This is a genomic window from Terribacillus sp. AE2B 122 (assembly GCF_902497585.1).
GTDB classification, from domain to species: Bacteria; Bacillota; Bacilli; order Bacillales; family Amphibacillaceae; genus Terribacillus; species Terribacillus saccharophilus_A.
Map to the genome: position 1 here is coordinate 226,659 of NZ_LR700942.1, position 45,542 is coordinate 272,200.

A 45,542-nucleotide genomic window follows, 5' to 3' on the forward strand; every position below is an offset into this window, starting at 1 on the left:
AAATAACATTCGATTTTAAGCAATGGGAATTTAGTTATGTCCAGCCTCTTTTTTATTTCTATTACTTATCCTTTTGAGCGAGGATAATATAGATGGGTTGATTTGCAATTTTTGTTGATGGATAAATTTTATCAACGATGGAAAAGCCAGCACGAAGGATTTGAGATTCCATATCATTAGCAGAAACTCTTGGTCCGCTTGAGTTCTCCGTATTCTCCAATTCAATACACAAGAATAAGCCTTTGTCTTTTAAAATTCTATTGATCTCTTTCAAAGCTGTTGAAAGGGGTTGAACTTCGTGCAAAGCAATGGAAGCAATAGCTATATCAATAGTATGACTATCTAATGTGATATCCTTAAAGTTTCCTGCTATAGTTTTAATATTTTCAATTCCTTTTCCCTTAGCTGCTGTGTCCAGGTAATTAAGAATATCTTCATCATAATCGAATGCATATACAGTATTAACACGTTCAGCAATAGCAAGAGAAATGTAACCAGTACCTGCTCCAAGATCCAATACATTGTCATCTTTCTTGATAGGTAGGAACTCAAACAATTTATCTGCTGGAAATCTTTCGATATTTTCTAAGTTGCTGATTTTCTTTTGTAATTTTGGATTCATATAAATATCTCCTTTAATCGTAGATAAAGAATGTCTTTAATAACTATAATTGATGTGTATCTTTTTGTAAATAGTAATCCACTACGATTATTTAAAGTGCCACTACAATTTCTCTAACATGAATTGAACATAAAAAAGCTGCCCTTTGGCAGCGTAGTTGAAAAGTTGGTTATAAGTAAGCTTCGTTCGGATCAGAAGATAGCTCCTCTATAGAAAGAAAATCAAAACAAACAGATTGATTTTTTCCTTGAGGGCTGCATGCAAATATTCCAGCTGAAATTGGAGCATCATCTGGAATGTCCAAATGAGCGATGCGCATTTGCATCCATTCTTCGCCATCCCAGGAGAAGTCCATATAACAATTTTGACCTATCTTGGATATTCGAAAGTGTAAGTCAATATCTTTATCTTTAACATATTGGGTTGACCAATCGGAATACCCTCGATTTGTAACAACAGCGCCCAATTTACTTAAACTGGGTGTTATATACTCTAAAGAAGCCTTAACCCATACATCCTTTGAGTAGCGAATCATCAATCCTGCATGATCATACTTTGCATTTGGCAAAGCTTTAACCTTTGTGGTCATTCTAAAGTTCTTTTCTGTTTTCATATAAAGAAAATGCCCATTGTCATTTTCAAAGCCATAATGTGTTTTTTGCCAGAAATCAGTTTCCGGATCGGTTTCTAAAATTAATTGAGAAGCTGTTGTGTCAATGGACCATTTCTTGGGTTCATTACGCCATTGGAATAAGCTATTTAATTCTTTACTTTCAAATTTCTCTTCTAAAAGTACTGATTTTACCACTTGGATCCCTCCAATTTCTGCAAGCATTAGGATTTCATTATCATTATACTTTTCCTATCTCTATCTAAGAATAGGGCAATATACTTCTTTAATGCCTTGTCCATTTAATAATGTCTTCCTCCTATTTAAAGCTTGATTTTTTAAGTAAGACCCTATAGAATGTAGTGAATTGAATATTGAAAATGTTTTCTAGGGTTCCGCAGCTGCAGCTGGTCTGGTCCGAGAGAAAACTCACAGTATTCACTGTGTCACGGAAGGATAAAAGCCTGGGAGAAACTGTTTAACAGTTACTCCCAGGCTTTTTTTCTTTTTAAGGACATACTAAAATCCGGAGGTGGGAAAATTGAACAAACATTGGTTCATGGTTATTGTGGCAGCAGTATTTGAAGTTCTATGGGTTATTGGATTAAAAAATGCAAGTGGTGCTTTGGAATGGATTGGAACTATAATAGCGATCGTGATTAGCTTCTATCTAATGATAAGAGCTGGGCGCTATATACCAGTTGGAACGGTTTATGCTGTATTTGTAGGACTGGGAACTGCGGGTACCTTTTTCTCGGAGATTCTATTCTTTGGACAGCCATTCGTCCTTAATAAGTTCTTGTTGGTAGCTCTATTACTTGCAGGTGTAATTGGTCTGAAACTTGTTACGAAAGATAAAGAAGCAGAGGGGGCAGAACAGTAATGGCGTGGACATTTTTAATTTTGGCTGGATTGTTTGAGATGTTTGGTGTAGCAATGATAAGTAAACTGCATAAGGATAAAAGCTGGAAACCAGTAGTCCTGCTGATTCTTGGATTTGGAGCAAGCTTTCTTTTTCTTTCTATTGCGATGGGGAGCTTGCCAATGGGCACAGCTTATGCCGTTTGGACGGGAATTGGAGCATCAGGCGGTGCGATAATTGGAATGTTATTCTTTAATGAATCTAAGGATTGGAAACGAATCTTGTTTATCGCTATGGTATTGGGAGCAGCGGTAGGATTGAAATTAGTTTCATAGGAAGTATCTCCGAATTGGGATTATTCCAATTCGGAGAGGACCTCTTTTCTGGAGTAAGCCGAATCCCACTTTGGGAAAAAAATTAAAAGTGTTATTATACTAAGTAGGAATCAAAATGACGGTTGACGTACTAAATTCTCATGTCATATCTCAACAGGAGCAGGTGATACATTGGGTGATTTAATTCATAGATTGCAAACCAGAGCATTTGAACTAACGGAAGCGCAGCGGAGAATTGCTGATTATGTTGTACAACATCCTATGGAAGTAGCATTTCTTACTGTCGACAAATTAGCCTCAACGGTAGGAACAAGTACAGCTACTATTATGAGATTTTCTGCGGCAGTTGGCTATTCAGGTTTTTCAGAACTGCAGAAAGAACTCCAAGCAAACATGAAGCATAAAGCTGCTCCTCAAACTAGGTTAGAAGCCAATTTAAAAGATGCTAATAAAAGTGAACTTTTACAACAGCATGTTGAATTGCAATTAGATAATATTCAATATTCCTTAGACAACATTGCTGAAGGTACATTACAAGAAATCATAAAAAAGATAGAAGCATCGAATAACATCCTATGCACCAGTGTACGGAGCGGAAGGCCAGTAGGAGAATACATTGCATTTGGGATAAATAGAATTCTTGGGAATTGCAAATATATTGATGCGGATAAGAGTGAATGGGTTGATGAATCGATCAATCTCACTTCGTCAGATTTAATAATAGCAGTAAGTTACCCGCGATATGCGGAACGAATTGCAAATATGTTAGAAGTAGCCAAGTCCTGTGGTACTGAAATCGTCCTAATAACGGATAGTTATTCTTCTCCAATAACAAAGTATGCTGATTTTATCTTACCTTGTTCCTCTGCAAGTGCAGCTTCTCATAATTCCATTGTGTCAGCAATTTTTATCGTGGACTATATATTAAGTGCTTTAGCTATAAATTATCCTGAAAGAACTAAGCCTAGACTAGATAAAATCAATGAAATTCTTACAAAAATGAGTTATCACACAAAACGATAATTGTGCGGTAACTCATTTTTATTTTGAATATTTTTATGAAAGCGCTTTACCAGAATGGGATAAAGTGGTATGATCGCACCATCAAAGTAATAATCATTACCTTATTTTAATTATAAGTAATAAATATTACGAGGGGGATTACAGATGGAAACTGTATCGTTATTGCCAATTGATTTTATTGAGCGGGCTAAAAAGCTAAATACGACGCTTCTTGCTGATGTTATGGACTGCACAGGTTCGATGGATTACCGGATCAAACCAGTAAGTTCTGGTATGGAAATTGTAGGTACAGCTATGACAGTAAGCTTAAGACCTGGAGATAATTTATTTCTTCACCAAGCTATCTATTCAGCCAAGAAGGGTCACGTTTTGGTGGTCGATGGAAAAGGACATACGAATAATGCTTACTTGGGAGAACTTATGGCTAGTTCAGCTCAGGCCCTCGGAGTTGAAGGTATTGTAGTTGATGGACTTGTAAGGGATAAAAAAGCACTGCATGAGTTGAAGTTCCCCATATACAGCAAGGGCTTTAATCCGAATGGTCCTTTTAAAGATGGTCCGGGAGAAATAAATGAAGTCATCTCTTGCGGAGGCATCCGTGTAGCACCTGGTGATTTAGTTGTAGGAGATGATGATGGTGTAGTTGTTGTACCTGCCGATCAAATAGATGAAGTGCTTCGTAAGGCGTCCGAAAAATTGTCATATGAAGAAAAACGTCTGGAGGCAATTGCAAAATATTCCCACCAGGAACATCCTGATCCAATGTCTTTAGCGCCAAAATGGTTAGAAAGCAAGATCAAACAATACCAAGAATAGGGGTTGAGAGATATGAAGTTAGGTTTTGTCGGGTTTGGAGAAGCTGCTTATGAAATGGCATTGGGATTGCATAGCGAAGGCATTGATAAATTTTATGCATTTGATGCTCTGTTAGATGAACCCAGTCTCTCCGAACGCATTAGAGAAAGAGCTTCCGAAGCAAATGTAGAGCTTGTGGGAAGTGCTAATGAAGTTTTGGATTTATGTACAATTGTTATCGCTGCAGTGCCTGCCAACAAGACGTTGGAAGTAGCGCGTTCACTAACCGATAGCTTTGAGGAAAATTTGGTTTACGTGGATGTATCTGCTGCCACTCCTGAAGTAAAGAAACAAGTTGCCAGTGTGGTAGAGGGTAAAGGCTCTCTGTTTGTAGACGCAGCAATGCTTGGTCCATTACCTGTTTATAAACACAAGGTACCAATCTCTGCAAGTGGAAGCGGTACTGATCTATTTATTGAGAACCTAGCGAATTATGGCATGCAAATTACTAAAATAAGCGACAATCCTGGTGATGCTTCAGCTCTCAAACTCATAAGAAGCATCTATATGAAAGGTGTCGTTGGTTTGATGGTTGAGTTTTTAGAAGCAGCCAAGACTTATGGAGTAGAAGAACCAGCCATTCGTTCCATTGACGAAACAATGAATGCCAAGACATTTGTTGAAACAATGAATCGGCTTGTAACAGGTAGCGCACTCCACGCAAAAAGACGCGCGGTGGAATTAAGTGGCAGTATCGAAATGCTGCAAGGATCCAATTTAGATGCGAGTATATCGATTGCTGCACAGAAGAAATTGGAACGGCTTGCTGAATTGAATATTCCAGACAGATATAAAGGTAGCAAGCCAGACACTTGGGAAGAAATCCTAGCGTTGTTAATGAAGGAAAATGAAGTATATCACACTTAATTTGTAAGCGTTTTATTTTTGGTTAGTGTCAAGAGGGAGGGAGAACGGATGACCGGTTTTATTGCGCTGGTAGTGTTCATAGGAGTTATTATTATCTGGAATGTAATAGTAAAGCGCAACATGGGGGAAGCGATGTTTCTAGGTTTCTTTGCCACTGTATTGTTTGGCGGAACAGATGCTCCAAAATTATTTTGGGACGGTTTAGTCTTTGCTTCTACTTATGAAGTTTTATACGCTGCTGTTGCCTTTGTTTTCATGGCTTTCTTAGTTGATCAGCTCAACTTGATTCAAGCTCTTTTACGCATATTCAATTCACTTATCGGAAAGCTGCCAGGTGGTGCAGCTTACATGAGTACGGTAGGTTCTGCTGTCCTTGGTGCTCTCTCCGGGTCCAACTCGGCAAATACCGCGACAACCGGATCAATCACTGCACAGTGGATGATTAGATCTGGATGGAGCCGTGAAACGACGGCGACTATCCTAGCTGGAAATGGTGGATTAGGCGCTGCATTACCACCGAATTCCTCTATGTTCATCATGCTTGGGTTTGCACCAATAGGAGCTGTAGTTGCAGAGGGAGACCTATATATTGCTCTTTTGATTGGCGGCGCATACCAGGTTTTATACCGAATCATTTTAGTATTCTTGCTTGTCAAGAAAAACGGTATCAAGGCTCTTCCCTCAGAGGATATCGTTGGCTTCAGGGAAGCCATTAAGCAAGGGTGGAAATCCATTTTCATATTCTTCGGTGCATTGATTCCGATAATCGTTACTGTTGGTCCGCTTGCGGACGCATTAGCGAACAATCCTAACATTGGACCAGAGGCAATGGATCAGATTTCGTTGATCACTTGGATACCAATTTTAATTATGATCATAAGTCTGATAATCGGGTGGAACAAAACACCAGGATCTCTGGCGAATTGGTCCCGGATGCTATCATCTGCTATCCCGCAGTTTACTACAATTGGGGCGCTCATGTTATTCGCGGTAGCTGCCAGTGAAGTTCTATCACAACTAGGGCTTGCGAATGATTTGAGTCAAATTACATCTTCACTTGATATACCGAAATGGCTGATGGTCCTTATGGTAGGTATATTGGTTACATTGGTAGCAGGGCCGCTATCCTCTACAGCAACGCTTACTGCAGTTGGATTAGTATCCTTCTCAGCTTTAACAGCCGCCGGAGTAGACCCATTGGTGGCAGTAGTAGCTATACTGGCATTCTCTTCAACTGAAGGAGCTTCTCCACCAGCTTCAGGGTCGATATTCATTGCATCCGGACTAGCAGGAGCAAGACCGGAAAAAACATTCATACCGTTAATTTTATATTACATGCTGCCAATTGTAACAATAGGCTGGTTAATAGGAATGGAAATACTTCCAGTATAAAAGGGATAAGGAGTTGGTAATTATGCGAAAGCTTGCAGAACTGTTGTTTAAAGTTTTTCTTGTCGCATTCCTAGCATGCGGTACATTGCTGGTGTTTGGACAGATTCTGGGCTTAATCCTGCAAAATGGAGACCTTATCATCCAAAGTGCAGATTGGTTTAAGAATCCCACAATTGTTTTGAGTGCAATATTCAGCCTTGTCGGTTTCTCGTTGAACTACTTGCCAAAAAAGAAAAATGTTAATGAACAAGATAAAAGTATGTCCGGCAGTTGATATAGCATAAAAAAGACCTGAGTTTTCATGACTCAGGTCTTACTATATTTTAATGTGTATTCTTGGGGAAAGAGATCTCCCTTTACTTCCGCAATAGAACCTGATCAATAATCCCGTAATCCTTCGCCTCCGTAGCGCTCATAAAATAATCCCGGTCAGTGTCGGCAGCTACTTTCTCGATTGACTGTCCGGTAAAATCTGCAATCATTTGGTTGATATGCTGTCTTTGCTTAATGATTCTTTTAGCAGTTATTTCAATATCGGCTGCCTGACCTCTTGCACCTCCAAGCGGCTGGTGAATCATAATTTCGCTATTTGGCAGAGCAAATCTTTTCCCGGGCGTGCCGGCAAGCAGCAGCATGGCGCCAAAAGAAGCGGCCATGCCTGTGCAAATTGTCTGCACATCCGGTTTGATAAACTGCATCGTGTCAAGTATTGAAAAACCAGCTGAAATTGAACCTCCAGGACTGTTGATGTATAGCGAAATATCCTTTTCAGGATCGTCTGCTGCTAGAAATAATAGCTGCGCTACAATCCCATTGGCCATACTGTCATTAATTTCTTCACTGACCATGATGATTCGATCTTTTAATAGTCTTGAGTAAATATCATAAGATCGTTCGCCAGTATTCGATTGCTCCACTACATAAGGTATTGCTGTCATTACTTACACTCTCCTTTCGTTTTTCATAATTAGAACGAATGTAAAATGACATACGATATGGGCAAAAAAATAACTGCAACCTTAGGCTGCAGCCATGCATAGATTCGAATTTGTTTGAAAGTAGAGCTTGGAAGTACGAAACACATTAGGGAGAATGCGGATCATTTCTGCTGGATCGCCTCTGTTGAGAGTTAATTCTATCAGCTCAAAAAACTCTTCCTGTTCTAAGTTATCCCACGAGCTCCGGACGAGGGGATGTATCGTGTCAGCTTGAATATTTATGCGTCCCCGATGCAGGAGCGCTTTTACAGCTGATTCATTTAATTCGAGCAGATCTGCAATTTCGGCAGATTGATAATGGAAAGCTTCTTTTAAAACAAACACAACCAGCTGCTTTGGAGTAAGTTTTCGCAGTTGCTCCATTTGCTGCACGTTGTCATGTCTTTCAGCTATCGTTGTATCCTGAATCTCAGAAACAAGCTCTTCTTTCTTTTGTTTACGTATTCTGTCTATCCAGGCGTGATAAGCAATCTTTTTCAACAGACTAACTGGCGGTGGAAAGGTGTCTTCGGGATATTTTATCAGCGTCTTTAAGACTGCCTCATGCGTTATTTCTTCACTATCCCATTTATTCTTTGTGAGATACAAACAGTAATACGATAACTTATCCATTGTTTCCTCTATCTGTGATTGAAGATCAACTTGTTTGGGCTGCTCCATTTTTTCACCCCTTTATTCCTTAGACGTTTTTATCTTTTAGAAAGATACGGGTATTCATTTATTTTACTATAAAAAAGATTTTTTACAGGATGCAACAGCTTCAACAGCTTTGTCAGTCGGAAAAAAGACTCCGCCTTAAGGCGGATACAAGTCCATTCTGTAGATTGTTTTCCGGGTATTTCCATTTGTTTATACTATGAATAACTAATGGAAAGAGGGTTGAAAGAATGGTAGAAGTAGCACCAGTAAGCAAATGGCAACTGTTTCGCAATCGCAATTTTAGACTCATTTTTATCAGTATGTTATTTTCCGCTCCAGGTTATTATGTGTACTTAATGGGCGCGGAGTGGTTGATGCTGTCCATTACGGATAATCGCTTTTATTTTGGAATGCTCTTCTTTGCAGCCTCCGTTCCTCGATTATTATTCATTGTTATTGGCGGTATAACAGCTGATCGCTTTTCAAAGAAAATAATTTTGCTTCTATCTGACGGTTCCAGGGCAGTATTGGTGGGTATTGTCATCGGACTTTTGCTAATGGATATACTGCAGCCTTGGCACCTGCTGGTTCTGTCTGCACTGTTCGGTGTTTCAGATGCTTTTTCTTACCCAGCAGCAGGGTCGTTATTGCCGGAAGTACTTAAACCGGAAAACCTGCAGCAAGGGAATGCAATGGTTCAGATGACGAATATGATTAGTCCAATTCTGGGACCAGCAATTGGCGGAAGCCTCATTGTGTTAGGTGGCTTTTCAGCAGTATTTACTCTGGCAATAGTCATGTTATGCGCAGCTACGGTGTCTATATCCTTGCTTCGAATCATCTCCCAGGATGAGGAAATTGCTGAAGTGAAAAAATCCCCATTAGAAGATGTGAAAGCAGGTTTTCACTATGTAAAACATAATCCGCTGATCCGGACAATTATGACAGTAAGTTTCTTTATCAACTTTTTCCTGACAGGTCCTGTTTCTTTATCTGTTGCCCTGCTGGCAAAGGATGTTTTCCAAACAAATGCGTTAGGTCTGACAATTTTAGAAGGTGCATTAGGAATTGGATCTCTTATTGCTGCTCTTAGTCTGGTGTTACTAAAAAATCTTAAAAGTCCAGGCCATACAGTAATTTTCAGCTTGATCATCATGAGTGCATTTTTCATCCTATACGGTTCTGCGCTTCATTTCTGGTCTTCGGCTGCAGCTATTTTTGTTATTGGTATATGTCTTCAATTCACCAATATCCCTATTTCAACTATGCTGCAGCAAACAACCGATCGGCGAATGATTGGCCGGGTGATGAGTATCATGGCACTTGCTTCAACTGGCCTAATTCCAGTGTCTTATATGGTAACATCAGCACTCCTTGGAATTGGTATCAGTATTCAGGTTCTCTGTATAACAGGAGGAATTCTTGTGATGATTACTGGAATTTTATGCTTGCGGAATAAACAACTGACTGCATTTAACAGTTATAATAAAGTAGAGCAACAAGAAATGTTATAAGCAGGTGGGATAATATGAAACGAATATGGAGTAATCTTTTTGCTATCGGAATAATAGTGATCGGTCTAGTGCTGATCTTGTCTAACATAGGTGCAATTGATTGGAATTACAGTCAGAGCTGGCATTATCTCTACCCTGTATTCATCCTTTTATTAGGGCTGAAAATATTAATTGATTTCTTGCGGGGAGAAGGAGGATTTTGGTTCGGCATATTTTGTATTCTGTTTGGCGGACTGCTTACCCTTGATCGTTTTGAAGTACTTGCATTTGAATTTAAAGATGTATTCAAGCTTTGGCCGCTTCTTATCATTTACTTCGGATTTAGTCTGCTTCGCTTTGGCAAGAAGGGAAATAAACGTAAATCTAATGTGAATATGGAATGGGAAGCTGGTACTAAAAAAAAGAAAGACAAAAAGAAGTATAAGAAGAACCATAACTATGCAATTGGAGAGCATCGGTTTGAAAGTGAAGGCTGGACAGTTGAACCTACCCAGGTGAAGAATGCTGTAGGGGAGTACTATGTAGATTTTACGAAAGCTCTTATCCCGAACGATGAAATACCATTCCATCTTAAAGGCTGGGCCGGGGAAGTACGGATAATCCTCCCCGATAACGTGGAATTTCGTTTGGAAGCATTGGTTAAGGCTGGGGAGATAAATGTTTTCGGAGAACTTTCAGAGGGCATCAACCAAAGCTCGTATTATGAAACTCCAGGTTATGCAGATGCGACTAGGAAGCTGGATATTTACATCGACTATAAGGCCGGGCGAATAAGAGTGGATCGGATTTGAGGTGACAGTGATGCTAAAAAAACTTAATAGTATTCGATACTCATACATTAAAACTAATTTACGCACATTGTTTCTAAATGCAATTCTACTCCTTGGTATCCTACTGTCTATCTATGTTTTGCTGGAACCTATGTGGCTTAGTGTCCAAGCAATTTTCACGTTCTTTCTCCTATATCTGCTTCTTCATTTTATTACATCCGTTGTTATTGGATTTCAAGACAGTAAAGAAATAAAGGATCGTATGGATTATATTTCTTTGTTCATTACAATGGTTGCTAATGGTAATTATCAAGCGAAGATTGTAGACAACAGCAACGATGAGATTGCCCGAATTGGTAAAGATTTAAATGAGCTGACAGATAAGATGCATACGCAGGTGAAATCGCTTCAACGTTTGGCGGATGAAAAGGCAGAGCTTGCAGAAGGTGCTCACCGAGCAGCAGCAATAGAAGAGCGCCAGCGCCTTGCAAGAGATTTGCATGATGCGGTTAGCCAGCAATTATTCGCGCTTACGATGATGTCAAAAGCCGGCATGAAATTATTTGATAAAAATTCGGAAGCAGCAAAAGACAAATTCACAGAAGTATCTCAGATTGCGCAGCAGGCTCAGACTGAAATGAGAGCATTGCTTCTGCATTTGCGGCCTGTCCATCTTTCAGGAGACTCTTTAAGCAGTGGAGTCAGGAAGCTGGTTGATGAGCTGAAACAGCGTACCCAACTCATTTTTCATATACAGATCGAAGAAACAATGGAGTTGTCTAAATCGGTCGAAGAGCATCTGTTCCGAATTATTCAAGAAGCTCTATCGAATACACTGCGTCATGCAGAAGCAAGTGAAGTAACAGTTGAATTGTTAACGAGGGGAATGGATGTGGCTGTTACTATCCAGGACAATGGAAAAGGATTTGATACGACAGCTATGCAACAGCGAAAAACATCGTTCGGGTTAAAATCCATGCAAGAACGCTGCGAAGAATTAGGAGGCACGTTTATGCTGCGGGCGAGCGTAGGTGTGGGTACACAAATAGGTCTCCGAATACCAACGAAGTGAGGAGTTGGAACGATGATAAGAATTGCTGTGATAGATGATCATGATATTGTTAGAAAAGGGCTGATAGCTTATTTAGAAACAGAGGACGGATTTGACGTCATCGGCCAAGCGAGCAGCGGTCGGGAAGGTGTCAAGTTAGTACTAACGGAAAAGCCAGATGTCGTACTCATGGATTTAATCATGGAAGATGGCACGGGGATAGAAGCTACCAAAGAGATTATAAAAGCAGGGTCTGCCACTAAGATTATCATTCTCACCAGCTTCTATGACGATGAACAGGTTTTTCCGGCTTTGGAGGCAGGAGCATTCAGTTATATGCTGAAAACATCAACAGCCGAGCAAATTGCCGAAGCCATTAGAAAAGCAGCCAAAGGTGAAACAGTAATGGAGGCTGCTGTTGCGGCGAAAGTGATGAACAGCTTTCGCCAGAAAAAACAGCTCCTGCATGATCATTTGACCGAAAGGGAATTCGAAGTACTGTGCTGTATCGGCCAGGGAATGACGAATCAGGAGATTGCGGATAAGCTGTACATAGGCATCAAAACAGTTAAAACACATGTGAGTAATACATTGGCGAAACTGCAAGTGAATGATCGGACGCAGGCAGCGGTGTATGTGCATCAGAATAAATTGCTGAAGTATTAACATAATAGCATGCTGATACGTTTGGGTTTACAATTAATCTTAGTAGATACCCGCTATACTTCTGGTACCAATGAAAAAGAATGCTATATGTTAGCATTCTTTTTTAAAAATATGCTTCAAACTGCTCTTCAAAAAAAGGAATGATGTTACTTTCTATATCTGCTACATGTTATTGCTGTTTGAAGCTTCATATAGTTATAGACAGTTTTTGCATGTCGTCCTTCTTGTGTGCGGGAATTGGTTAGAGGACGCAGCCGATTCAAAAACATCTGGTCGCATTCACATCGATTGCCATGTTTTCGATAGCACATATCATGCTGTTTACATGCAGCATCTACCTTGTTTACTGGAGCACCGGGGCCGCTGCAACCAGGACCGCACCAGTTATATCCAGGGAAAATACAGAAGCGGAAAAATCTCTGTGGCATTATAAGACCTCCTTATAAGAAACTCTATAGTCCAACCTATTCACAATGCATTCAATTTGTATAAGCGGTTATCATATCTCAACAAATTCTTGAGGCTTTTGTTAGTGTTGCTATGTGAACCGTTGCAGGTTATGGGAGGAAATCTGGGTAACTGACATCGATATAGTACATATATCTTTAAAGTATAAATACTCCTATAAAAAAAGCCGCTAATCAGCAGCTTTTAGTCGAAAATAATATTCTTTTATAGTACTTCATGCAATAACGCAGTGTTCCCAGTTTTAGATAAGGGGTTATTTTTATATTAAAAAAGGCAGCTTTACTTATTTGTCGCAAATACTCTCGAAAGGAGTGGGCGATTCTGATTCCACATTACGTTGACTGGAATCCCCAAGAACTCTGAGAGCCGCTCGCTTGAGATCATGTCAGTTGTACTTCCGGAAGCAAAGACTTTTCCATCCTTAAGCAGAAGTGTTTGGTCAAAAGTAGGTAATATCTCTTCAATATGATGGGTTACATAGATGATAGTAGGTGCGTCAGGTTTTTTACTGATTCTTTCAATGGATTCCAATAATGATTCACGCGCTAAAAAATCCAATCCGTTAGCAGGTTCATCTAAAATAAGCAGGGGAGGATCTGCCATTAGAGCTCGTGCGATTAAAACACGCTGTTTTTCCCCGAGTGAAAGTGTTTCGTATCGTCTATTTGCATAAGCGAAACAGCCCAGATCATGCAGCAGCTGTGCAGCTCTTGTTCTCATTTTATCTGTAGGTGTTTCATAGAGCCCGATGGATGCAAAAGCACCGCTAAGTACAACTTCAAATGCATTATCACCCAAGTCGAACTTTTGTTGAAGAGAAGAGGACACAAAGCCAATTTGTATTCTCAGTTTTTCGGCAAGATAGGTCTTTCCAAACTCCATACCCAAAACACACATGTTTCCGGTCGTGGGGAAGGTGTAGGCATTCAGTAAACTCAACAGAGATGTCTTACCAGAGCCATTCAGCCCGAATAATACCCAATTTTGCCCCTTTTCTATTTTCCAATCAAGATCCTGCAATATCCAGTTACCGCCTCTTTTGAGTGAAACTTTCTCCAACTCTACTATCAAATCTATTACCTCCTACAGACTGTTAGCTATTATGGTCATTAAATCAGAGATATCATATATTTTCAAAACATTGAAATAATTTAGTGTGTGGCGGTATGCTTTACGTTGCAAGTTGCCGCCTATAATGAATATAGCTGTAATTCTATCACAGCATGTTCAGTAATTTGTATAAGTGCGATTTTAGACAAGGTACCTGAAAAAGGTTCCAGCCGTTTCTTGGCTAAATGCTGAACAGCTGACTGTTGATCTAGGTTCAGATGGTTGGCAATAGTCACATGCGGAATCCAATTTTCCGGCGAATAAAGAGAAGATGCAGCTTGCAGGGCATAAACTTCCCGCTGGAATTCTGATAACAAACTGCTCGGATCTGGAAGCAGCAGAAACGAATCGCTTTTTATAAAGCTGCCAAATAACCGGAATCGTAAGGGCAGGGCTTCTGAGAGATCCGCGAATGGCTCAAGTTTTTGCAACAAATCAGAATTAAGTTCTGGGAAGGATGAGAAGGTGAGATGTGGGCGGTGCCCCATGCGCCGAAAAGGGTAATCTGTGATAGCTCTATCTCGCAAATCTTCCCACAATTTCACTATCATACTTTCGGTTACCTCATCAAAATAGCCAACTATCGCGTACATCCGGTATCCTCCATACGTTCCTTTATAAACTCCAGATAATGCCGGACGATATTCACATCGCTTACCTTACTAAGTGTTCGGCTTCCGACAACATCCTCCATTTCATTGAAAAGAAAGCTGCCATTCTCATCGAATAGAAAATCGATGCCAACAAAGCCAAAGTCGTAATGATTGACGATACGTTGGACAAGCTTTTGTTCCTCTGTATTCAATGTGTAAAGAGACGCGCTTCCGCCCAGTGTATAGTTTGCTCTGAAATCCTGATCACTGCTGCGAAGAACAGCAGCAATGATCTCTTTGCCAATTACAAAAACACGCACATCTTTACCAGGTGTCTGAGCTAACTGCTGCATAAGGACAGACTGATCTGCATATTGCTGCTGTAGATTCTGATACTGTGCTTCCGTTTCAACTAAGTGTACTTCTTTTCCACCACGGCCACTTGCCGTTTTCCATACAAAAGGAAAGGCTAGCGGCGGCTGAGGTAGAGGTGCATTTGTCTGCAAATGCATATCAACCATTGGAATATCCAGTTTTGCTATTTCCAGATGTGTTTTGATTTTGTCGTTAGCAAGAGCAGCAATCTCAGCATTATTAAAGCAGGTGATACCCGCTTGCTCCAACTGTGCGGTCAAAAGAGGATCAATTGTCCGAACAATGCTAAAGTCCGGGATGTCCTGTTTTTGCTTAGTATGTACAGATACTTGTCCATTTCGGAGTGTGACATTCAAGTTGTCTGTATAGACTAACTGTAAGTCTATGTTAAGAGAGACACTTTCCTCAAGGAACCAATCGATAAAAGCGGAATTGCGTTTTGCGTCTTTTCGATCGTAGATCAGCCAGCCTCTCATGAAAGCACCTCTTTAATGTAGGAGATGATTGATTCGGTTACGTCCACCCCTGTACAGTCGTAGATTGAGCGAATATGCGCATTAGAATTCACTTCACATACGAGCGGTTCTTCACCGGGACCGAATAGCAAATCCACTCCTGCAAAATCAGTTCCGACAGCATAAGCAGCTGTAATGGCCAACTCGGACTCTTTTTCGGTTGGCGTATACTGCTGCATGCTGCCTCCGCGTGACACATTTGCTCTGAAATCTGTATCAGAGGTACGGATCATAGAAGCGACAATCTTGCCGCCGACGATATTGATTCGTATATCTCTGCCGTGACTTGTTTGGATATATTCCTGCAAGACGAATGGATTCGTTCCTATTTCGCTAATCTTCTGGTGTAATGCCTCTTTATTGTGGATCAGATATACTTGTTCTCCGAATGAACCGAAAGCTTCCTTAACGACCATCGGAAAGCCGAGCTCCACAATGGCGGGATTAAAAGTATCCAGTTGTATCGGCATTGTACCAGGGAATATCTTCGGTGCGATAATCGTTTTTGGAATTCTTATCCCTGCTTCAGCTAGTGCCTGGTACATAAGAATTTTATTATCGCAGACGGCAATCGATTTGCTGGAATTATAAAGCGGAATTCCCATTGCTTCGAGCTGCTGGGCAAGCGGAATATCCTTGTCGCTGAAAACGACAAAGTCCGGCAGTTGTTGTTCATCATTAAGCAGGCTGTTGTCTGTTCCGACCATACCAAGCAACGCGTTATTTTTAATGATTTTCATTTCAATACCTTGGGCTTTGGCAGCACGCTGTATCCATTCAGCGAAATCAAGAAATTTCTTACCGCCAAGATGGCCGTTATAAATGACCCAGCCAAGTTTTGGTGTAGCCATAACTGTAATTCCTTTCTTTAGGTGATGCCCAACAAATGAAGAAATTATTTCTATAGTGGCAGCACAAACTAGTTTGATATAATAGTCAATTATACATGGAAGGAGATGCTTTATGTTTGCAAACCTAGCAGAAGCAGAAGCTTTTTTAACGAGCCGCAGACATCTTGGCATCAAGCCGGGACTGCATCGGGTGCAGCAGCTGCTGCAAGCATCAGACAATCCCGAACGTCGAATGAAAAGTATACATATAGCTGGAACGAATGGCAAAGGTTCAACATCGACATTTCTAGTTAACGCATTAACATATAACGGATATAAAGCGGGAAGCTTCATTTCCCCAACCCCTGGAGGATTCCTCGAGAGCATTCAAGTAAATGGCCAATGGATAAGCGAGGAAGCATTCGTCATGGAATGTAATGCACTTCTTTCTACTATAGAAGAGATGGATCGACAGGACAATCATCCGAGTGAATTCGAAATTCACGTGTGTATCGCGTTTTCCTATCTAGCAAAACATGCGGACATTAGTGTGATAGAAGCTGGTATGGGCGGACGCGGTGACGCGACGAATGTCCTGCAGCAGCCTTTACTCAGCATTATTACCAATATCGGACTCGACCATCAACGTTTCCTTGGAGATACGATTGAAAAGATTGCCGAGGAAAAGGCTGGGATTATCAAAGTTGGAGCCCCGGTCATAAGTGCGGTGACTCAAGATGAGGCGAGAGCAGTTATTGAGAAGCAAGCGAGAGCGTTAGCAGTGCCGATTAATTGGATAGAAGCAGATGATTCTGACCGACTTCACATTAATCCGCAAATGAAAGGAGCTCATCAACGGGTGAATGCGGCACTTGCCGCAGAGGCATGTCATTTGCTGCAGGAGATGGGATTCCGATTAAACATTGATAAAGTCAAAGAAGCTATAAATCAAGCTAAGCTTCCTGGCCGATTTGAACTTGTGGAAAATGTTCCAACAATCATCCTGGATGGTGCGCATAACGCAGAAGGGATGGCTGCTTTTATCGAAACGGTGAAACAAAATTACCCGAATAATAAAGTTGAAGTATTGTTCAGCGCTTTTCAGGACAAGCCATTTGCACAAATGATTCAGCAGCTTCAAGAAATTACAACTGATATTACTTTGACAACTTTCGATCATCCACGTGCAGCAGATATAGAGACTTTGTCAGAAGCATATACGGCAGTAGAAGTTACAGGCGATTGGCAGGAATGGGTTAAGCAGCTCTATAAAGACTACAAAACAGACACTGTCTATTTTGTAACAGGTTCCCTGCATTTAATCTACCAAGTCAGAAAGTATATTGTTCAAAATAGAAAAATGTGGTAGTTTAAATTATCTGAATCTTTATATGTGTACGGATGATAGGAAGGAAGAAGCTAGATGGTGAACAGCAGCAAGAAACGATTTATCTGGGCAGCTTGGGCTATCATTTGGCCAGCTTCCCTTTTTCTTATCTATCAACAGACAAATTTGGACAATTTTAAATGGCTTGATTTAGGTGCATTTACCGCACTGGCTGTCATTGTGGCTCTATTTCCGATCATGGTCAACCAAATTCCTGTCTTTTTCCTGAATGGTATCACGCTTGTCATTTATTTAAATTTCGGTTTGTTTGTAGAGATGATCATTACGACAATCAGTGTCACGATCGTGCTCCTGCAAGTGCGCATGACGAAACAAGACCTGTTTCGCATTCCGTTGAATTATGTGATGTTTTTCCTGATGAGTGTCTCGGCAGCGGGAGTATACAGGTTATTCGACTTTCCGGTAACTGCTGCACAAGCGTTGGATACACCAATGCATATAATTGGTATCCTGGCATACTCCATGACACTGTTCATGATGAATCATATCCTTATTACACTGACCAGAAGATATATTTACGGCAAAAGAGATAAGTTCTTTGAACGCAGCTTTTTCTGGGAATTCATGACGACTATCTATATCCTGCCAGCAGCGCTGCTTCTGCATATACTTTATCATGAAATTGGTGCAGTGGCTGTCGTGTTTATTGGATTTTCAATTGTCAGCACATCTTATATATTGAAGCTTTATTATCGAAGCAGAAGCATGAACGAGCACCTTCGTCTTGTAAGTGAGATTGGACATGAATTGACAGCCCAGTTGAATGTTAAAGAAACATTGGATTTATTTATGGAAAGAATCGTATCACTCGTGCCAGCGGATTTAGCTTATTTATATGATGTGACAGATGGCAAGGAACTGAAATTGATTCGGCTGTATGATCCGAAAGAGCGTTCCATTTACAAGCAGGGTGATCGGAAGAAAAAAGGAGAAGGTGTGTCCGGTTTCGTTTGGAAGAAAGGTGCAGGGGTCCGCTATGGAAAACGAAAACAATGGGAAAAGAAGTGGAATCTGACAGCTCCACATAGTGAAAGCCTTATGTGTTTGCCGATTGAACGGGATAACCAAGTCGTCGGTATCCTCGTCCTTTTATCTGAACAAAGGAACATTTATGAGAAATATCAATTCATGCTGATAGAGTTACTGGCCAATTTCATGGCAGTAAGTCTGCTCAACGCGCAGCATTACGAACAGACAAAGCAGATCAGTGAGCATTGTGCATTAACAGGCTTATATAATTATCGTTACTTTGATGATGCACTTAAGGGACTATTTCAGGAGCGTGCACCTGAAAATCCTGTGTCGTTGATTATGATGGATCTGGATCATTTCAAGCAAGTGAACGACACGTATGGACATGAAGCAGGTAACGATGTGTTGCGAGAGGTGGCTGCAAGATTGAGCCGGAAGATAGTGGATGAGGATGTGGTTCTAGCTCGGTACGGCGGAGAAGAATTTGCAGTCATCCTACCAAATTGCGGTTCTGCTCGAGCTGCAAAAGTGGCTGATACATTATGGCGCAGCATTTCTGCACAACCTTTCCATACAAAAAATACATTAGATTTCGATCAGAACGTCTTATTAAAAATGACAGTCAGTGTCGGGGTCGCATCTTATCCGGAGAACAGTGAAGATGAATTGGAATTGGTCCGGCATGCCGATCGTGCTATGTACGTCGGTGCCAAACAGAAAGGTCGGAATCGAGTAAGCATATACCACGAACTGAATCAAAAAACTGAAAACATTCCTTCGTAAAAGGAATGTTTTTTTTATAAAGTAATGCTTGACGTAACGAAGTAATTAATATATAGTTACTTACGTAAAGTAACTTAATAAAGAAATACCACTGAGGAGGAACAAACATGGCAGTTTTGAAATTAGATAAAGCACACAGCAGTATTTCATTTACGGTAAAACATATGATGGTATCTAAAGCTAAGGGGAAATTCGAAGACTTCGACGTACAATTCAGCGGAGACTTGAATGATTTGAATAGCGCTTCCATCACAGCAACAATTCAAGCAGCTACAATCAACACAGGCAATGCAGACCGTGACGGCCACCTGCAATCCGGAGACTTCTTCGACGCAGCGAACCATCCTGCCATGACATTCAAAAGCAAATCCGTGAAGAAATTATCCGATGATGAATTCGAAATCACTGGAGACTTCACAATTAAAGACGTAACTAACGAAGAAACATTCAAAGTAGAATACAACGGCACTTCCAAAAACCCAATGGACGGCAGCACAATCGCCGGCTTCGAAGTAGAAGGCAAAATCAACCGTGAAGCATACGGCCTGACTTACAACGCAGCACTTGAAACAGGCGGCGTATTGATCGGTAAAGACGTTAAGTTCACTGCTGACTTTGAGTTTGTAGTAGAGTAAGAAGGATATAGGAAAGACCTATCCCTTGGGGATAGGTCTTTTATTTTTGGCATTTTTGGTTGTTTGGGAGGATTTTAATACCACTTGCCTTGTTTAGCTTGTTAATAGTTATTTTGCCTTTTGAGCAAATGATGCCAGCTCCGTTATCAGAAGAGACAGTACCTTTTATGTCAATATCACCGTCTGAATAAAGTATTGAGCCTTCTTGGACTAAAAGGTTACCATTGATTACAATGTTCTTTTTTGAGTAGATGGAAGAACTGCCTTTTACCTCAACACCGCCTTTTATAGTGGTGCTGCCGCCCACCTCTATTTTTGCACTATTTTCAAGTTTGACATTTCCTCCAATATTCATATCTTTTACAGTAGATAAGTTAGCAAGTTTAAACAAATTTAGATTATTAGATACATTTAATGAGCCTCCAGATTTATAAATGCTAAAATTATGAAAATCCATTGAACCATTATATGTTGAGTTACCACCTGTACAAATAGTAGTATTTGAATAAAACCCACCGCTACCTACTTCCAAATTTGTATGTACCAACAATAAGGTATTTTCGTCTAACCTAAGTAAATTATTTACCTTGAGTGCATAGGTATCCAATGAGGCATATGATAGCAATTTTAAATCTTTATTTACGATTGTGCTCTGATCAACGTTGACATCCGCTGTGTTCTGTAGATCCATAGACCCTTTAGCGGACAAATCTTTGGTGACTTTGAAGTAATCTTTAAAGATAGATATATTGTTGTTTGAAAATGTAGTATTACCATTTACTATATTGTATGTTCCTTGATTCCATGAAGCGTATTGAGATTGAGAATAATTTAAATCACCATCATACATACTTACTGAATCGTTTTTCTTTTCTTTATCGAATCCTTTCTCGGTATCCACTATTTTACAGTACCCTATTTGAGAGTCACCATCTGGTTCTTCAATAGGTTCTTGAAGGTTAATTGTTAGTTGTTCAGTTGGAATTTTCGAGAATGCGGTGTCTACTGTATAAGAATCTGAACCAAAAGACTCACTTTCGTCTCTGCTTATAGTAAAATTTACTTGCAAAGTCTGCTTATCTGATTGAGAATTAAAGCAATCGGGCCTATTGCTATCCGATCCTACATAAGAAAATTGAAGATTAAGAAGTTCGTTTTGATCTGTTAAATCTAGCTTAATTTCATTTTCTGCTGACTTAAGCTTGTAGTTTTTATCGTTTCGATTATTTTGCTCTTCTTCTAAGCACATACCATCCAATGTTCCATTTTCATATGCAGTACGCAAAACCTGTGTTACATATGTAGCATCATTTCGCAAACTATTCGTTGCTTCTGCATTTGCACTATTATGCATCGATTGAACTACTAAGGATACTGCGGCTATTGTTACGATGCTAAATAAAAGCAATCCGCCAAGCAGCTCAATGAGTGTGAATCCTTTTTCGTTTGACATACTACAACACTCCTGAAGATTAATAGTAGAGGTGAGACTTTTGAAAGTATCCATACAAAGAGAGAAAGGCTTTACTTTGATTGAAATACTTGTAAGCTTAACTATTCTTTCAATCGTTATTATTGCATTCGTTCCAATCTTCACCCAGGCAGCCATACACAACAAAATCAATGGAAACATGCTGAAAACCAATGAAGCTGCCCATGTGGTTGCATCTGAATACGAGAATCTATCTGACTTTCAAGAAAAAATCACGCGGCTGCCAATCTGTAGTGAATCTTCTAGTTCAAACAGTATCCATCTAGGAAACAAGACAATAGGTGACACAAACTATGATACAAGAGTTGAATTATGTAAGTACGAAACTAGTGGCGTAAAAAATCTTGTACAAGCAGTCTTTATCACACTAGCAAACGATAATCCAGAACAAGAAGGTGAAGCAAGAAAATTCCTACTAGAGGTGAGCACCAATGCACAAAATTAAAGATGAGGAAAAAGGCGCTGCTTTAGTAATGGTCCTCTGGATCATCGTTCTCTTAGTATTGTTAGGTACTATATTGTCTGCTCAATTGCTGACCACGACCAAACAAATGAAAAGGCAAGAAGAATCCGCAATAGAGACAGATATCTTAAATATGGCAACTATTTATGTGAGTACATATATGAAACAGAATGGTGGGACGGATGGTGTTAAGGAAGAAGAATTATCTACCTTAGTCAATAATGTGCCAGGTTCAATTAATATTGATGGCTATGAAGTTACACTTACCCCAGTGCTCCAACTAGATCAAAATCAAATAGAGCTCACTGTGAGTATGAAGATAAATGAAATTGAGAGCAGCAATATAAAATATATTCCAATCTCCAAGTAGTTCCAAAGTTCCATTATATTTCCTGAATACGCTACTTTGGTATTGCTTTTAGATTTAATCTAAGACTATATTAATAGTAATCTATTGACAAGAGACATAAATGATTTTTGTAAAAACTTAAGATAGGAAGTGGAAGCATGGCGAAAAAGAAGAAGCTGGGGGAATTGCTCAAACGAGCAGGTCTTGTTACAGAAGAACAGATTGCCGAGGCAATCAAGGAACAAAGGCCGGGTCAGAAGTTAGGGGACTTACTGCTTGAAAAAGGATACATAACAGAACAGCAGTTAATAGAAGTACTGGAATTTCAGCTTGGCATCCCACATGTTTCGCTTTTCCGCTATCCCTTCCAATTTGACTTAGTTAAGCTTCTGCCAATTCAGTTTGCTAGAAAACATATCGTCATTCCTTTAAGCAGGGAGAATAATATTTTAACTGTTGCAATGCACGATCCAATGGACTACTACGCTATTGATGATATGGAAATGTATACCGGATTTTCAATTAAGCCTGTCATTGCAGCAAAAGCAGATATCTTGGAAGCTATCACAAATGTATACAAAGAGGCTGAATCGGGGGAATCCCGTTCAGATGCCGCAGCTGAAACAGCACCTGCTATACGGATTGTGGAACAGCTTATCAGTTCTGGTGTGCAGTTAAAGGCAAGTGATATACATATGGATCCATATGAAACAGAAGTACAGGTACGCTATCGAATTGATGGTGATCTTCGTCGTGAAAGAACGTTACCCAAGTCCATTCAGGCAGCTGTTGTTGCGCGTGTGAAAATTTTAGCTAATATGAACATCACTGAAACCCGTCTTCCACAAGATGGACGGATAAAGCTAAAAATGGAGAACGCGCACGTTGATCTCCGTATCAGTGTACTACCGACTGTTTTTGGTGAAAAGGTGGTTATTCGTATTCTTGACTTAAGCAATGTAATTAAAGGATTGGATGAACTTGATTTTAGTGATAAAAATTATGAGAAGTACTGTCGTCTGATTGAGCAGCCGTCGGGATTGATTTTATTTACTGGCCCAACCGGATCTGGTAAATCTTCAGGGCTATACGCTTCTATAAATCATTTAAATAGAGAGCAGTTTAATATTATTACAGTCGAGGATCCTGTCGAATTTGAATTGCAGGGGGTAAACCAGATGCAAGTGAACCCAAGCATCGGACTTACCTTCGCAACAGGCTTACGTTCGATTCTTCGTCAAGATCCGAATATCATCATGGTCGGGGAGATTCGTGATAGTGAGACAGCGGAGATTGCGATTCGTGCTTCGCTTACTGGTCATCTTGTTTTTAGTACATTGCATACGAACAATGCGATAGCGTCTATTCCGCGCTTAATGGACATGAATATTGAACCGTATCTTGTTGTATCTTCGGTATCGGGAGTTATTGCTCAAAGACTTGTTAAACGGATTTGCCGAGATTGTAAGGAAGCTTATACACCAACGAATATAGAAATTGATTTACTGGAAAGACATGGACTGGAAACAGATACATTATATCGCGGCAAAGGCTGTAATAGTTGTAAGCAGACAGGCTATAAGGGGCGAATGGCAGTTCACGAACTGCTCGTTGTAGATGATAAAATACGAGAATTGCTTATTCAGCAGCGTTCTGTAGATGAAATTAAGCAAGCTGCAATCGAAAACGGTATGAAAATGTTGATGGATGATGGGATAGGGAAAGCTGTGCAAGGAATGACAACTGTAGAAGAAGTTCTACGGATTACGGTTGATAGTTAAGGAGAGGCAAGATGAAAGATACATTTGATCAATTATTGATGACAGCTATGGAAATGAAAGCTTCAGATATTCATTTAACAGTTGCAGTACCTCCAATATTCCGCGTCCATGGTGTATTAAGGAGGCATCAGGGAGATAACCTGAAACCTCAGGATACTGAAGAAATGGCAAAAGCCATTCTTAGTGATAAGTTATGGAATCGTTTTAAAGAAGTAGGTGAAGTGGACCTTTCTTATAGCATACCTGGCGTTTCCCGATTCCGTATAAATGCATATCATCAGCGAGGTTGTGTTTCGTTAGCAGTGCGGGTAGTTCCGACAAATGTACCGACTCTTGCTGATCTGGATTTGCCAGATGTGTTGAAAATGCTGTCTGGAAAACCACAAGGCTTGCTGTTAGTAACAGGGCCAACCGGAAGCGGAAAAAGCACCACTTTGGCCGCAATGATTCATCATATGAATACGAGTATGCAACGGCATATTATTACGCTTGAAGACCCTATTGAATACTTGCACAAACATAATCAATGTATTATTGACCAGCGAGAAGTCGGGCTGGATACTGATAACTTCGCTAATGGACTGCGTGCTTGTTTGCGCCAAGATCCAGACGTTATTCTGGTTGGAGAACTGCGAGACTTGGAGACAATTTCTACTGCTATCACTGCTGCTGAAACAGGTCATCTTGTATTGGCAACGTTACATACAAGTTCTGCTTCGCAAACGATCGATCGGATCATTGATGTATTTCCCGCTGAACAGCAGCCGCAAATTCGCATCCAACTGGCTAGCGTGCTGACAGCGGTATTATCACAGCGGCTTGTACGTCGGGCAGATGGCAAAGGACGGAAAGCCTTAACGGAATTACTCGTAAACACATCTGCTATTAAAAACTTGATCCGAAACGGTAAAATGCATCAAATACCAAGTATCATGCAAACGTCTCGTGATCAAGGCATGCATACGATGGACATGAGCATTCGTAAAATGATGGCCTCTGGAATCGTTACGATGGATCAAGTGGCACCATTCTTGGAAGAACGAGGTGTGTAGATGCTTTACTATCAATACAATGCCAGAGACATGTTCGGCAAACCTAAGCGCGGTAAAGTGCAAGCCGAAAATAAAACGGAAGCTATAGAAAAGCTCCAAGCGCAGCAATTGATTGTTTTTGAGCTACGCGAGTTAAACCGTACCTTGAATAAAGAATTGTCATTCGGTAAACGAGTGAAAAAGAAAGAGTTTATCATTTTCCTGCGTCAATTGTCCACGTTGATCGAGTCTGGGGTGCCGTTGGTAGAAGCGACTGCTTTGCTGCAGGAACAAACAAAAGACAAGTTCTTAAAAGAAACCCTTAAGTATGTGCGATCTGACCTCGTTGAAGGTGTTCGTTTCTCAGATGCTGTTGCAAAGCACCCTAAGATCTTTCCGGAGCTCTTTGTCAATATGATACGTGCTGGAGAAGCGAGTGGAGAACTGGATGATGTACTCAACAAGATGGCGGTTTATTATGAGAAGCAATATGACATGAGGCAGAAAGTAATCACAGCGATGAGTTATCCATTCTTTGTCGCTTTTGTTGCAGTGGGAATCTGCATCGCGCTTCTAGTTGTTGTCTTTCCTCAATTCACAGGTATGTTTGCAAGTATGGATACCGAACTGCCAGCATATACACAATTTGTTCTTAGCTTATCGGAAGGAATGCAAAAATACTGGTATTTAGGATTTTTGTGCTTGCTGCTTTTTGTTATCTTATACAGAATTATTGTATCCAAGCCGCAGGGGAAACTATTTATGGACACAGTAAAATTGAGGATTCCAGTACTAGGAAGCTTCTATCAAAAAGCCATACTAGCCCGAATGACAAGGACAATGAGTTCGCTTTTGGAAAGCTCAGTCCCAATTTTAGATACTTTACAGATTTCAAGTCGAATCTTGCAAAATAAAGTAATGGAGCAAGTAATACAAGACTGCTACGATACAATTGAAAAAGGTGACTCGCTTGCTGGACCAATGGAAGCACACTGGGCTTTTCCGCCCATGATCACACAAATGATTCGGGTAGGAGAAAAGTCTGGATCTCTTGACGATTTACTACATCGTGCAGCCGATTTTTACGAGCAAGAGCTCGATTATGCTGCTGAAAGATTAAAAGCAATGATTGAGCCAGTTCTTATTCTTATCTTATCTGCAATGGTAGGGAGCATCGTCACAGCTGTAGTAATCCCGATGTTTTCCATGTATGAGAATATACAGTAATAAAGAACTAAAAAAATGACAAAATAAGTGTAAATATTTCATTTGGTGGGTAGATTTTCTATTAGTATTTGATATAATTTTACTAGATTGATAGGAAGCGACGATGAAATAACCTTATGTGGGCACTTGGTTATTTTGGAGCTAGTAGTGCAACCGGCCATATTGATCCATTTTGTTTCCACATGGCCGGAAACGACTACATACCAAAAGGAGTGTCCAAGAATGAGAAAGTTTTTGAGTAAGAAACTGAGGTCGGAGAAAGGTTTTACACTTGTTGAGTTACTTGCAGTTATTGTTATCTTAGGTATTTTGGCAGCAATTGCGATTCCTTCTATTTTAAATTTAATAGGTGATAGCCAAGCTAAAGGTTATAATTCTACAGCTCAACAAATGATTGAAGCTACTCGTTTGGCAGAAGCTCAGTCTGAAACTGGTGCAAAATTAGGTAATAGCATAACTTTAAAAGCGCTAATCGATGGGGATTACATTAGTGTTCCTGAAGCACCAAATGACGGAAAATATGATACTGCGAAAAGTAAGGTTACAATTGAGGGTGGACAAATGACTGCTGAAGTGTGGCTAGAAGGTGGTTCTGAAGCTGTAGGTACTGCTGGAGCTAGCGCTGAATAATTATATATAGTTGGTGAAAATCTCTCATTTTTGAGAGATTTTCGTCTTTACATAAGTAAGGAGTTCTGATATGACAAATTTTCTACTAATATATTTTATTATTTTAGGCGCCGTCCTCGGATCATTCTACAACGTCGTCGGAATGCGTGTCCCAGTAAAGAAAATGTTCCAATCCGAACGGTCTTACTGTCCAAACTGCCAGAAGCAAATAAAAGCATATGACCTAATTCCAGTAATCTCTTACATAGTGCTCCGAGGAAAATGCCGTAAATGTAAACAAAAGATTTCTCCGCTCTATCCTTTCACTGAGCTAGCGACTGGTCTACTGTTCGGATATAGCTTTTATATGATCGGACTGCAGTGGGAACTGGTTACAGCATTTTTATTAGTATCAATGGCTGCGATTTTATTTGTAACAGATATGCGGTTCATGCTCATTCCGAATAAGATCTTAATCTTCTTCCTTCCTCTATTCATCATTCTCCGTATCATCACTCCATTGGATCCCTGGTGGGACTCAATTATTGGAGCTGCTGTAGCGTTTGTCCTGCTTTTCCTCGTCATTCTATTCAGCCGGGGAGGTATGGGTGGCGGAGATTTGAAGTTATTTGTTGTGCTTGGTGTTGTATTGGGCTGGAAGGGTGTGTTACTCACTTTCTTCCTATCTTCTATTATAGGAGCTGTTATAAGTCTAGTCCTCCTATCTGCGAAGATACTCAAAAGGAAACAGGCTATACCATTTGGTCCGTATATTTTGTTAGGCGCATTGATCACTTATTTTCACGGTGACGCAATGATTAGCTGGTACATTAATTCATTCTTTTAAATGAGGGAAGAGCATGTTTAAGAAGCAAAGCAAACAAGTGTACATCATCATACAGGAAACGGTTTTGCGTTATATGGCAGGTGAACCGGCTGGCTTCCGCAAAGGAAATAATTTCGGCAGCTTAGAGCTGCCGCAGGGAACAATCCGCCAGGGGAAACTGGAGGATAGGGATCAGCTGACAAAAGCTGTTCGAAAATTAGTTGAGGAGAACAGCTGGAAAGGGCGTGAACTATTGTTCACGCTGCCAGACCAAGCTGTGACGCTGCGCCAACATCAAGTTCCGAAGCAATTGAAGCGGGAAGAAATTAAGCCATTTCTGTATACGGAGCTGGAGCATACAATTCAGCTGCCGTTTGAAGATCCGGTTTTGGATTTTGAAGTGCTTGAGGAAGGTGAAGAATCAAACACGATCCTGTTTGTTGCTTATCCGGGACAGCGTGTGGAGGCGTATCAACAAGCTTTTAAGGAAGCTGGGCTTCAGCCTGTTGCTGCAGACTTGGCTTCGATATCTCTTTATCGTTTATACATAGAACAATACAAGGAAACAATTGAGGACCATTTGCTTCTATTACAATGGAATCATAGCGGCTTGATTCTAACTGCTTTCCATCAGGATATGCCGTTATTCATCCGCCAGCCACAGACGAGCTTTGGTAATTTACAGGATCATATGGAGCAGGATTTGTTTTATCAAGAGGAAGCAGATCGGGTTCGAGCGTATTTGGAAGAACAGCTAACAGAAATCGAGCGGTTCATGGATTTCTACCGTTATTCAGTGATGAATGGCGAAGCTGGTGTTACAAAGCTGCTTGTATCCGGAGATTATGAAAACTTGGGTGACGTGATGAACGAGCTTCGGCAGCGTTTGCAGATTGAGACGATCACATTCAAGCAAGAGATGATGGACGAACTGCCGTTGGCTTATGCTGATGTGCTCGGTCTATCCATGAAGAAGCTATAAAGGGGACAGAAGAAATGCTCGAAATCAACTTACTTCGAAAACAATCAGACACGCAGCGCTCCCCGATTCTGTTCCTCAGTATTCTTGGTGGACTGATCCTCATTTGTGCTGTGATATTTACATGGCAATTGCTGGCTGCGAAAGGTCAACTATCCGATCTTGAAGCGAAGCAAGCTTCTAATCAGACTTTGCTGGATGCACAAACAACTGTCGTAGCAGGTAATAACGGAACAGCACTGCCATATAGCGTCGAATTGATGGACAAATTGCAGGGACTGGCACCAAAAGGAACAGATTTAATTAGCTACACCAGCCCTGGCACTGAGCCTATTACAGTTACACTGCTTGTTAATAGTACCGATGCTGCTGCGGATTATATTCAGCAAGTGCAGGACACGAGCTATGTATCGCGCGCTAGTTTACAATCCTTAACGCCTCAGGGAGCAGACAGTTTCCAAGCTGTCTTTACGATTACAGTTGATCAAGCAGCATGGACAAGCGAGGTGAATGGAGAATGATGAACTGGTCGGATGCATCTCAACGACGTAAAATCATGATATTTTCCTTTTTGCTTGTAATCTTGCTTACCGTGATGTGTTTTGTTCTTTATGTTATGCCTATGAAAAACGAGACAAGCATAGTAGAGACAGCAGTCGCTAATCAAGAGAGACTTCTTGACGCATCAACAGCTCCTGCCGAACAAGGGGTAGTACCAGAAGCTCCGCTTGAAAATGAACTGCTGAAAGAATTAGCGAAAATAGCAAATGCAAATGATACAACGATTACGTCCATTAATAACGATTCAGAAACTGATTCTGAGGGGGCATATGTCTATCAATTAAGTACGGCCTCTTCTGATTATAAAGCTTTGCACCAATTCTTAACCGAAGTTGATGGTATGAAACGGAAAGCCGAAATAGAACAAATTGACGTGACAAATGCTTCGGAAAATAGCTATATTGCAACGATATCTTTACGGGTATTTTATAATCCTGCTTCTTAATTCGTAGAAAAGCGTGTTTGATAGGTTCTTCCTGTCGAACACTCTTTTTTTGTCTCGACAGCATTTCTCTTACTTCTATTTCTAGCTGTGCTAGAGTTGAGCCAATCAATCATAAAAGAGGTGCCAGGATGGAAGAGAAAAAGGGTTTTTCCGTCAAGATTGGCGGTAAAAAGCAGAAGAAGCAACAGCAGCAGTCAAAGGAAGAGATGGTCGGCGAGGGAAGCTACACACTTTATGACGAAGAAGCGGCGGCAACGGTCGAAAAGGATGTTCCTGTATTAGATCAATTGCATAAGAAGAAATCAGAAAAAAATGGAGTATCTTTGTCTCCTTTTGCGAAAAAGTTGGCTGCAGCTGCACTGGGTGCTGCGCTTATAGGAGTCGTGCTAGGATTCCTGCTGCTTCGTTATACGGCGGGTATTGAATCTGAGACAAGTGGCGTGGCAGCCCCGATAGCGACAAAGGAAGCTGCTGCTAACGCTGGAGCGTTTGGTGATTTGACAGCTTACGTTGTGCAGGGAGGCGTCTATAATCAAGAGGACATCGGTCAAGATGTCGTCCAGAAATACGCAGATGCAGGGATTCCGGCGGTGCTATGGGAAAAGAACGGTCAATTCTTCTTGCTGACAGGTATGGCAGGATCTCAGGAAGAAGCTGATACACTTGGTTCCCAGCTGCAGGCGCAAGGCTATGAAAGCTATGTAAAACAATGGGATCCAGGAGTTGAAGCTGCTAGCAGTGCTTGGCTGGACGAGCTGGCCGTTTTGCTTGCTGCAGGAGATAATCAGGATCCGGCTCTTTGGAAAGCTTGGCAGGAAAAAATCCCGGCGGAAGCTGAGAGCGTTAAAACGGCATCTGATGAAGCGGTCAATGCTATGGAGCAAGGAACATTCACAGCTAGTATGATGCTGCCGGTATGGCAGGAAGCTGCTACTCTAGCAGCTGGCGGTCAATGAACTTGATTTTTTTGATCTAATTACTTCATTATCTTACAGAGAGACTTAATAAAATTTCTATTTATCAATTTGAATAGAGCGCCGTCTTCCGATAAGCTTCTCGTAACCTGTCTGCCACACAGGAATCCGAGTCAGAAGGAAGGCGGTTTTTTGTTGCATACTGAAATGGCGATAAAATCGGTGCCGAAGGAAGATCGTCCACGTGAAAGGCTGCTGGAGCTAGGTCCTGCGCATTTGTCCAACGCGGAATTGTTCGCCATCCTGTTAGGAAGCGGTACAAAGGATGAGTCTGTTACATTACTTGCTCAGCGGCTTTTGATGCATTTCGAAGGTTTGCAGCTCCTGCGTGATGCGACCATTGAAGAGCTGACTGCTATTAAAGGAATCGGGACGGCTAAAGGAGTGCTTATTTTGGCTGCGATTGAGCTGGGGCAAAGGCTGTATCGATACAAGCCGGCAGAACGTTATACAATACGCAGCCCTAAGGACGGGGCAGATTATGTAATGGAAGAAATGCGCAATCTTAGTCAGGAGCATTTTGTCGTCTTATTTCTCAATACAAAGAATCACATCATCCATCGTCAGACCATCTTCATTGGCAGTTTAAATGCCTCCATCGTTCATCCCCGCGAGATCTTCCGCGAAGCTGTCCGTCGTTCCGCTGCTAGCATCATCTGTGCACATAATCATCCCTCCGGTGATCCATCACCTTCACAGGAAGATATTCATGTTACAAAACGTTTGCTGGAGTGCGGCAAGATGATCGGAATCGAGCTTTTGGATCATCTTGTCATCGGTGACCGAAAGTTTATTTCATTGAAGGAAAAAGGATACCTGTAATTACTATCTATTTTTTTGGTTTTCTCGTATAATTGGAACTAGCTTTGTAGAGAAGCGCCTAGCATGGTACACCTTACTAGCTGGCGCTTCTTCTGATGGTATGCTTTATTACCTTACAACTATGTCTATTGGATATAATATCTGATATGATAAAGTACAACATAATGAGACAATATATGAAAAGTATGCACTGCTGTCAAGCAGCTTTGCTGAAACACGAACGGACTCGGAAAAGGAGAATTAATTGTGGCGAAATTCAGTTTTTCACAAGACCTGGGCATCGACTTGGGCACAGCAAATACATTGGTTTTTGTAAAAGGGAAAGGTGTAGTCGTCCGTGAGCCTTCTGTCGTGGCGACAAATGTAGAAACAGGCCAGGTAGAGGCAGTTGGCGGCGACGCTCGTAATATGATTGGCAGAACTCCAGGAAATATCCGTGTTATCCGTCCGATGAAAGATGGAGTCATCGCGGATTATGATACAACAGCGACAATGATGAAGTATTACATTAAGCAAGCACAGCGTAATCGTTCTTCCTTCGCGAAGAAGCCGAACGTAATGGTATGTGTACCGTCTGGTATTACAATGGTTGAGGAACGTGCGGTTATCGATGCTGCAAAACAAGCAGGTGCAAAGGATGCTTTCCCAATTGCTGAGCCATTCGCTGCTGCAATCGGTGCAGGACTTCCTGTATGGGAACCAACTGGCAGTATGATCGTTGATATCGGCGGCGGTACGACAGAGGTTGCTATTATCAGTTTAGGTGGTATTGTAACAAGTCAGTCTATCCGCACAGCCGGAGATGATATGGATGAAGCGATCATCCAATACATCCGCAAAACATACAACCTTATGATCGGTGAACGCTCTGCGGAACAATTGAAGATGGATCTTGGTCATGCTGGAGTGCCAGAGCCGGATGAAGAAACAGAAATCCGCGGACGTGATCTGCTGACTGGTCTTCCGAAGACAATCAGTGTGAGCGCAAAGGAAATTTCCGGTGCTTTAGCGGATACAGTCAGTGCGATTGTAGATGCTGTGAAGCTTACATTAGAAAAAACACCGCCTGAACTAGCTGCTGATATCATGGATCGCGGTATCGTGCTTTCAGGTGGCGGCGCACTGCTTCGTAATCTGGATAGCGTTATCAGTGAAGAGACAAAAATGCCGGTTTTTGTTGCGGAAAATCCGCTTGACAGTGTAGCTATCGGTACAGGTAAATCACTGGAGTTCATCGAGCACTTCCGTTCACATCCACATGTATTTTCCAAAGCTATCAAAAATTAAGTTGGGTGAATTATGAATTTCTTTAAGAAAAAAAGGATGTTCTTATTCCTGATTGCAATCATCATCCTTGTCGGATTGATTGGCTTTTCAACCAGGGATCGGAGCAGCCAGACATTACCAGAACAAATAATCAGTGATACCGTAGGATTCGTGCAGAATATTTTCTCCAAACCTGCACAATTCACCTCTACGGTAATGACAAATATTAAAGATCTTAAGAACACCTATGAAGAAAACCAGGTGCTTAAATCGAAAGTGGACGATTACAAAGGCTTGATGTCCCGCAATCAGGAACTGGAACACCAGAACGATGAATTGCAGCAGACAATTGACAAGTTCAATCAGTACACTTCGATGGATTACAACCCGATTCCGGCTGATGTAATTGTCCGCAGTCCAGAGGGTTGGTTCGATCAGCTGACAATTGATAAAGGATCCGACGACGGTATTAGCACGAACATGGCGGTCATGACAGCGAGCGGTTTAGTTGGAAAAGTAGAAGACGTAAGTCGCAGCACGGCATCTGTCCAATTATTAAGTGGGTTTAATGAAACCAACCGCATATCTGCCAAGATTGACGGAGGAGAAAATGAGGACGGAGACACTCAGGATCCCATTTTCGGTTTGATTGAAGGCTATGATGAGAAGGATGGCATGCTGCTGTTCACCGGAGTGAAACCCGATTTAGAAGTTAAAAAAGGATCTTTAGTTACATCTTCTGGTCTTGGTGGAGTATTCCCAGAGGCTCTCCCTATCGGAGAAGTGGACTCGGTTGAACTGGATGAGTATGGTTTATCTCAAACGGTTCACGTTAAGCCTACTGCAGATCTTTATGACATCGATAAGGTTTTAGTTATAGATGCTGCTTCTGAAGACGCTTCTTCGAGTAACGGAGATGAGGGTCTGTGATGAAAAAGCTATACTTGCCCCTGATCATGCTTTTGATCGTTTGTCTTGAAGGAGTTGCCACCGCCATGCTGCCAGAGCAGTTCGTTGGCGGTGACACTTGGCTGATTCCGCATTGGAGTCTTTTGTTCCTTGTGCTGATTGCTATGCTTTATGACTTGGATAATTCATACTACAGCCTGTTATATGCGCTTATCTTCGGGCTGCTGAAAGATATCGTCTATACAGATATGCTTGGCGTCTATATGTTCACATACGGATTCAGCATCTATTTGATCCTGGAACTGCGCAGAGTGCTGCATGGTAATATTCTTGTAGCTGCATTGCTGGGGATGCTGTCGATTGTTTTTGCCGATATGATTGGCTATTTTATCTATCATTTAATTGGCATCACGCCTATTGGATTCGGTACATATCTCGTGCACCGTCTCTTGCCGACGCTTGGCGCCAACCTTATCATGCTTGTAATCTTGTATCTGATTTTCCACAAGCCTCTGCAGAAATGGTCCGATTCGCAGCTTAGAAGAACGACTAGCTTATAGAGAAGAAAATCAGACGACGAACGGAGGTGACCATCTTGATTGGAAACAAACAGATCATCACGATCAAAGGTACCCGGGAAGGGTTATCCTTGCATATGGATGATGCCTGCTCTTTCGAGGATTTGCTGAAGGAACTGGAAGAGAAGCTTGCTGCTAATCGTATTGATTCGGCTGATCACCTTGTAGGTGTACATATTCAATTAGGCAACAGGTATTTGTACAAGGAGCAGGAGGAAATCCTCTGTAAGATGATTACGAGTAAACAGCGATTAAAAATTGAATCCATCCATTCTGATGTCATTACGAAACAAGCGGCAAATGAATGGAAGGAAGAAGCAGAAGTGAAGGCTGTCAGCCGTGTCGTCCGTTCTGGTCAGGTACTGGAAGTAAAGGGTGACTTACTGCTGCTTGGTGATGTGAATCCCGGGGGCTGTGTGACAGCTACCGGAAATATTTTCGTCATGGGGAATTTGCTTGGGATAGCGCATGCCGGCAAGGATGGCAACGCTGATGCTGTCATTGCTGCTTCATATATGAATCCGACGCAGCTTCGAATAGCGGATTATATCAGCCGCGCTCCCGATCATGAGACAGATGGTGTTTATATGGAATGCGGGCATATCGATGATGAACAGGAAAAGATTATCATTGACCGTTTGCAGGCAGTGATTCGCAAACGTCCGGGCATCAGCAGTTTCGAGAGGAGAATGTTAAATGGGTGAAGCAATCGTTATTACATCCGGTAAGGGAGGAGTAGGAAAGACTACAACTTCTGCCAATCTGGGAACAGCGCTTGCACTGATGGAGAAAAAAGTATGTTTGATTGATACGGATATCGGTTTACGGAATCTGGATGTTGTGATGGGTCTTGAAAATAGAATCATCTATGACATTATCGATGTAATTGTCGGCAGATGCGCGCTGAAGCAGGCGTTGATCAAAGACAAGCGTTTCGATCATCTTTACTTACTGCCAGCTGCCCAAACAAGCGATAAAACGGACTTGACACCCGATGGGATGGAGAAAATCGTAGCCGAGCTAAAGCCGGAATTCGATTACATCATCATTGATTGTCCGGCCGGTATCGAGCAGGGCTATAAAAATGCTGTAGCAGGAGCGGATAAAGCGATTGTCGTCACCACACCGGAAAAACCGAGTGTACGTGATGCGGACCGCATTATCGGCTTGCTGGAGCAGGAGGATATCGAACCTCCTAAACTAATCGTCAACCGGATCCGTAACCATATGGTGCAAGAAGGCGACATGCTGGAAGTGGATGAAATTGTCCAAGTGCTGTCAATCGATTTGCTCGGTATTGTTGCAGACGACGACGAAGTTATCAAAGCTTCCAATCACGGGGAGCCAGTTGCTTTTCATCCGAATACGAAAGCGAGTATTGCCTATCGCAATATCGCACGACGTATTCTTGGTGAATCAGTACCGCTTATGAGCTTCGAGAGTGAGAAAGGCATGTTCAGCCGTTTGAAAAAACTTTTTTCCAAAAGTAAATGAACTTATGGTAAACTCGTAGCTCTGGAAAGAGTTGCGAGTTTTTTATGTCCATATAAACAAGGGGAATGTACAACATGACATGGGATATTTTCAGTATTATTGGTACTGCGGCATTCGCTATCAGTGGTGCCCTCGTCGCCATGGACGAGAAGTATGATGTGTTCGGCGTTTATATATTAGGTTTTGTGACTGCATTTGGCGGAGGAGCGATTCGTAATTTATTAATCGGATTGCCGGTCTCTTATTTATGGTCTCAAACGACTTTATTCTATATATCACTTATTTCCATTACCATCATCTTGATCTTTCCTAAGCTGATGACGTATTCATGGAAAAAGGCTGGTTTGTATGCGGATGCAATCGGTTTGGCTGCATTCGCCATACAAGGAGCGCTGCATGCTGCCAGTCTCGATCATAGCCTGCTTGCAATAATGGTTGCTGCATTTCTTACGGGAAGCGGAGGAGGCATACTTCGGGATGTGCTGGCTGGCAGGAAACCATATGTGTTCAAGGCTGAGATATACGGAACTTGGGCAGCTTTGGCGGGACTTTTCATTGGGCTTGGAGCTTCTGATCATCCTATCTTGCTTTATGTTTTGTTTGCAGCCATCATTTTCCTGCGTATTTTTTCCTTCCACCAGAAATGGCAGCTGCCGGTACCAAAAATGCACTATCAATGAAGATCAGCAAATTGCTGATCTTTTTTGTTATAATAAGGAAAAAGGAGAATGGTTATGAATAAGGAGCATCATCCATAACAATCAGGGCGAGTACAACATACGCTATCCTCCCGCTTTACTTGAACTCTAGCTAACAAGTAAAAGGAGGAAAAACGATGAATCTATTCAATCAGCTATTAGAAGACAGCAACAAAGCCTTTAAAGGATGGGACTTTTCCTTTATCGAGGATACTGGCAGGGTACAATCTGAACTCCTGCCCTGGTCATATGGCAGTAAAGCACGAAAATATCTCTTCGGAGCAAAAAGTATGCTTGATATGGGAACAGGTGGCGGGGAATTTTTGTCTAAGCTGCTGCCGTTGCCAGATTACACTTTGGCGACAGAAAGCTACTTACCGAATGTGCCAGTTGCCAGGATGAGACTTGCTCCATTAGGAGTGGAAGTCGTCCAAATCAAGGAAGACGATCAATTACCATTCATGGATGAGTCATTTGAAGTCATCTTAAACAAACATGAATCTTACGATGTATCCGAAGTAAGACGAGTGTTGAAACAAAATGCTATCTTCCTCACTTAACAAGTAGGAGGAACGGATTGCGTTGAACTCAATCAGCTGTTGGGTGCGTCACTCAATCCAATGTACCAGAAATGGAATCTCCAGACAGCGGCTGAGGAACTGGAAGGACAGTTTAACGTGCTAGAGTCGAGAGAAGCATTTCCGTCCATGCGTTTCTATGACATTGGAGCGGTTCTCTACTATTTGAAGGCAATTCCTTGGCAAGTGCCGCACTTCTCAGTGGATGCTTACCGGGAGGCAATATATGAGTTGCATCTTTTTATAGAGAAAAATGGGTTCTTAGACGTGCGACAGCATCGGTTCCTTTTAGCTGCTAGACCGAAGTGAATTACCGCCTCCTTTATTGGGAGGCTTTTTTCGCTTGTTTTAATAACTCGTCCTCTTTCTTCATAGACTTGTACAAAGAAGGAGAGAGGGGTTCTTATTATGGGCAAGAATCTGCATTCGGTACGGAAAGGGATTGCTGAAAGGAAACGTCTGAAAGGGGAACAAATTCAAAAAGGCATGGCAAATACGGTTAGATCTATTGCTGTGGATGAAGAAGAATCTCATGGTTTTCCGCCGCATCCAAAATATGAACCGCCTAGTTCGCAGGATAATTCGAAGTTTGCTTCCCGGTTCATGTTCCGGCTGATAGTATCTGCCAGTCTTTTTTTTGGAACAGCCATCTACTTGCAAGCTGACCATCCAATTATCGAAAAGACGAAGGGAACTGTACTGACAGCATTGACGGAGGAGTTCCCCTTTGCTACCGTGAATAGCTGGTACCAGGAGCGATTCGGCGATCCGGTGGCATTGAGTCCTGGTGGAGAAAGTGCGGATACAGCAGAAGCTCAGGCGATGCCGGTAAATGGCACAGTGGTGCAGCCATTTGAGGAATCAAAAGAAGGTATTTTGATTGAATCAGCGCAGCAATCGGATGTGGTAGCGGTAGATGAAGGAATCGTCATTTTCGCAGGCAATGATCAGGACACGGGGAAGACTATCATTCTGCAGCACGCAGATAAGAGCAAGAGCATTTACGGTCACCTGCATGCAATTGAAGTAAACCAATACCAGCGGATCGGAGCCAATGAAAAGATTGGTGAATTTGTACCGAATGCAGAAAATGCCCAGTCTGTCTATTTCGCCTTGCAGCAGGGGAGCAAGTATTTGAATCCGATCCAGGAGGCGCCAGTTGACGCGCCGTAATTGGCTCCCGCCTATTCACTTACATCCGGTATTCTGGGGGTTTCTGCTGCTTGCTGTATTGACCGGGATGCTCATGGAAGTACTTATCTTATTCATCATTGTACTGCTGCATGAAATGGGGCACTATTTGGCGGCACGCCATTTTCGATGGCGCATCCGCCGTATCATGCTATGGGTTTTCGGTGGCGTAATGGAAACCGATGAACAGGGAAATCGACGAGCTCTGGAAGAAGCGATCGTCATCTTGTCAGGACCAGCCGTCCACATTTTTATATTTGCAGCTCTATACGGCCTTTCTGCTACGCCCACACCGGAAGCAGTGCTGGAGACAGCTTATATGTATAATATGACCATTTTTCTGTTTAACCTGCTGCCTATCTGGCCGCTTGATGGCGGAAAACTGATTGGATTATTACTTTCCTTGCAGCTGCCCTATCGAAAGGCTCATACAATTCTTATCATTGTCAGCTGGATAATCGGGGCAGCTGTTCTTCTGTATGTGTGTATAGCCATGCCTTTTACATTAAGTACAGTCAGCCTTCTCTGTTTTCTAATGTGGGAAAATCGGCTAGAATGGAAACGACGCTATTATGTGTTTCTGCGCTTCCTGCTGCAGCGTGCTACATACGGAACGAATGCTGGAATCAGCACTCCGATTTTCGCTACATCGGAAACGGCTCTTCTGGATGTACTATCCCAATACAGGAGAAACAGGCGGCATATAATCGTAGTGAAGGGGAAAAATGCATTATTGGATGAACAGCAATGCAGTGATATGTACTTTAAGCGGAAACAGGCACATTGTACAGTGGCGGATATTCTGCAACAAAACAGACAGTGAGGAAAGCAATGCTATCATTATATATGTTTTTCAGAGGAACAGAAAAAGTAGCTTTAACAGTAAAGCGTGGGCAAGTACAGGAAGTGTTCTTGGACCGCCCGGGAATGAATTCGAAAGTGGGAAGCATCTTTAAAGGTATCGTTCGGCATGTGGATCATGGTTTGCAGGCGGCCTTCGTCGATTTTGGAGACGAACGGCAAGGATTTTTGCAGCGTGAAGAAGTTCCGGTGTGCAAACAAGATCAATCTCTCCGTATCGAGCAGGCGATTCAGGAAGGGCAGACGCTCTTCGTTCAAGTCCAAAAAGACGCTTATGGTACAAAAGGGGCGAAGCTTTCCGCTATTATCACTATTCCAGGTAATACACTCGTTTATTTGCCGAACGGGAACTACGTAGCTGTGTCTAGGAAATTGCCGGAAGATAGAGCAGCAAAATGGAAAGAACAGATGACGAACCTGCTAACCCCAGGAGAAGGAGTCATTATACGTACGGAAGCAGATAAATTACCAGAAGAAGTAATATTGGAAGAATTGAAGCGGCTTCGAGGAAAGTGGCTCACTTTATCAGTAAAGAATACTGCACCGCCCGCGGTTATCTACCAGGATGCCCTTATTCCGGATCAGCTGTTCCGACGCTTGCCTACAGGAAATGTAGATGAAATCGTGGTGGATGATGGATTTGAAGCGAGGCAGCTTCGCCAGCAGTTTCCAGAGCTTGGCGAGAAGGTCAGGTGGGAAAAAGAGGCAGAAACACTCCTGCCTCAGCCGCTGTCTGCTATTTGGCAGCAGCTAATTGCGCCGATTACGAACATTGACAGAGGCATCACCTTGCATATCGATCAAACAGAAGCGCTGACGGTGATTGATGTGAACAGTGGCGGCTACACAGGGCATTCCGATAAGAACCAGACAGCTGTCATGGTCAATCAGCTGGCCGCAAAGGCAATTGCCCGGGAAATTCGATTTCGCAATCTGTCCGGAATCATACTTATAGATTTTGTGTCCATGAAACGGCCGGATCAACAGCGTGCTGTTCTGCAAACTTTCCGCCAAGCACTTCAGCAGGATACGCAGCGGACAGAAGTCTATGGATTCACGAAGCTTGGTCTTTTGGAAATGTCACGGAAACGGGAACGGCCGTCGTTAATGGAGCAGCTGCAAGCGCCGATTCACAAGAATCTTTCCTTTGAGACGAAATGTTTTCAGCTTGAGCGGGAAATCATCAGTCTGTCAGCAGAAAAAACATATATGCTCTCTGGTAAAAAGGAACACATCAAGCATTTTCTTAAGCTGACGGGCAGCAATTCTGCCAATGCAGCCGTGTTTGTAAAATTCCAGGATACAAATGAGCTCATACTGAAGGAGACAGATACGGAAACTGTAAGAAGAGATGGGTTAGATAGTCTTGACAATCTTTTTTGATGTATGATAACATCAGTATGTTACACGAGGTTAGCACCCGTGCTACAACCGCGCAGATCAGGTTTCAAGCCAAGGGCGCCTGTGATGGCGAGTCTGAGTTTAAGAGGAGGTGCGTTATGTACGCAATTATTGAAACTGGTGGAAAACAAGTTAAAGTAACAGAAGGACAAACTATCTACGTTGAGAAATTGGACGGAGAGAACGGTGCAGAAGTTACTTTTGACAAAGTATTGGTAGTTGGTGGCGACGATGTTAAAATCGGTGCTCCATTCGTTGAAGGTGCGACGGTTACTGCAACTGTTGACAAGCAAGGCCGCGCTAAAAAGATCAACGTGATCAAATTTAAAGCGAAGAAAAACTACAAACGCAAACAAGGCCATCGTCAACCTTACACTAAATTGACAATCGGCAAAATTAACGCGTAAGGCGAACCATGATTACTGTTACAATAAACCGTGCGAATGAGGATATTCACAGTTTTGAACTGAGCGGACACGCAGAGAGCGGGCCTTATGGCTACGATCTCGTATGTGCAGCTGTTTCGGCAGTAAGTTTCGGAGCAGTGAACGGCCTTTTCGTACTTGGTGAGTTTGAACCAGAGGTAGAGCAGGGCGGCGACGGTGGGTATCTACGAGTAGTACTTCCCGATCACTTGTCCGAGGAGCAGCTTGATAAAGCGTCTCTTCTGCTGGAAGGTATGCTCGTCTCGCTCCAAACGATTGAACAGGACTATGGGAAGCATATAAGAATCATCGAACAATAAGGAGGTGCACCACTATGCTACGTTTAGATTTGCAGTTTTTCGCATCCAAAAAGGGTGTTGGTAGCTCCAAAAACGGACGTGACTCTGAATCCAAACGCCTAGGCGCAAAACGCGCTGATGGTCAGTTTGTAACTGGCGGATCCATTCTTTACCGTCAACGCGGTACGAAAATCTACCCAGGAACAAACGTTGGAAAAGGAGGAGACGACACATTGTTCTCTAAGATCGACGGTGTTGTTAAATTCGAACGCTATGGCCGTAACCGTAAAAAGGTCAGCGTATATCCGGTAGCTCAAGAAGCTTAATGTTTGTAGAGAGACTCTAGCCTTCGGGTTAGAGTCTTTTTTTCTAATCCACATCTATTTGCACCACATATTGTTGAGTATGAAGAAGGAGTTGCCCTCTCAACTGCTTTTTCGTAAAGGAGGAATACAGTTGGAATATCATGAAGTGATGACGCTGTTAGGATTTACACGCCATGAATGGATGAATCGGCTCCAACTCCTACATAGCTATTCCAAATTAGGTAAGGATGAAAAGGTACAGGAAAAAATCGAGGAAGCCATTCACTTGGCAGATGAAGAGCGAAAGCTGTCCAATCTAAACATTCCAGAGACTTTTGTCTGGATTCTTTCTTTCAACTGGACCTACTCTCAGTTCCGGATTACATTCCAAGTGCAAGAGTCTATGCCGAAGATTTGGGAATATGACAAGAGAATCCGAGAAAACTTAGAAGCAGTAGTGGATGCATTAAGTGAAAGCGCACAGGAGATGGAATTGTATGAAGGCTTGCTCCATGTAAAGACGCGGGAAGAAGAGCCAGTCATAGAAATGTCGTTTGTTGGAACGTTTACAGGCTGGGATAATTTACAGCAGATCGGCCAGAAAGACTATGTCCGAGAAGTGAAAATTGAATCGCTGCCAGAGAAGAAATCACGCTGTACTATCGTACTGGCGTGCAATATATGAGGTGAAACCATGTTTGTAGATCAGGTCAAAGTATTTGTAAAAGCAGGCGATGGCGGTAATGGTCTAGTTGCCTACCGCAGAGAGAAGTATATTCCACTTGGAGGTCCAGCAGGTGGGGACGGCGGAAGTGGCGGAGATGTCATTTTCAAAGTTGACGAAGGTTTAAACACATTAATGGATTTCCGTTATCAGCGCCATTTCAAAGCCAAACGCGGTGAAAATGGTATGAGTAAAGGGCAGCATGGAAAGAATTCAGAGCCGCTTATCTTGCCAGTGCCACCGGGCACGCTCGTTCGTGACGAAGACACAGGTGAAGTAATTGCGGATTTGACAAAACATGAACAAGAAGCGGTTATAGCGAAAGGCGGCCGCGGCGGTCGTGGAAATTCACGGTTCGCAACACCGCGTAATCCTGCTCCTGACTTTGCTGAAAATGGTGAACCAGGTGTGGAGCGTAATCTTCAGATTGAGCTTAAGTTGATCGCTGATGTCGGTCTAGTTGGCTTCCCGAGTGTAGGTAAATCCACATTCATCTCTGTCGTAAGTGCTGCAAAACCGAAAATTGCGGATTATCATTTTACGACACTTGCTCCTAATTTGGGCGTTGTGGAAACGCAAGATCAGCGCAGCTTCGTATTAGCTGACTTACCAGGATTGATCGAAGGAGCGCATGAAGGTATTGGACTGGGACACCAGTTTCTGCGGCATGTAGAGCGGACTCGTGTTATTGTCCATGTGATTGACATGGCTTCGACTGAAGGACGCGATCCGTACGATGATTATGTGACAATTAATGAAGAACTCAAGAAATATAATGAGGATCTTACAACACGTCCGCAAATTATCATTGCCAACAAAATGGATATTCCGGAAGCAGAAGAAAACTTGGTTGTTTTCAAAGAGAAAATCCCAGCAGATATCGATGTATTTCCTATTTCCGCCATTACTCGTGATGGTCTTCAGGATGTGCTGTACGCTATTGCGGACAAGCTGGATCAGATTCCGAAAAACGAAAAACCTGTCGAGGAACAAACAGAGCGCGTTGTGTATCGTTTCGAGGAATCAGAGAAACCATTCGAAATCACTCGCGATCCGGATGGAGCATATGTCTTATATGGAGAACAGATCGAGAAGCTGTTCAAGATGACAGACTTCAACCGAGATGAAGCTGCAAGACGTTTTTCCAGACAGATGCGTGCTATGGGCGTAGATGCGGCATTGCGCAAACGCGGAGCCAAAAACGGCGATGTAATCCGCCTATTGGAATATGAGTTCGAATTTATAGATTGATTCTGTGTGAGCCAAGGTGGGGATAGCATGGCAGAGAAGGAAGAACAATTTTACCTCGTGCGCAGTGATGTACTGCCGGAATCGATGAAAAAAACATTACAGGCAAAGGAACTGCTGGAGCGCAAAAAGGTTGCTTCTGTTTTCGATGCAGTACAGCAGGTTGACCTTTCCCGCAGTGTGTTTTATAAGTATCGGGATGCTGTATTCCCGTTTCGCGCCATGGTGAAGCAGCGGATGATCACCCTTTTCTTCCACTTAGAGGATCGGACTGGTACGCTGTCCGAGCTCTTAGCCATCGTAGCAAGATCAGGAGGCAACATCCTTACAATTCATCAGACGATACCCTTGCAAGGAAGAGCCAACGTCACCATATCATTGAATACGGCTGGCATGCATACCGATATCCAGTCGCTGCTGGATGAACTGAGAGCATTAGCATATGTAGATAAAGTAGAGATTTTGAGTTCGGAAGCTTAGGCAAGGGAGCAGAGGAAGATGAAGATCAGTTATCTAGGACCAAAGGGAACATTCACGAAAATGGCTGTAGATGCGTTATTCCCAGGTGAAGAAGCATATAGCTATGCGACAATCCCGCAATGCATGGATGCTGTCACAAATGGGGAAATGGACTATTGTGTCGTTCCAGTCGAAAATACGATTGAAGGTACCGTGCCAATTACGATGGATTATCTGATCCATCAAGCGAAACTGCCAATTGTTGGCGAGATTGTCATTCCTATACGTCAGCATTTACTGACGAAGAATGAACTGGAGTTAAGTGAGATTAAAGCGGTGTACTCGCATAGTCATGCAATAGCGCAATGTCATCAGTTTTTGCATACAAAACTCCCGCAAGCAGTTACCCATGCAACTTCCTCCACTGGTACAGCGGCTGAGATGGTTGCTGAAATGGAGGAGCCTGCAGCGGCTATCGGCAATGCACTGGCTGCAAAAGAGTTCGGCCTGACGATCCTGCAAGAAGATATCCATGACTATGCAAATAATCATACACGCTTCTTTATTTTGGCAAACCCTGCAGCGAAAGTACCTGAAACAATCGTTTCAAGTACCAACAGAAAAACTTCTTTATACGTAACTCTTCCTCGTGACTACGCAGGTGCGCTGCATCAAGTTTTGGCAGCTTTTGCCTGGCGGAATATCAATATGTCGAAAATCGAATCCAGACCGATGAAAACCGGACTAGGGAATTATTTCTTCATTATGGATGTTACGTGTGAAGCGGAGGATATACTCTTCCAAGGTGTACAACAGGAGCTAACAGCTTTAGGCTGCAGTCTCACGGTACTTGGAAGCTACCCAATTCATCAATATGAGAAAAAAGCCGGCGCGAATTTATAGCGTGCCGGCTTTTTCTATTTCAACCTTTTTGAATCTGATGCATAAGATGGTGGAGTAGTGCGTGAGTTCATGAAAGGGGAGTTTCAGTTTTGAAGATTCATATTGTACAGAAAGGCGATACGATGTGGAGTATCGCGAGAAAATATGGTGTCAGTTTTGACGAATTGCGAGAATTGAACGGGCATATCCGTGAGCCGGAGCTTGCGGTGCCAGGGATGAAGCTGAAGATACCGTCAACAACAAAAGCAGTAGCAAAAGAAGCGGTTCTGCGCTCTGAAGCTGGAGGAAGCACACCGCCTGCAAACACAGGACAACAAACACCTGCTCAAACGTTCCATAACACACCGGCCATCCAGGAAGATGACATGTCTGCTACTCCATATCCTATTATGCCGCAGATGCCGCAAATCTCTATGCCAGGTCAGGGGGGAAGCTCTTATACTAATATACCGCAGCAGCAGGCTTATACGGGAGCACTTCCTATGCAGCCAATTCAACAAATGCATCAAGGTCAGCAGATGCAAGGCTTTCCATCTTATCAGCAACCCCATCAAGGTGCCTGGCAGCAGCCGCACCAGGGAAGCTGGCTGATACAGCAGCCAGGATATGGCGGCGGCATGCCGATGCATGGGGGCGGGAATATGCCGGGAATGCATACAGGCCAGCAGATGCAGGAAGACTGGGGTATGCAAGGAGGCCAGCCAGGCCAGCAGATGCAGGGAGACTGGGGTATGCAAGGAGGCCAGCCAGG

The 45,542-nt window shown here is 42.3% G+C and carries 53 protein-coding genes, 1 pseudogene, 2 riboswitches and 1 other annotated feature; of the genes and pseudogenes, 44 read left to right on the forward strand and 10 right to left on the reverse strand.

The window, feature by feature from the left end; translation table 11 throughout:
• Positions 1-61 precede the first annotated feature (61 nt).
• Positions 62-622, reverse strand: coding sequence for a class I SAM-dependent methyltransferase (locus tag AE2B122_RS01100; protein ID WP_175072880.1), 561 nt, complete (start codon positions 620-622; stop codon positions 62-64).
• 169 nt (positions 623-791) lie between these two features.
• Entirely contained in the window at positions 792-1,430 is a 639-nt protein-coding gene (locus AE2B122_RS01105; RefSeq protein WP_175072881.1) for a DUF1349 domain-containing protein, read from the reverse strand.
• A 178-nt stretch (positions 1,431-1,608) separates the two neighbouring features.
• Positions 1,609-1,705: riboswitch (guanidine-I (ykkC/yxkD leader) on the forward strand.
• A gap of 68 nt (positions 1,706-1,773) precedes the next feature.
• On the opposite strand from AE2B122_RS01105, the gene AE2B122_RS01110 reads away from it, so the two are divergent.
• The 7 genes from AE2B122_RS01110 (at position 1,774) to AE2B122_RS01140 (ending at position 6,840) form a co-directional block, all read left to right on the forward strand.
• Positions 1,774-2,115, forward strand: a complete 342-nt coding sequence (locus tag AE2B122_RS01110) for a multidrug efflux SMR transporter (protein ID WP_305852003.1) — start codon at positions 1,774-1,776, stop codon at positions 2,113-2,115.
• Positions 2,115-2,429: a multidrug efflux SMR transporter gene (locus AE2B122_RS01115; protein ID WP_095218249.1), complete on the forward strand. Its 315-nt coding sequence runs from the start codon at positions 2,115-2,117 to the stop codon at positions 2,427-2,429. Before AE2B122_RS01110 ends, AE2B122_RS01115 begins: the two co-directional genes overlap by 1 nt.
• Before the next feature lie 171 nt (positions 2,430-2,600).
• Positions 2,601-3,452 carry a MurR/RpiR family transcriptional regulator gene (locus tag AE2B122_RS01120; protein ID WP_095268634.1) on the forward strand — a complete coding sequence of 284 codons (852 nt, stop codon included), beginning with the start codon at positions 2,601-2,603 and terminating at the stop codon, positions 3,450-3,452.
• A gap of 144 nt (positions 3,453-3,596) precedes the next feature.
• Entirely contained in the window at positions 3,597-4,268 is a 672-nt protein-coding gene (locus AE2B122_RS01125; RefSeq protein ID WP_095218247.1) for an RraA family protein, read from the forward strand.
• Between the two features lie 12 nt (positions 4,269-4,280).
• Positions 4,281-5,174, forward strand: coding sequence for a DUF1932 domain-containing protein (locus tag AE2B122_RS01130; protein ID WP_175072882.1), 894 nt, complete (start codon positions 4,281-4,283; stop codon positions 5,172-5,174).
• 48 nt (positions 5,175-5,222) lie between these two features.
• Positions 5,223-6,566 carry a TRAP transporter large permease subunit gene (locus tag AE2B122_RS01135; protein WP_095268636.1) on the forward strand — a complete coding sequence of 448 codons (1,344 nt, stop codon included), beginning with the start codon at positions 5,223-5,225 and terminating at the stop codon, positions 6,564-6,566.
• Positions 6,567-6,588: 22 nt separating this feature from the next.
• Positions 6,589-6,840 carry a hypothetical protein gene (locus AE2B122_RS01140; protein WP_095218244.1) on the forward strand — a complete coding sequence of 84 codons (252 nt, stop codon included), beginning with the start codon at positions 6,589-6,591 and terminating at the stop codon, positions 6,838-6,840.
• Between the two features lie 82 nt (positions 6,841-6,922).
• Here the strand turns inward: AE2B122_RS01140 and clpP are convergent, their stop codons facing one another.
• Positions 6,923-7,504, reverse strand: a complete 582-nt coding sequence (gene clpP, locus AE2B122_RS01145) for an ATP-dependent Clp endopeptidase proteolytic subunit ClpP (protein ID WP_095218243.1) — start codon at positions 7,502-7,504, stop codon at positions 6,923-6,925.
• 81 nt (positions 7,505-7,585) lie between these two features.
• Positions 7,586-8,224, reverse strand: a complete 639-nt coding sequence (locus tag AE2B122_RS01150; protein WP_175072883.1) for a sigma factor-like helix-turn-helix DNA-binding protein — start codon at positions 8,222-8,224, stop codon at positions 7,586-7,588.
• A gap of 227 nt (positions 8,225-8,451) precedes the next feature.
• On the opposite strand from AE2B122_RS01150, the gene AE2B122_RS01155 reads away from it, so the two are divergent.
• The 4 genes from AE2B122_RS01155 to AE2B122_RS01170 are packed head-to-tail and all read left to right on the forward strand — an operon-like array spanning position 8,452 to position 12,204.
• Positions 8,452-9,717 carry an MFS transporter gene (locus AE2B122_RS01155; protein ID WP_095218241.1) on the forward strand — a complete coding sequence of 422 codons (1,266 nt, stop codon included), beginning with the start codon at positions 8,452-8,454 and terminating at the stop codon, positions 9,715-9,717.
• A 14-nt stretch (positions 9,718-9,731) separates the two neighbouring features.
• Positions 9,732-10,508: a cell wall-active antibiotics response protein LiaF gene (liaF, locus tag AE2B122_RS01160; protein ID WP_175072884.1), complete on the forward strand. Its 777-nt coding sequence runs from the start codon at positions 9,732-9,734 to the stop codon at positions 10,506-10,508.
• Positions 10,509-10,518: 10 nt separating this feature from the next.
• Positions 10,519-11,559: a sensor histidine kinase gene (locus AE2B122_RS01165; RefSeq protein WP_175072885.1), complete on the forward strand. Its 1,041-nt coding sequence runs from the start codon at positions 10,519-10,521 to the stop codon at positions 11,557-11,559.
• 12 nt (positions 11,560-11,571) lie between these two features.
• Complete coding sequence (locus tag AE2B122_RS01170; protein WP_095268640.1) at positions 11,572-12,204, forward strand: response regulator transcription factor; 633 nt, start codon at positions 11,572-11,574, stop codon at positions 12,202-12,204.
• Between the two features lie 146 nt (positions 12,205-12,350).
• Here AE2B122_RS01170 and AE2B122_RS01175 read toward each other — a convergent pair whose 3' ends face one another.
• The 5 genes from AE2B122_RS01175 to AE2B122_RS01195 all read right to left on the reverse strand — a co-directional run bounded on the left by AE2B122_RS01175 (position 12,351) and on the right by AE2B122_RS01195 (position 16,116).
• The gene (locus AE2B122_RS01175; RefSeq protein ID WP_175072886.1) at positions 12,351-12,632 is read right to left on the reverse strand and encodes a phospholipase; all 282 of its coding nucleotides are present in this window, start codon (positions 12,630-12,632) and stop codon (positions 12,351-12,353) included.
• 319 nt (positions 12,633-12,951) lie between these two features.
• Positions 12,952-13,743 carry an ABC transporter ATP-binding protein gene (locus AE2B122_RS01180; RefSeq protein WP_175072887.1) on the reverse strand — a complete coding sequence of 264 codons (792 nt, stop codon included), beginning with the start codon at positions 13,741-13,743 and terminating at the stop codon, positions 12,952-12,954.
• Positions 13,744-13,862: 119 nt separating this feature from the next.
• Positions 13,863-14,375: a 2'-5' RNA ligase family protein gene (locus tag AE2B122_RS01185; protein WP_175072888.1), complete on the reverse strand. Its 513-nt coding sequence runs from the start codon at positions 14,373-14,375 to the stop codon at positions 13,863-13,865.
• Positions 14,363-15,226 (reverse strand): RimK family alpha-L-glutamate ligase, encoded by an 864-nt coding sequence (locus AE2B122_RS01190; protein WP_175072889.1) that lies wholly within the window; start codon positions 15,224-15,226, stop codon positions 14,363-14,365. The genes AE2B122_RS01185 and AE2B122_RS01190 overlap by 13 nt, the downstream gene beginning before the upstream one ends.
• Entirely contained in the window at positions 15,223-16,116 is an 894-nt protein-coding gene (locus AE2B122_RS01195) for a RimK family alpha-L-glutamate ligase (protein ID WP_095218233.1), read from the reverse strand. The genes AE2B122_RS01190 and AE2B122_RS01195 overlap by 4 nt, the downstream gene beginning before the upstream one ends.
• A gap of 112 nt (positions 16,117-16,228) precedes the next feature.
• On the opposite strand from AE2B122_RS01195, the gene AE2B122_RS01200 reads away from it, so the two are divergent.
• From AE2B122_RS01200 to AE2B122_RS01210, 3 genes are all read left to right on the forward strand, one after another.
• Complete coding sequence (locus AE2B122_RS01200; protein WP_175072890.1) at positions 16,229-17,464, forward strand: folylpolyglutamate synthase/dihydrofolate synthase family protein; 1,236 nt, start codon at positions 16,229-16,231, stop codon at positions 17,462-17,464.
• A gap of 54 nt (positions 17,465-17,518) precedes the next feature.
• Positions 17,519-19,258, forward strand: a complete 1,740-nt coding sequence (locus tag AE2B122_RS01205; protein WP_175072891.1) for a sensor domain-containing diguanylate cyclase — start codon at positions 17,519-17,521, stop codon at positions 19,256-19,258.
• A gap of 107 nt (positions 19,259-19,365) precedes the next feature.
• Positions 19,366-19,893, forward strand: coding sequence for a YceI family protein (locus AE2B122_RS01210; RefSeq protein WP_175072892.1), 528 nt, complete (start codon positions 19,366-19,368; stop codon positions 19,891-19,893).
• Positions 19,894-19,933: 40 nt separating this feature from the next.
• Here AE2B122_RS01210 and AE2B122_RS01215 read toward each other — a convergent pair whose 3' ends face one another.
• Complete coding sequence (locus AE2B122_RS01215; protein ID WP_175072893.1) at positions 19,934-21,346, reverse strand: prepilin-type N-terminal cleavage/methylation domain-containing protein; 1,413 nt, start codon at positions 21,344-21,346, stop codon at positions 19,934-19,936.
• 40 nt (positions 21,347-21,386) lie between these two features.
• Here AE2B122_RS01215 and AE2B122_RS01220 point away from each other — a divergent pair, with 40 nt between their 5' ends.
• The 30 genes and pseudogenes from AE2B122_RS01220 to safA form a co-directional block, all read left to right on the forward strand.
• Positions 21,387-21,830, forward strand: a complete 444-nt coding sequence (locus AE2B122_RS01220; protein WP_175072894.1) for a type II secretion system protein — start codon at positions 21,387-21,389, stop codon at positions 21,828-21,830.
• Positions 21,817-22,218, forward strand: a complete 402-nt coding sequence (locus AE2B122_RS01225; RefSeq protein ID WP_175072895.1) for a hypothetical protein — start codon at positions 21,817-21,819, stop codon at positions 22,216-22,218. The genes AE2B122_RS01220 and AE2B122_RS01225 overlap by 14 nt, the downstream gene beginning before the upstream one ends.
• 137 nt (positions 22,219-22,355) lie before the next feature.
• Positions 22,356-23,978: a GspE/PulE family protein gene (locus AE2B122_RS01230; RefSeq protein WP_175072896.1), complete on the forward strand. Its 1,623-nt coding sequence runs from the start codon at positions 22,356-22,358 to the stop codon at positions 23,976-23,978.
• Positions 23,979-23,989: 11 nt separating this feature from the next.
• Complete coding sequence (locus AE2B122_RS01235) at positions 23,990-25,030, forward strand: type IV pilus twitching motility protein PilT (protein WP_175072897.1); 1,041 nt, start codon at positions 23,990-23,992, stop codon at positions 25,028-25,030.
• Positions 25,031-26,236: a type II secretion system F family protein gene (locus tag AE2B122_RS01240; RefSeq protein ID WP_175072898.1), complete on the forward strand. Its 1,206-nt coding sequence runs from the start codon at positions 25,031-25,033 to the stop codon at positions 26,234-26,236.
• Positions 26,237-26,321: 85 nt separating this feature from the next.
• A riboswitch (cyclic di-GMP riboswitch) is annotated at positions 26,322-26,404 on the forward strand.
• Between the two features lie 54 nt (positions 26,405-26,458).
• A complete protein-coding gene (locus tag AE2B122_RS01245; RefSeq protein WP_175072899.1) occupies positions 26,459-26,866 on the forward strand; it encodes a competence type IV pilus major pilin ComGC in 408 nt (135 codons plus the stop codon).
• Between the two features lie 70 nt (positions 26,867-26,936).
• The gene (locus AE2B122_RS01250; RefSeq protein WP_175072900.1) at positions 26,937-27,692 is read left to right on the forward strand and encodes an A24 family peptidase; all 756 of its coding nucleotides are present in this window, start codon (positions 26,937-26,939) and stop codon (positions 27,690-27,692) included.
• A gap of 13 nt (positions 27,693-27,705) precedes the next feature.
• Positions 27,706-28,653, forward strand: coding sequence for a type IV pilus biogenesis protein PilM (gene pilM / locus AE2B122_RS01255; protein ID WP_175072901.1), 948 nt, complete (start codon positions 27,706-27,708; stop codon positions 28,651-28,653).
• A gap of 14 nt (positions 28,654-28,667) precedes the next feature.
• Positions 28,668-29,171: a hypothetical protein gene (locus AE2B122_RS01260; protein WP_095218220.1), complete on the forward strand. Its 504-nt coding sequence runs from the start codon at positions 28,668-28,670 to the stop codon at positions 29,169-29,171.
• Complete coding sequence (locus tag AE2B122_RS01265; protein WP_175072902.1) at positions 29,168-29,656, forward strand: hypothetical protein; 489 nt, start codon at positions 29,168-29,170, stop codon at positions 29,654-29,656. The genes AE2B122_RS01260 and AE2B122_RS01265 overlap by 4 nt, the downstream gene beginning before the upstream one ends.
• A 128-nt stretch (positions 29,657-29,784) precedes the next feature.
• Positions 29,785-30,612 (forward strand): SPOR domain-containing protein, encoded by an 828-nt coding sequence (locus tag AE2B122_RS01270; RefSeq protein ID WP_095268649.1) that lies wholly within the window; start codon positions 29,785-29,787, stop codon positions 30,610-30,612.
• 165 nt (positions 30,613-30,777) lie between these two features.
• Positions 30,778-31,452, forward strand: coding sequence for a DNA repair protein RadC (gene radC / locus AE2B122_RS01275; RefSeq protein WP_095218269.1), 675 nt, complete (start codon positions 30,778-30,780; stop codon positions 31,450-31,452).
• A gap of 246 nt (positions 31,453-31,698) precedes the next feature.
• Positions 31,699-32,739, forward strand: a complete 1,041-nt coding sequence (locus AE2B122_RS01280) for a rod shape-determining protein (RefSeq protein WP_095218217.1) — start codon at positions 31,699-31,701, stop codon at positions 32,737-32,739.
• 12 nt (positions 32,740-32,751) lie between these two features.
• Complete coding sequence (gene mreC / locus AE2B122_RS01285) at positions 32,752-33,648, forward strand: rod shape-determining protein MreC (RefSeq protein ID WP_095268650.1); 897 nt, start codon at positions 32,752-32,754, stop codon at positions 33,646-33,648.
• Positions 33,648-34,187 (forward strand): rod shape-determining protein MreD, encoded by a 540-nt coding sequence (mreD, locus tag AE2B122_RS01290; RefSeq protein WP_095218215.1) that lies wholly within the window; start codon positions 33,648-33,650, stop codon positions 34,185-34,187. Before mreC ends, mreD begins: the two co-directional genes overlap by 1 nt.
• A 35-nt stretch (positions 34,188-34,222) precedes the next feature.
• The gene (minC, locus tag AE2B122_RS01295; RefSeq protein WP_095218214.1) at positions 34,223-34,909 is read left to right on the forward strand and encodes a septum site-determining protein MinC; all 687 of its coding nucleotides are present in this window, start codon (positions 34,223-34,225) and stop codon (positions 34,907-34,909) included.
• Positions 34,902-35,699: a septum site-determining protein MinD gene (minD, locus tag AE2B122_RS01300; RefSeq protein ID WP_095218213.1), complete on the forward strand. Its 798-nt coding sequence runs from the start codon at positions 34,902-34,904 to the stop codon at positions 35,697-35,699. The genes minC and minD overlap by 8 nt, the downstream gene beginning before the upstream one ends.
• A 74-nt stretch (positions 35,700-35,773) precedes the next feature.
• Positions 35,774-36,379 carry a trimeric intracellular cation channel family protein gene (locus tag AE2B122_RS01305; RefSeq protein ID WP_095218212.1) on the forward strand — a complete coding sequence of 202 codons (606 nt, stop codon included), beginning with the start codon at positions 35,774-35,776 and terminating at the stop codon, positions 36,377-36,379.
• A gap of 155 nt (positions 36,380-36,534) precedes the next feature.
• Positions 36,535-37,284, forward strand: a pseudogene (locus AE2B122_RS01310) (class I SAM-dependent methyltransferase).
• Positions 37,285-37,383: 99 nt separating this feature from the next.
• Positions 37,384-38,148: a M23 family metallopeptidase gene (locus AE2B122_RS01315; protein ID WP_175072903.1), complete on the forward strand. Its 765-nt coding sequence runs from the start codon at positions 37,384-37,386 to the stop codon at positions 38,146-38,148.
• A complete protein-coding gene (locus tag AE2B122_RS01320; RefSeq protein WP_095268653.1) occupies positions 38,135-38,989 on the forward strand; it encodes a M50 family metallopeptidase in 855 nt (284 codons plus the stop codon). The genes AE2B122_RS01315 and AE2B122_RS01320 overlap by 14 nt, the downstream gene beginning before the upstream one ends.
• Positions 38,990-38,997: 8 nt before the next feature.
• The gene (locus AE2B122_RS01325) at positions 38,998-40,410 is read left to right on the forward strand and encodes a ribonuclease E/G (RefSeq protein ID WP_175072904.1); all 1,413 of its coding nucleotides are present in this window, start codon (positions 38,998-39,000) and stop codon (positions 40,408-40,410) included.
• 36 nt (positions 40,411-40,446) lie between these two features.
• Positions 40,447-40,515 (forward strand) — a sequence feature (ribosomal protein L21 leader region).
• A gap of 11 nt (positions 40,516-40,526) precedes the next feature.
• On the forward strand, positions 40,527-40,835 hold the full coding sequence (rplU, locus tag AE2B122_RS01330) for a 50S ribosomal protein L21 (protein ID WP_175072905.1): 309 nt from the start codon (positions 40,527-40,529) through the stop codon (positions 40,833-40,835).
• 8 nt (positions 40,836-40,843) lie between these two features.
• A complete protein-coding gene (locus tag AE2B122_RS01335; protein ID WP_095268655.1) occupies positions 40,844-41,173 on the forward strand; it encodes a ribosomal-processing cysteine protease Prp in 330 nt (109 codons plus the stop codon).
• A gap of 14 nt (positions 41,174-41,187) precedes the next feature.
• Positions 41,188-41,478: a 50S ribosomal protein L27 gene (gene rpmA / locus AE2B122_RS01340; protein ID WP_038561650.1), complete on the forward strand. Its 291-nt coding sequence runs from the start codon at positions 41,188-41,190 to the stop codon at positions 41,476-41,478.
• 130 nt (positions 41,479-41,608) lie between these two features.
• Entirely contained in the window at positions 41,609-42,142 is a 534-nt protein-coding gene (locus AE2B122_RS01345; RefSeq protein ID WP_175072906.1) for a Spo0B domain-containing protein, read from the forward strand.
• 9 nt (positions 42,143-42,151) lie between these two features.
• Positions 42,152-43,432 (forward strand): GTPase ObgE, encoded by a 1,281-nt coding sequence (gene obgE / locus AE2B122_RS01350; RefSeq protein WP_095268656.1) that lies wholly within the window; start codon positions 42,152-42,154, stop codon positions 43,430-43,432.
• A gap of 27 nt (positions 43,433-43,459) precedes the next feature.
• The gene (locus AE2B122_RS01355) at positions 43,460-43,909 is read left to right on the forward strand and encodes an ACT domain-containing protein (protein WP_038561641.1); all 450 of its coding nucleotides are present in this window, start codon (positions 43,460-43,462) and stop codon (positions 43,907-43,909) included.
• Between the two features lie 18 nt (positions 43,910-43,927).
• Positions 43,928-44,791, forward strand: coding sequence for a prephenate dehydratase (gene pheA, locus AE2B122_RS01360; protein WP_175072907.1), 864 nt, complete (start codon positions 43,928-43,930; stop codon positions 44,789-44,791).
• An 89-nt stretch (positions 44,792-44,880) separates the two neighbouring features.
• Positions 44,881-45,542: SafA/ExsA family spore coat assembly protein (gene safA, locus AE2B122_RS18990; protein WP_217468062.1), on the forward strand; the 662-nt coding region annotated here is incomplete at its 3' end.

Excerpts from the sequence above, each read along its gene's own strand:
- AE2B122_RS01100 (WP_175072880.1), bottom strand. The coding sequence starts at position 622 with ATGAATCCAAAATTACAAAAGAAAATCAGCAACTTAGAAAATATCGAA.
- AE2B122_RS01115 (WP_095218249.1), top strand. The coding sequence starts at position 2,115 with ATGGCGTGGACATTTTTAATTTTGGCTGGATTGTTTGAGATGTTTGGT.
- AE2B122_RS01125 (WP_095218247.1), top strand. The coding sequence starts at position 3,597 with ATGGAAACTGTATCGTTATTGCCAATTGATTTTATTGAGCGGGCTAAA.
- AE2B122_RS01130 (WP_175072882.1), top strand. The coding sequence starts at position 4,281 with ATGAAGTTAGGTTTTGTCGGGTTTGGAGAAGCTGCTTATGAAATGGCA.
- AE2B122_RS01135 (WP_095268636.1), top strand. The coding sequence starts at position 5,223 with ATGACCGGTTTTATTGCGCTGGTAGTGTTCATAGGAGTTATTATTATC.
- AE2B122_RS01140 (WP_095218244.1), top strand. The coding sequence starts at position 6,589 with ATGCGAAAGCTTGCAGAACTGTTGTTTAAAGTTTTTCTTGTCGCATTC.
- clpP (WP_095218243.1), bottom strand. The coding sequence starts at position 7,504 with ATGACAGCAATACCTTATGTAGTGGAGCAATCGAATACTGGCGAACGA.
- AE2B122_RS01150 (WP_175072883.1), bottom strand. The coding sequence starts at position 8,224 with ATGGAGCAGCCCAAACAAGTTGATCTTCAATCACAGATAGAGGAAACA.
- AE2B122_RS01155 (WP_095218241.1), top strand. The coding sequence starts at position 8,452 with ATGGTAGAAGTAGCACCAGTAAGCAAATGGCAACTGTTTCGCAATCGC.
- liaF (WP_175072884.1), top strand. The coding sequence starts at position 9,732 with ATGAAACGAATATGGAGTAATCTTTTTGCTATCGGAATAATAGTGATC.
- AE2B122_RS01165 (WP_175072885.1), top strand. The coding sequence starts at position 10,519 with ATGCTAAAAAAACTTAATAGTATTCGATACTCATACATTAAAACTAAT.
- AE2B122_RS01170 (WP_095268640.1), top strand. The coding sequence starts at position 11,572 with ATGATAAGAATTGCTGTGATAGATGATCATGATATTGTTAGAAAAGGG.
- AE2B122_RS01175 (WP_175072886.1), bottom strand. The coding sequence starts at position 12,632 with ATGCCACAGAGATTTTTCCGCTTCTGTATTTTCCCTGGATATAACTGG.
- AE2B122_RS01185 (WP_175072888.1), bottom strand. The coding sequence starts at position 14,375 with ATGTACGCGATAGTTGGCTATTTTGATGAGGTAACCGAAAGTATGATA.
- AE2B122_RS01190 (WP_175072889.1), bottom strand. The coding sequence starts at position 15,226 with ATGAGAGGCTGGCTGATCTACGATCGAAAAGACGCAAAACGCAATTCC.
- AE2B122_RS01195 (WP_095218233.1), bottom strand. The coding sequence starts at position 16,116 with ATGGCTACACCAAAACTTGGCTGGGTCATTTATAACGGCCATCTTGGC.
- AE2B122_RS01200 (WP_175072890.1), top strand. The coding sequence starts at position 16,229 with ATGTTTGCAAACCTAGCAGAAGCAGAAGCTTTTTTAACGAGCCGCAGA.
- AE2B122_RS01205 (WP_175072891.1), top strand. The coding sequence starts at position 17,519 with ATGGTGAACAGCAGCAAGAAACGATTTATCTGGGCAGCTTGGGCTATC.
- AE2B122_RS01210 (WP_175072892.1), top strand. The coding sequence starts at position 19,366 with ATGGCAGTTTTGAAATTAGATAAAGCACACAGCAGTATTTCATTTACG.
- AE2B122_RS01215 (WP_175072893.1), bottom strand. The coding sequence starts at position 21,346 with ATGTCAAACGAAAAAGGATTCACACTCATTGAGCTGCTTGGCGGATTG.
- AE2B122_RS01225 (WP_175072895.1), top strand. The coding sequence starts at position 21,817 with ATGCACAAAATTAAAGATGAGGAAAAAGGCGCTGCTTTAGTAATGGTC.
- AE2B122_RS01230 (WP_175072896.1), top strand. The coding sequence starts at position 22,356 with ATGGCGAAAAAGAAGAAGCTGGGGGAATTGCTCAAACGAGCAGGTCTT.
- AE2B122_RS01235 (WP_175072897.1), top strand. The coding sequence starts at position 23,990 with ATGAAAGATACATTTGATCAATTATTGATGACAGCTATGGAAATGAAA.
- AE2B122_RS01240 (WP_175072898.1), top strand. The coding sequence starts at position 25,031 with ATGCTTTACTATCAATACAATGCCAGAGACATGTTCGGCAAACCTAAG.
- AE2B122_RS01245 (WP_175072899.1), top strand. The coding sequence starts at position 26,459 with ATGAGAAAGTTTTTGAGTAAGAAACTGAGGTCGGAGAAAGGTTTTACA.
- AE2B122_RS01250 (WP_175072900.1), top strand. The coding sequence starts at position 26,937 with ATGACAAATTTTCTACTAATATATTTTATTATTTTAGGCGCCGTCCTC.
- pilM (WP_175072901.1), top strand. The coding sequence starts at position 27,706 with ATGTTTAAGAAGCAAAGCAAACAAGTGTACATCATCATACAGGAAACG.
- AE2B122_RS01260 (WP_095218220.1), top strand. The coding sequence starts at position 28,668 with ATGCTCGAAATCAACTTACTTCGAAAACAATCAGACACGCAGCGCTCC.
- AE2B122_RS01265 (WP_175072902.1), top strand. The coding sequence starts at position 29,168 with ATGATGAACTGGTCGGATGCATCTCAACGACGTAAAATCATGATATTT.
- AE2B122_RS01270 (WP_095268649.1), top strand. The coding sequence starts at position 29,785 with ATGGAAGAGAAAAAGGGTTTTTCCGTCAAGATTGGCGGTAAAAAGCAG.
- radC (WP_095218269.1), top strand. The coding sequence starts at position 30,778 with ATGGCGATAAAATCGGTGCCGAAGGAAGATCGTCCACGTGAAAGGCTG.
- mreC (WP_095268650.1), top strand. The coding sequence starts at position 32,752 with ATGAATTTCTTTAAGAAAAAAAGGATGTTCTTATTCCTGATTGCAATC.
- mreD (WP_095218215.1), top strand. The coding sequence starts at position 33,648 with ATGAAAAAGCTATACTTGCCCCTGATCATGCTTTTGATCGTTTGTCTT.
- minD (WP_095218213.1), top strand. The coding sequence starts at position 34,902 with ATGGGTGAAGCAATCGTTATTACATCCGGTAAGGGAGGAGTAGGAAAG.
- AE2B122_RS01305 (WP_095218212.1), top strand. The coding sequence starts at position 35,774 with ATGACATGGGATATTTTCAGTATTATTGGTACTGCGGCATTCGCTATC.
- AE2B122_RS01315 (WP_175072903.1), top strand. The coding sequence starts at position 37,384 with ATGGGCAAGAATCTGCATTCGGTACGGAAAGGGATTGCTGAAAGGAAA.
- AE2B122_RS01325 (WP_175072904.1), top strand. The coding sequence starts at position 38,998 with ATGCTATCATTATATATGTTTTTCAGAGGAACAGAAAAAGTAGCTTTA.
- rplU (WP_175072905.1), top strand. The coding sequence starts at position 40,527 with ATGTACGCAATTATTGAAACTGGTGGAAAACAAGTTAAAGTAACAGAA.
- AE2B122_RS01335 (WP_095268655.1), top strand. The coding sequence starts at position 40,844 with ATGATTACTGTTACAATAAACCGTGCGAATGAGGATATTCACAGTTTT.
- rpmA (WP_038561650.1), top strand. The coding sequence starts at position 41,188 with ATGCTACGTTTAGATTTGCAGTTTTTCGCATCCAAAAAGGGTGTTGGT.
- obgE (WP_095268656.1), top strand. The coding sequence starts at position 42,152 with ATGTTTGTAGATCAGGTCAAAGTATTTGTAAAAGCAGGCGATGGCGGT.
- AE2B122_RS01355 (WP_038561641.1), top strand. The coding sequence starts at position 43,460 with ATGGCAGAGAAGGAAGAACAATTTTACCTCGTGCGCAGTGATGTACTG.
- pheA (WP_175072907.1), top strand. The coding sequence starts at position 43,928 with ATGAAGATCAGTTATCTAGGACCAAAGGGAACATTCACGAAAATGGCT.